The organism is Dechloromonas hankyongensis (assembly GCF_022012295.1).
GTDB lineage: Bacteria > Pseudomonadota > Gammaproteobacteria > Burkholderiales > Rhodocyclaceae > Azonexus > Azonexus hankyongensis.
The window spans coordinates 1-41,376 of record NZ_JAKLTN010000010.1 but is presented as its reverse complement, the minus strand read 5'-3'; the positions used below and the strand labels follow the sequence as shown (position 1 = coordinate 41,376).

Sequence of the window (41,376 nt, the reverse complement as noted above, 5' to 3'; positions counted from 1 at the left end):
AAAAACTTTTCACCGAACACGATGGCCCGGGCCTGGCCATCTCGCTCAACAGGCCCGTCGCTGTCTGCAAAATCATCCAAAGGAGGAATGACATGAAGCAAAGCATCAAGAAGCTGGTTGCCGGCACTGCGCTGGTCATGGGCGCCCTGAGCGCCTTCGCGAGCGAGCCGATCAAGATCGGTTCCGTTCTGTCGGTCACCGGCCCGGCCGCCTTCCTCGGCGATCCGGAACTGAAGACCCTGCAGATGTACATCGACGAAGTGAACAAGGCCGGCGGCGTGGCCGGCCGTCCGCTGCAGCTGGTGCATTACGACGACGGCAGCGATGCCAACAAGGCCAACGGCTTCACCAAGCGCCTGCTCGACGACGACAAGGTCGACGTCATCATCGGCGGCACCACCACCGGCGCCACGATGTCGATGATTCCGCTGGTCGAAAAGGCCGGCGTGCCCTTCATTTCGCTGGGCGGCGCGGTGGTCATCGTCGAGCCGGTCAAGAAATTCACCTTCAAGGTCTCGCACAACGACCGCATGGCGGCCGAGAAGATCTACGAGGACATGAAGAAGCGCGGCATCACCAAGGTGGCGCTGTTCTCGGAAACCTCGGGCTTCGGCCAGTCCGGGCGCAAGGAGTCGGAAGCGATGGCCGCCAAGTACGGCATCACGCTGGTCGCCAATGAAACCTTCGGCCCGAAGGATACCGACATGAGCCCGCAGCTGACCAAGATCAAGAACACCCCGGGAGTCCAGGCGGTTTACGTCTTCGGCCTCGGCCAGGGACCGGCCATCGCCACCAAGAACTACAAGCAGCTCGGCCTGACCCTGCCGCTCTACCACTCGCACGGTGTCGCTTCCGAAGAGTTCATCAAGCTCGCCGGCCCGGCGGCCGAAGGCGTCCGCTTGCCGGCCTCGGCCCTGCTGGTTGCCGACAAGCTGCCGGCCAGCGATGCGCAGAAGCCGGTCGTCATGGCCTACACCAAGGCTTTCAACGATAAGTGGAAGACTGACGTGTCCACCTTCGGCGGCCATGCCTATGATGCGCTGATGCTGGTGGTCAATGCCATGAAGAAGGCCAACGGCACCGACAAGGCCAAGGTGCGCGACGCCATCGAAGCGACCAAGGGCTATGTCGGTACCGGCGGCGTGGTCAATATGGCGGCGGCCGACCACCTCGGCCTCGACCTGACCGCCTTCCGTCTGCTCGAGATCAAGAAGGGCGACTGGAGCATGGTGCAGTAAGCCGCAAGGGAGGGAAGGGCGCCACCGGCTGCCGCTCCCTCCCGTTTTTGCCCCACGGAGAAACGACGATGGCGCCCGCTTTCCTGATTCCCGAACGGCTGGAGACGGCCCGTCTGCTCCTGCGGCCGTTCCGCGAGGAAGACTGGCGGGCGATGCACCGCCATTATTCCGATCCGGCCTGTACCCGCTACACCCTCGGACGCAGCCTGTCGGAAGGCGAAAGCTGGCGGCTGACGGCAACCCTGGCCGGGCACTGGCTGTTGCGCGGCTACGGCCCCTATGCCCTGGAAGAAAAGGCCAGCGGCCAACTGGTCGGAACCTCCGGACTCTGGTTTCCGGTCGATTTCCCCGAGCGCGAAATCAAATGGGCCGTGCTGCCCGAGTACCAGGGCAAGGGATTTGCCAGCGAAGCGGCGCGGGCGGTTCTCGCCATGGCGCTGGAACGCTTTGCCGAGTGTCCGCCGATCAGCTTCATCCATAAGGAAAACGCGGCCTCCATCGGCGTCGCCCGGGCAATCGGCGCGGTGCTGGAGGATGAGGTCGATTTCCGCAATGCGCGCTTCGTCATCTATCGCCATACCGATCGTATTGTCCCGAATGAAAAAAGTCGCCGGGGTGTTGACTCGCTAACATGATAGTGATTTAATCGAATCACTAACATATTAACGATGTGATGCTGCAGCGGCATCAAGGTCAGATCAACTGGAGTGCATATGATTAAACAGCAGGTGAGCGGCACGGTGTACGGCGTCATCCTGAATGACACCGTCTCCGTCCAGAAAATCGGTTCGCTGGACGAGGCGCCGTACAAGGGCGCGCCCAAGGCGCCGGTGCTCTACATCAAGCCGGCCAATACCCGCGTTGGTTGCGGTGCGGCGGTCAGCCTGCCGGCCGGTGCGCAGAGCGTCGAAGTCGCCGCCACCGTCGGCCTGGTCATCGGTCGCGCCGCCGGCCGCCTGAGCGCCGGCAACCCGCTGGAGTCGGTCGCCGGCATCGTGCTCGCCGCCGACCTCAGCCTGCCGCACGCCAGCTATTACCGTCCGGCCATCCGCGAAAAGTGTTTCGACGGCGCGCTGCCCATTTCCTCGGTCAAGCCGCTGGCCGATCTGGCTGGCCTGACGCTGACCACCGAAATCGACGGCGTAGTGGTCGATACCCGCTCGCTGAACGACCTGATCCGTTCGCCGGCCAAGCTGCTGGCCGACGTCAGCGAGTGGATGACCCTGAGCCAGGGCGACGTTCTGCTCGTCGGCGTGCGCTACATGGCGCCGCAGGCCAAGGCCGGCAGCAGCGTCCGCATCGCCGCCGAAGGTCTGGGCAGCCTGAATTTCACCATCGCCGAAGGAGTCGCAGCATGAAGCGCGGTCGCATTGCCTACAACGGCGCCGTTCATCAAGTCACTGAAGCCAATGGCAAGGTCCGCCTGGCCGACGGCCGCCTGCTCAACGACGGCGACTTCCAGTGGCTGCCGCCGGTCGAAGTCGGCACCGTCTTCGCCCTCGGCCTGAACTACGCCGACCACGCCAAGGAACTGGCTTTCAAGGCGCCGGAAGTGCCGCTCGTCTTCCTCAAGGGGCCGAACGCCATCACCGGCCATCAGGCCAACACCCGCCGCCCGGCCGACGCCACCTACATGCACTACGAGTGCGAGCTGGCCGTGGTTATCGGCAAGACCGGCAAGAACGTCAAGAAGGCCGACGCCATGGGCATCGTCGCCGGTTACACGGTGGCCAACGACTACGCCATCCGCGACTACCTCGAGAACTATTACCGTCCCAACCTGCGCGTCAAGAACCGCGATGCCTGCACGCCGCTCGGCCCCTGGCTGGTCGATGCCGCCGACGTGGCGAATCCGATGGCACTCAAGCTGACGACGCGGGTCAACGGCAAGACGACGCAGCAAGGTACGACCGCCGACATGATTTTCGACATCGCTACGCTGATCGAATACCTGTCGTCCTTCATGACCCTGAACCCGGGCGACGTGATCCTGACCGGCACGCCGGAGGGCCTGGCCGACGTCAAGGCCGGCGACGTGATCGAAACCGAAGTCGAAAGCGTCTGTTGTCTGGCCAACACCATCGTCGACGACGCCACCTATTTCGCCACCGTCTAAAAGAAAGCGAGAACAGCGCATGATCAAGCACATCATCAACGGCGAGAAAGTCGCCAGCAACGAAACCTTCGAGACCATCAACCCGGCTACCGGCGAAGTGATCGCCGAAGTCGCCAGCGGCGGTGCGGACGAAGTGAATGCCGCCGTCGCTGCAGCCAAGGCCGCCTTCCCGGGCTGGGCTGCGACCCCGGTCAAGGAGCGTGCCCGCCTGGTGCGCCGCCTGGGCGAACTGATCGCCGCCAATGTCGAGCCGATCGCCGACATGGAAACCGCCGACTGCGGCCAGGTCACCAACCAGACCAAGCGTGTGCTGATTCCGCGCGCCTCAGACAACTTCAACTACTTCGCCGAGCTGATCCAGCACATGCACGGCGAAACCTACGATTCCGACACCGGCCACCTGAACTACACGCTGTGGCAGCCGGTCGGCGTCTGCGCGCTGATCTCGCCGTGGAACGTGCCGTTCATGACCGCCACCTGGAAGACCGCGCCCTGCCTGGCTTTCGGCAATACGGCCGTGATGAAGATGTCCGAGCTGTCGCCGCTGACCGCCAACCGCCTGGGCGAACTGGCCCTCGAAGCTGGCATCCCGCCCGGCGTCTTCAACGTCGTGCAGGGCTTCGGCGACAAGGCAGGCGAGCCGCTGGTAGCACATCCGGACGTCCGCTCCATTTCCTTCACCGGCTCGACCGCCACCGGCAACCGCATCGTCAAGGCCGCCGGCCTGAAGAAGTTCTCGATGGAACTGGGCGGCAAGTCGCCGTTCATCATCTTCGACGACGCCGACTACGAGCGCGCCCTCGACGCCGCCATCTTCATGATCTTCTCGAACAATGGCGAACGCTGCACCGCCGGTTCGCGGATCATCGTCCAGGCCGGCATCTACGACAAGTTCGTCGCCGATTTCGCCGCCCGCGCCTCGCGTCTGGTCGTCGGCGACCCGATGGACCCGAATACCGTGATCGGCCCGATGATTTCCAAGGGCCACATGGACAAGGTCAATTACTACATCGAACTCGGCAAGCAGGAAGGCGCCAAGGTCGTCGCCGGCGGCGGCACGCCGGTCGTTGCCGACAAGTTCAAAAACGGATTTTGGGTCCAGCCCACCGTCTTCGCCGACGTCGATAACAAGATGCGTATCGCCCAGGAAGAAATCTTCGGACCGGTGCCCTGCATCATCCGCTTCAAGACCGAGGAAGAGGCCGTCGCCATCGCTAACGACACCATCTACGGCTTGTCGTCCTATCTCTGGACCAACAACACCGGCCGCGCCATCCGCCTGGCCAAGGCCATCGAATCGGGCATGACCTTCGTCAACAGCCAGAATGTCCGCGACCTGCGCCAGCCCTTCGGCGGCTCCAAGGCCTCGGGCACCGGCCGCGAAGGCAACCACTACAGCTACGAAGTGTTCTGCGAAGCCAAGAACATTGCGGTTTCGTACGGCAGCCACCACATTCCGCGCTGGGGAGTCTAAGTCATGGGCAAACTCGTCCTCGCCGCCAAGATCACCCACGTTCCGTCGATGTACCTGTCGGAACTCGACGGCCCGCACAAGGGCTGCCGCCAGGCGGCCATCGACGGCCACAAGGAAATCGCCCGCCGCATGCGTGAGCTGAAGGTCGACACCATCGTCGTCTTCGACACGCACTGGCTGGTCAATTCCGGCTACCACATCAACTGCGCGCCGTCGTGGGAGGGCATCTACACCTCCAACGAACTGCCGCACTTCATCAAGAACATGCCGTTCTCGTATGAAGGCAACCCGGCGCTTGGGCACGCCATCGCCGAAACGGCGACCGCCGCCGGCGTGCATACCCGTGCCCACGACGCGACCAGCCTGGCGCTGGAGTACGGCACCCTGGTCCCGATGCGCTACATGAACGAGGACAAGAAGTTCAAGGTCGTCTCGGTCTCCGCACTGTGCACCGTGCATAACCTGGACGACTCGATCCAACTGGGGCGTGCCGTGCGTAAGGCCATCGAGGAAAAGTTCGACGGCAACGTCGCCGTGCTCGCCTCAGGTTCGCTGTCGCACCGCTTCGCCCAGAACGGCGTGTCCGACCAGTTTCTGCACAAGGTGTGGGACCCGTTCCTGGAAACGGTCGATCACCACGTCGTCGACCTGTGGCAGAACGGCGACTGGAAGGTTTTCTGCGGCATGCTGCCCGAGTACGCGGTCAAGTGCCACGGCGAAGGGATGATGCACGACACGGCGATGCTGCTCGGCGTGCTCGGCGCCGAGAACTACACCGGCAAGGCCGAGGTGATCACGCCGTACTTCGGTTCGTCCGGCACCGGCCAGATCAACGTCGTCTTTCCCGTCTAAATAGAGCGTAAAGCCAATCTTCACCCCCAACCGTGAACACTTTCCACACCATCAAAGGGAGACAGCAACATGGGTGAAATCGTCATGGCCATCAAGTGCACGCACGTGCCGTCGATGCTTATTTCCGAACAACCGGGCCCGGCCCACGGCTGCCGCCAGGCCGCCATCGACGCCGAGCGCGAACTCGGCCGTCGTGCCGTCGAGCTCGGCGTCGACACCTTCATCGTGTTCGACACGCACTGGCTGGTTAATGCGGGTTATCACATCAACAACAACGCGGTGCACAAGGGCAACTACACCAGCCACGAGTTCCCGCACTTCATCCAGGACCTGCCCTATGAATTCCCGGGCAACCCGGAACTCGGCGACCTGATCGCCGAGGAAGCCACGGCCATGGGCGTCAAGACCCGCGCTCACCAGGTGCCGTCGCTCGACCTCGAATACGGCACCATCCTGCCCATGCGCTACATGAACCCGGAAGGCAAGATCAAGGTCGTCTCGATCGCCGGCTGGAGCACCTTTGGCTCGCTGGAAGAGTCGCGCATCCTCGGTGAGGCGCTGGCCAAGGCCGTCGCCCGCAGCAACTGCCGGGTGGCCATCGTCGCCAGCGGCTCGATGTCGCACCAGATCTGGGAAAACCGCCTGGTCGAGCAGGGCTTCAACACCATCAGTCGCGAATTCAACAAGCAGGTCGACCTGCGGGCCCTGCAACTGTGGGAAGGCGGCGAGTGGGATACCTTCCTGCGCATGCTGCCCGAATACGCCCAGTACTGCACCGGCGAAGGCAAGATGCACGACACCGCCATGCTGTTCGGCGCCATCGGCTGGGACAAGTACCAAGGCAAGGCTGAGATCGTCTGCCCCTACTTTGAAAGCTCGGGCACCGGCCAGGTCGTCGTCAATCTGCCGGTCGCCGGCATCCCGCCAGCGGCGCGCGGCATCGGCGCCGGCATGCCGGTTTCCTGACCGAATCAACGAACCAAGGAGCGGGAAATGCCCCATCTTGTCTATGAAATCACCAACAACCTGGATACGGCGGAATCCGATATTCCGGGCTTGCTCAAGAAATCCAACCAGGTGCTGATCGCCCAGGGTGGGGTATTCCCGACCGGGGGCATCCGCTCCCGCGTCGTCTGGCTCAAGGACTATTGCATCGCCGACGGCAGCCATGCCGACGACGCCTTCGTGCATGCCTCGCTGAAAGTCGGCGCCGGGCGCAGCGAAGCCGAGAAGAAGAAAGCCTGCGACGAACTGTTCGCGATGATGAGCGAACACTTCGCGCCTATCTTCGCCCAGCGCGGCCTGGCGCTGTCGATGGAGTTTTCCGAATTCAGCGAGGCCGGCACCTGGAAGAAAAACAACATCCACCCCCGCTACAAAAAGAACTGACAGAGAGGAGAGACACCATGCTCAGCCAAGACATCATCCAGGCCGCTGCCAAGCGCTTGCACGAAGCCGAAAAGGCCCGCCAGCCGGTGCGCCAGATTTCGCTGGATCACCCGGAAATCACCATCCCCGACGCCTACGCCATCCAGAAGGCCTGGGTGCAGATGAAGCTGGCCGAAGGCCAGAAGGTCGTCGGCCACAAGATCGGACTGACCTCGCGCGCCATGCAGATGTCGTCGCAGATCAACGAGCCGGATTTCGGCACGCTGCTCGACGAAATGGTCTACAAGGACGCCGCCGAGATTCCCTGCGAGCGCTTCATCGATCCGATGGTCGAGGTCGAGCTGGCGTTCATCCTCAAGGATCGCCTCGAAGGCGAGAACGTCACCATCTTCGACGTGCTGTCGGCCACCGACTACGTGACACCGGCCGTCGAGATCATCGATGCCCGCTGCCATCGCATCGATCCGGAAAGCAAGCGGCCGCGCAAGGTGATGGACACCATTTCCGACAACGCCGCCAACGTCGGCATCATCCTCGGCGGCCGCCCGATCAAGCCGCTGGAAATCGACCTGCGCTGGGCTGCCGCGCTGCTCTACAAGAACGGCATCATCGAGGAAACCGGTGTCGCCGCCGGCGTGCTGAACCACCCGGCCAACGGCATTTCGTGGCTGGCCAAGAAGTTCGCCCCGCACGGCGTGGCGCTGGAACCGGGGCAGATCATCCTGGCCGGTTCCTTCACCCGTCCCGTCAAGGTAGTGCCGGGCGATACAATTCATGTCGATTACGGCCCGCTGGGCAACATCAGCGCCCGTTTCATCTGACAGGAAACCTCCTCATGGACATGCCCCTCAACGCCTTCAAGCGCGCCCTGGCCGCCGGCGAAACGCAGATCGGCCTCTTTCTCGGCATGGCCAACGCCTATGCCGCCGAAGTGGTCGCCACCGCCGGTTTCGACTGGCTGCTGATCGACGGCGAACACGGTCCCAACGATCTGCGCTCGATCATCGAACAACTGCAGGTGCTCGGCCAGTACCCGGTGCGGCCGGTGGTGCGCACCGTCGATCACGACGTGGCGCGCATCAAGCAGCTGCTCGACGGCGGCGTGCAGACCCTGATGGTGCCGATGGTCGAAACCGCGGCCGAAGCCGAATCGCTGGTCCGCGCCATGCGCTATCCGCCGCACGGTATCCGCGGCGTCGGCACGGCGCTGGCTCGCGCCGCCCGCTGGAACGGTGTCGACGGCTACTTCGCCCAGGCCGACCGGGAAATGTGCCTGATCGTGCAGATCGAATCGACGGCCGGTTTGGCCGGTCTGGCCGATATCCTCAAGGTCGAGGGCGTCGATGCGGTGTTCATCGGGCCGTCCGATCTGGCGGCGTCGATGGGGCATCTGGGCAATCCGGGGCATCCGGAGGTCAAGGCGGCGGTCGAGTTTGCCATTCGGCAGATTGCGGCGGCCGGCAAGGCGGCGGGGGTGTTCTCGGCCGATCCTGGCATTGCGGCTGCCTATCGGGAGATGGGGGCCAGTTTCCTGTTGGTCGGGGTGGATGCGCTGTTGTTGCGGAATGCGTCTGTGGCTTTGGCTGACAAGTTCAAGTCGGCTGGGGCGGCTAAAAGCGGCGCGGCTTACTGATGGCGGGTGTGCCTTTTCTGGCGTTGTTTTCCGCCTTGAGGGCGGGCGTACTTTCTTTTGCTTCGCCAAAAGAAAGTAGCCAAAGAAAAGGCGACCCCTGGGTCGTCGCCCCTGCGGGGTATCTTGCGCTACTCGGCGGGCCGGGCGGTTCGCATGAACTCGCCTGCGGCTCAAACAATGCGAACCGACTGCCCCCGGCCCACCTGCGTTGCTCAGCGCCTCTCAAGGGGGCCCGAAAAGCGTCGCGGGATCGGGCGCCGTCCGAAAAGAAAAATGCCACGCTCGGCCAAGAATATTGCCCAAACCAAAAGCTATCGCTAGTACCCGGATGTTTTCCCGGGCCCCTTGAGAGGTGCCGAGCAACGCAGGGTCTGGCGGACAAAGGGCCGAGTTCCGCAGCCCCCGCCAGTCCCGAGTAGCGCAGGGAACCGGCGCAGCCGGCACCGACCCAGGGTCGCCTTCTTTTTGCTTACTTTTTCTTGGCGAAGCAAGAAAAAGTGAGACGCCCCGCAAGGGCGGAACCCATGCCCAATACTGGCAAAACGCCTAACCAAGAATACCGTCAAGAAATTCCAAAGGAGAACACCCCATGCTGTCCCTGAAAGATAACAACCTCCTCCGCCAAGCCTGCTACATCGACGGCACCTGGACCCCCGCCGACAGCGGCGAAACAATCCCCGTCACCAACCCGGCCACTGGCGAAACCATCGCCACCGTCCCCCGCTGCGGCGCCGCCGAAACCGAGCGCGCCATCGTCGCCGCCGACAAGGCCCTGAAGACCTGGCGCGAAACGACCGCCGCCGAGCGCTCGCGCATCCTGCGCCGCTGGTTCGACCTGCTGATGACGCACCAGGAGGACCTGGCGCAGCTGATGACGGCCGAGCAGGGTAAGCCGCTGGCCGAGTCGCGCGGCGAAATCGCCTACGCCGCCGCCTACATCGAGTGGTTTGCCGAGGAAGCCAAGCGCGCCTACGGCGAAGTCATCCCGTCGCCGTTCAAGGACCGCCAACTGGTCGTCACCAAGGAGCCGGTCGGTGTCTGCGCCGCCATCACGCCGTGGAATTTCCCGTCGGCGATGATCACCCGCAAGGTTGCCCCGGCGCTGGCCGCCGGCTGTACCATCATCTTGAAGCCGGCCGAGCAGACCCCGCTCTCCGCCCTGGCCCTGGCCGAACTGGCCGAGCGTGCCGGCGTGCCGGCCGGCGTGTTCAGCGTCGTCACCGGCAAGGCTTCGGCCATCGGCGGCGTGATGACGGCCAGCCCCATCGTCCGCAAGCTGACCTTCACCGGTTCCACCCCGATCGGCCAGTTGCTGATGCAGCAGTGCGCCGGCACCGTCAAGAAGATGTCGCTGGAACTGGGCGGCAACGCGCCTTTCATCGTCTTCGACGACGCCGATGTCGATGCCGCGGTCGCCGGGGCGCTCGCTTCCAAGTACCGCAACGCCGGCCAGACCTGCGTCTGCTCCAACCGCTTCCTGGTTCAGGACGGCATCTACGATCTGTTCGCCAGCAAGCTCGCCGCTGCCGTCGCCGGCCTGAAGGTGGGCAACGGCATGGAGGAGGGCGTCACGCAAGGTCCGCTGATCGACGACGCCGCCATCAACAAGGTCGAGGAACTGGTCCAGGACGCCACCGCCAAGGGCGCCCGCGTGGTGACCGGCGGCAAGCGCCATGCGCTGGGCCGCACCTGGTTCGAGCCGACCATCCTGGCCGACGTGACGACCGGCATGGCGGTGGCCAAGGAAGAAATCTTCGGGCCGGTGGCGCCGCTGTTCCGCTTCAAGACCGAGGCCGAGGCCGTGCAGATGGCCAACGACACCGAATTCGGCCTCGCCGCCTACTTCTTCTCCAAGGACCACGGCCGCGTCTGGCGCGTCTCGAAGCAGCTTGAATACGGCATGGTCGGCGTCAATACCGGCCTGATCTCGACCGAAGTCGCCCCGTTCGGCGGCGTCAAGCTGTCGGGTGTCGGCCGCGAAGGCTCCAGCCATGGTTTGGACGAGTACATGGAAACCAAGTACCTGGCCTTGGGCGGCCTGTAACGACCAACCACGTCATTCCTGCGCAGGCGGGAATCCAGCGACGTTCGAGACTTTTCGCACCTCTGGATTCCCGCTGACGGCCAAAGGAAGTCCCTGTGGGACGCAGGAATGACAAGCTATCAAGAGCTATCGTGACAACTCCCACCACCGAACCGGCCCGCGAGGGCCGTTTCATTTTGCTGCTCGGCGCGCTGGTGGCTTTCGGGCCGCTCGCCATCGACCTCTACCTGCCCGCCCTGCCTGCCATCGCCGCCGGGCTGAGTGCATCGGCGGAGGCGGTGCAGTCGTCGATCACCGTTTTCCTGGCTGGTTTCGCCGTCGGCATGCTGTTCTACGGGCCGATTTCCGATCGCTACGGGCGGCGTACCGTGATGCTGACCGGCATCGCGCTGTTCGCGCTGGCCAGCCTGGCCTGTCTGCTGTCCACCGCCATCGAACAGCTGATCCTCGCCCGCTTCGTCCAGGCCCTGGGCGGCGGGGCAGCGTCGGTGCTGGCCCGGGCCGTGGTGCGCGACGTCTATGCGCCGTCCGAGGCGATCCGCAAGCTGTCGCTGATGGCGACGGTGACGGCCATTGCGCCGCTGCTCGCGCCGCTGCTCGGCAGTGCGCTGCTCGCCGGCTTCGGCTGGCGCGGCACCTTCGCCGCCGTGCTGGCCTGGGGGCTGCTCAGCCTGGCGGTGGTCTGGCGCCTGCTGCCGGAAACCCTGCCGGCCGAGCGGCGCGGTGAGTTGTCGCTGGCGGCCGCCTTCGCCGCCTACGGCCGGCTGGCGCTCGATCCGGTGGCCATCGGCCTGCTGCTGGCCGGCGGCATGTCCTTCGCCGCGATGTTCGCCTACATCACGGCCAGCCCGTTCTATTTCATCGCCCTGCAGAAGCTTTCGCCGACCGCCTACGGCGCGTTGTTCGCCGCCAACGCACTGGGCATCTTCGCCGCCAACTACGCCAACAGCCGGCTGGTGAAAAGCCGGGGTGCCGCTGCGATGGCCGGTGTCGGCTGTGCCAGCGGCTTTACCGGCGCCCTGCTGCTGTGGGTGGCGATAGCCGGCGATGCGCTACCGGCAGTCATCGCCGGCCTGTTCGTCGTGGTCAGCATGACCGGCCTGCTCGGCGCCAATTGCGTCGGCCTGCTCATGGCTCGCTATCCGCAGAATGCCGGGGCGGCCGCCGCCCTGTTCGGCTCCAGCCAGTTCGGTTTCGGCATGTGGGCGAGCGCGGCGGTCAGTTACACTCACGACGGCAGCGGCCGGCCGATGGCCTGGGTGATCGTGGCGACCATGACCCTCTCGGTTCTCGGCTACCTGCTCTACCGGCGCGCTGCGCGCTGATTCGAACTCCGGGAAGGTCCGCTCATGCATCCTGTCGTCCTCTTTTGCACCGCTGCGCTGGGTTGTCTGCTGTTTTTGCTCGGCCTGGCGGTCTCCGTCCTGCGCTTTCGCAGCCGCATCGGCTCCGGCCCGGCCCCGGAGCGGAGCGCGCCGCTCAACCGGGTGATCCGGGCGCATGCCAATACGGCGGAGTTCGCCCCTTTCCTCGCCGTGCTGTTCCTCTATTTCGGCTGGCGCGGACCTTCCGACACGGCGCTGTGGCTGATCGTCGCCGCCACCACCTGCCGCTTCCTGCTGGTCATCGGCCTCATCGCCTGGCCCAGCATGGGCAAGCCGAACCCGGCCCGTTTCGTCGGGGCGCTCGGCACCTATATATTCGGGGCGGCGCTGTCCGTGCTCGTGTTGACCGGGGTTTGAGCAGGCCGCCGACCGCATGAGCGAAACCCCGCAACGGCGCCGCCTGCCCACTGGCATGCGTGCCCTGGCCCATCCCAACTTCCGCCTCTATTTCGCCGGCCAGGCGGTGTCCATCCTTGGTTCGTGGATCCAGCAGGTGGCGCTGTCCTGGCTGGTCTATCGGCTGACCGGCTCGGCCGCGCTGCTCGGCGTCACCGCCTTCTGCGGCCTGATTCCGCAGCTGGTGGTCGGGCCGCTGGCCGGGGCGTGGATCGACAAGCACGACAAGCGAAAATGGCTGATTGGCGTGCAGTCGCTGATGGCGCTCCAGGCCTTCGTGCTCGCCGGCCTGTGCTGGCTGGACTGGATCACGCCCGGCTTCATCGTGCTCATGGCGCTGGCCCTGGGCACGCTGAGCAGCTTCGACGCGCCGCTGCGCCAGTCGCTGATCGGCAGCTTCGTCGGCAGCCGCGACGACCTGCCCAATGCGCTGGCCTTGAACGCCATGCTGTTCAACGCCGGCCGCTTCGTCGGCCCGCCGATTGCCGGCCTGCTGCTCGGCCTGACTTCCGAAGCCTTCTGCTTCGCGATCAACGGTTTTTCCTTCCTCGCCCTGATTTCAGCCATTTGCCTGGTTCGCGGCGAACCGCCCAAGCGCGCCCAGGGCTCGGTCGGCCAGGTCTTCAGGGAAGGCGTCCGCTACGCTTGGCATACCTGGGCCATCCGCTGGCTGATCGTCACGCTGATCGCCCTGAACCTGACCGCCTCGGCCTACGCCGTGCTGTTGCCGGTCTTCGCCCGCGATGTCTTCGCTGGCGATGCGACAACCTTGGGCTGGCTGTGGGGCGCAGCCGGCTGCGGTGCCTTCGCGTCGACCATCTTTCTCGCCACCCGCAAGTCGATCTCCGGGGTGGTCGGCGCCGTGGTCGCCGGTGTCGCGATCAGCGCCGCCGCGCTGCTCCTGTTCGGCGCGACGACGCGGCTGCCGCTGGCGCTGGCGGCGATGGTCGCTCTCGGCTTCGGCATCTCGGTATGCAATGTCGGCATCAACATGATCCTGCAAAGCTCGGCCCCCGAAGCTTTGCGCGGCCGCATCGTTTCCTTCTTCACCTCCGCCCGCTTCGGTTTCGATGCGCTCGGCGGCCTGCTCGCCGGCTTCGTCGCCGCCGCGCTGGGCGCCGGGCAGACCCTGGTCCTCGAAGGGGCGGCCCTCACCGTTTTCGTATTATTCCTGCTGACCCTGCGCCAGCGCCTGGCGGCACAGGTTTCGGCAGCGCAAGGAGAAAGTCATGGACATTGAAATGATCGCCTCGCTCGGCCTCGGCAGTGCCGAACAACTGGCCGACCGCGCCCTGGCCGCCGCCGGCGAGGCCGGCGTCAGGATCTGCGTCGCCGTCGTCGACCGCGCCGGCTATCCGCTGGTCTTCAAGCGTCACCCGGGCGCGCCCTTCCACTCCATCGAGATCGCCCTCGACAAGGCCTACACGGTGGTCAGCTTCGGCCCGGCCACCGCCAAGTGGGACGCCCGCCTTGCCAAGGGGTCGGACATGCTGCGCCACGGCCTGATGCAGCGCGAGCGCTTCATCGGCTTCGGCGGCGGCCTGCCGGTCAAGCACGAAGGCGTGCTGGTCGGCGCGATCGGGGTTTCCGGTGGCAGCGAGGCGCAGGATGTGCAGTTCGCCGAGGCGGCGCTGGCCGGGTTGGCTGTCGGCGGGTGATGCGTCGAGGCGCAGGCGAAGTGGGGCGCAAGCGGTAAAACGCTTACCCGTCCGGCGCCGGGCGGGAGGCGATCAGTTCGCCCAGCACGGCACCCAGGCGCAAGTCGTCGAGGTGCCCGAAATGCTGCAGCGCCAGTTCGCCGTCGCGAGCAAAGACCATCAGGGTTGGCGTCCCTTCCAGTCGCCACTGCCGCATGGTCGCAGGCACCGATGAGCCGGGTACGGGACGGTCGATGGCAATCGGGAAGTGCAGCCGGTACTCCTTAACAAACACCTGCAGCGCATCGGGCGTCATCACCTGGTGGTGCTCGAATACGCTGTGCAGGCCGATGACGATCAGGTCCTCCCGGGAAAACATCGAGTGCACATTGCGCGCCTGGGGCAGGCTGGACCCGGCGCAGCCCGGGCACAGCATCTGGAAGACGGCGACGACCACCACCTTGCCGCGCAAGGAGGCGAGACTGGGCGGCGTGTCGGTATTGATCCAGTCGCTGGCTTCGATTTCAGGAAACATGGCGTTCAGGTCCCGGTTAGGTGGCGGACGACGGCGGGCGAAGCAAACGTCATTTGTTGACCTTGCCGGGCAGCGACAGTTCTCCCGACGCCACCTTGAATACATTGGCGACGCACAGCAGCGGATTGTGCAGGCTGGCGTTGACGCGCAGGGCGGCGGTCACGCCGTCGAAAGCTCCCGCCTCGATGGCGCCGAGGTCGTCGAAGGGCACGCGCACTTCGACCGTGCTTTTTCTGAAGGTCGGCGTCCAGCCTGGGCTGTCGATCAGGATGGGCAGTCCGGGCCAGGTCTTGGGCAGGCGCGGCTTGGTGCCTGCGGGGATGTCCGCCACCTTCAGGGCATCCTTGCCGCAGGTAGGGTCGGGCTGCAGGACCACCCAGTGCGAGTGCCAGAGGTCGCCGTCGTTGTCCAGCTTCCCGTCGCCGTTTTCATCGAACAATGGCGTGTCGTCGAAGTCGGGGTGGGAGGTGACTGCGAAGGCAAGAATGCCGGCCTTGGCTTCGAAACCGATCACCGCCGGGTCCAGGGTGGTCGGCCAGACATATGAGAACACCGAACTGCCGGCCAGCTTTCCCGATTTGGCGGGGCGGCTAGCGCCGGCCTTGCCGGAAACGGCCATGTGGAAGACGGCGATGTTGCCTTCGGTCGAAATCCTGGAATGGACGATGTCGAAGGGCGCCTTGACGGCCTTGTTCGGCTGGCTGGCAATGCCGCTGTGGTGGCCCGTGTCGTGGGCGGCTGCCCCGCCGGCAAAGCTTGCCAACAGTACGGCGAGGAGGGAGGATGACTTCAGCGTTTTCATGGTCTGCCCTTTCTATGGCGTGATCAGGTAGGAGCAGTATGGGCGTGCCGGATGTATGATGTGGATCAATCAGTCCACAAAACATGCCAATTCGTCCAAATGCAAGCCGCCACTCCTGTCGATCGACTCTCCGGCATCCTCGAGCGTTTCCGGGTCGAAGCCCAGCTGCATTATTCCGGCCCGCTGTGCGGGATCAGCCGCTTCGACGCCAGCGAAGGCCACGGCTATTTGCACGTCTTGCGCCGAGGCCGGCTCGAGGTGCGCCACCCGGGCGCCCGCGATGTGCCCAGGGCTATGCACTTCGACCAGCCGACGCTGCTGTTCTACCCGCGTCCTGTCACCCACTGTTTCCACAACCCGCCGGCGGAAGGCTCCGATTTCACCTGCGCCCGGCTTCGCTTCGCCGGCGGCGCGGAAAATCCCCTGGCCCGGGCCTTGCCGCCCTTGATCGCGCTGCCGCTGGCACAGGTGCCGGGGCTGGATTTGGCCCTTGAGCTGTTGTTCTCCGAAACCGACCGCGTGCGCTGCGGCCAGCGGCTGCTGGCCAACCGGCTGTTCGAGGTGGTCGTCATCCAGTTGTTGCGCTGGCTGCTCGACCATCCGCAACAGGCGGGCGTGCTGCCCGGCCTTATCACCGGGCTTTCGGAGCCGCGCCTGGCGCGTGCGTTGGTGGCCATGCACGACAGCCCCGGCGAACGGTGGACGCTGGACAGCATGGCCAAGCTCGCCGGCATGTCGCGTACGGGATACGCTAATACTTTTCGCGAATTGGTCGGCCAAACCCCGGCCGATTACCTGACCGGTTGGCGCATTGCGCTGGCCCAGAGCCGGCTGCGCGAAGGGCGGCCGATCAAGATGCTGGCCGAAGAACTCGGCTATGCGACGCCTTCGGCGCTATCGCGTGCCTTCACGGCACGGCTGGGGATGTCGCCGCGTGAATGGTTGTCGCGGGCAGGCTGAAGGGTCGAAGCGCCCTCAGCGGATCAGCAGCCGCGGGAACCAGCGCGTTTCCGGGGCTATCTCCGAACGATCGGCCGGTCCGTAAGGCGGCGTCGTGAGGTCGGCGGGCGGGGCGCCGATCAGGGTCAGATCCACGGCCTCCGGTGTGCCGACCAAACCGCCGTCGGTCAGTTGCAGGCTGTAATAGAGGCCATTCCACAGTTTGGCCCCGAATTCCTTCTGCGCCTTGAACAGGAACAGCAGCTCGTGTTCGAGCCAGCGCAGATCGGTCGCGCTGACCGTGCGCGGATTGGCGTAAGGATAGGGCACATGGCACTGGATCTCGGTCGGCCCGTCGATGCACTTGAATTCCTTCATCGACAGGAAATAGTCCGTGAACACGTGATGGTCGAGTTTGATCTCGAAGCGCGTCAGCCCACCCGCCGGCGTGAAGACTATCGTTCCCAGGCGCAGCGGGCTGCCGGCGCGCGGTTCGATGAGCAGCGTCTTTTCGCCGCGCATGTCCCAGGCCTGCGCGGGCAGGGCGAACAGCGCCTGGAGGGCGAGCAGCCCGCAGACGATCTTTCCGGCCAGTGTCTTCATGAGATTCCCTCCTGTCGTCCCGCTGGCCTGTCGGCCGGGTGCGTTTCCAGCAGCGGCCCGCTTGCTGCCGCCCGTTGGTCACACCCGGGATTCTATCCAAGCTGTCCGCTCAAGTCGGGGCGACATTCAGTTGCGCCAGTTTTTCGGTCAGCACCTTCAGCTCGGTGATCCGTTCCTCCAGCAACTGCATCACGACCACCATCGCCTGTTCGGGCGCCAGGGCCGTTGCCCGGCGGCAGTCGATTTCGCGCTGCAGGGCGGTGAGGCTACCGGCGTTGACCGAGGGGTGTGCGATCAGTTCGGTGATCAGGGCATGGCGCAGACGGACGAAGCCCGGCCCGTCGCCGGGTGCCAGTTGCACTAGGCGCTCGAAATTTTCGGGCATGACCTTACACCCGGTAGGCCATGACGGCGCTTTCCATCTCGCGGGCCAGGCGGGCCAGTTCGCCAGCAGTCTGCGCGCTGTTTTCGGCGGCCCGATTGTTCTGGCGCGACATGTCGGCGATGCCGGCGATCTGTTCGGCGATGCCCTGGTTGCCATCCTTCTGGCGCGACACGGCAGCGGCGATCTCGGCCACCATGCTGGCGATCGACTGCGTGCTGGTGCCAACCTGCTGCATTTCGCGGTCGGCCTGATTGGCGCGGGAGACGCCGGTTTCGACCTTGCCGACCATGGCCTGGATGCCTTCGACCGTTTCCTGGGCGGTGTCGTGCATCTGCAAAATATTGGTCCAGATTTCGTGGGTCGAATGGGCGGTGCGTTCGGCCAGTTTGCGTACCTCGTCGGCGACCACGGCGAAGCCGCGCCCCTGTTCGCCGGCGCGGGCGGCTTCGATGGCAGCGTTGAGGGCGAGCAGGTTGGTCTGTTCGGCAACGTCCTTGATCACCGAGACGACGGCGTCGATGCGCGTGCTGCTTTCATCGAGGCGCTTTACCTGGGTGGATGACACGGCCACCGTCTCGGCGATGCCGTTGATGTCGCCGACTGTTTCGCGGATGACCCGGGCCGACTCGCGGGCCTTGGCCAACGACTCCTCGGACAGCTGGCGGGCGGTTTCGGCGCTGTCGGCGGCGCGCTCGGCGGAGATGGCCAGTTCCTGCACAGTGTCGGCGATGCTGCTCGCCGCTTCGCTCTGCCGGGTCGAGGCGGCGGACATCTGGTTCGAGTTGCCGGCCATGCGTTCGGCCGCCGAGGTCAGCTGCGTGGTCATCGTGCAGATCTGCCGGAAGCTGGCCTGCAGCTTTTCGAGCAGGCCGTTCAGGGCGCGCTGGGTGTGGCCGATCTCGTCGCTGGAGTCGGCCGGCAGGCGGACGGTGAAATCGAGTTCGCGGCCGATCTGCTCGAAGGTGGTCAGCATCGCCTTCAGCGAGCCGGTGACGCTGCGGTACAGCCGGTAGCCGAGCAGGCCGCAGGAGACGACGCCGAGCAGGATGACCCCGGTCATCAGCCGCGTGCCCAGCGTGTAGGCAGTGTGCGCCGCCTCGCCGTGAGCCCGGGCCTGGCTTTCCTTGTACTGGACGTGCTGGCCGATGTTGGCGATGAGCTGGTCGATCATCTCCTTGTTTTCTTCGGCCAGGGTGCGCGCCGGTTCGTCGATGTTGGACTGGGAGAGGGGGATGATGTTGTCGACCATGTAGAAGTACTCTTCCATCAGCCGGGCGCTGGTGTCGCGCAGCTTGCGGTCCTCTTCGTCGGTGATGTAGCTCTCGTAGCCGGCGAAGGTTTCCTTCTGGGAACGGCGCAACTCGGCGATCGTCTTTTCCAGTTCCGCCATGCGCTCTTTTTCAGGGCTCAGGATGTGGTAGAGCAGGGCGACCTGAATGTCCTGGAAGTCGCTCTCGATCTTGTGCACCATGCGGATGCCGGGAATGATCCGGGTATTGGTGAAGGCCTGCCCCTCGTCCATCTGCCACATTTCGGCCATGCCCAGGATGCCGACGGTCAGGGGGCCGATGATCGCCAGGCCGATCAACAACAGGAATTTCTGTCCAATGGACATGCGCTCTCCTCCTTTTGATTGCTAATATGTTAATTATTTGTCTATTTTTTTCCGGAAGGGCCGGTTGCCTCGGGCAGCCGGTCGATCCGGATTTTCCGCTAATATATTAGCGATGTGTGGCCGTGGCAAGCGCTTCTGACGCAGGCTTGCGTAATTCGGTAACATCGCGCCTTTACCCTTGCCGCTTCATTCCACGGAAAATCGACCATGCAATACCACGCTGCCAGTACAGATTCCCTGATGACCATCACCAGCCGGCCGGAGCTCGTCTTCGAGCGCGGCGAAGGTTCCTGGCTCTACGACCACCAGGGCAAGCGCTATCTCGATTTCATCCAGGGCTGGGCGGTGAACTGCCTCGGCCATTGCCCGCCGGAAATCACCGCCGCGCTGACCGCGCAGGCCGGCAAGCTGCTCAATCCCAGCCCGGCCTTCTACAACGGCCCGATGGTCGAGCTGGCCGGCCTGCTCACCGACAACTCCTGTTTCGACCGTGTCTTTTTCGCCAATACCGGGGCCGAGGCCAACGAAGGGGCGATCAAGCTCGCCCGCAAGTGGGGGCAGCTCAACCGCAATGGCGCCTTCGAGATCATCACCTTCGGCCATTCCTTCCATGGCCGTACCCTGGCCACCATGTCGGCCTCCGGCAAGGCCGGCTGGGACACCATCTTCGCGCCGCAGGTAACCGGCTTCCCGAAGGCCGTCTATAACGACCTCGCGTCGGTCGAGGCGCTGATCGGCCCGCAGACCGTCGCCGTCATGCTCGAACCGGTGCAGGGCGAGGGCGGGGTGATCCCGGCCGATGTGGAATTCCTGAAAGCCCTGCGCGAGCTGACCGAACAGCGCGGCATCCTGCTCATCGTCGACGAGGTGCAGACCGGTGTCGGGCGCACCGGCAAGCTGTTCGCCCATGAACACGCCGGCATCGCCCCGGACATCATGACCCTGGGCAAGGGCATCGGCGGCGGCGTGCCGCTCGCGGCGCTGCTCGCCAAGGAAGCCATCTGCTGCTTCGTCCCGGGCGACCAGGGCGGCACCTACAACGGCAACCCGCTGATGACGGCGGTCGGCCTGGCGGTCATCCGGCGCATGCTGGCGCCCGGTTTCCTGGCCGAGGTGGAAGCCCGTGGCCAATACCTCGCCCGGCGCCTGCGCCAATTGTCGGAAGCCCATGGCCTGAACGGCGAGCGCGGCGCCGGCCTGTTGCGCGCCCTGATCCTCGACGATGAGCGCGGCCCGGACATCGTCCGCCGCGGCCTGGAACTGGCGCCGACCGGCCTGCTGCTCAATGCGCCGCGCCCCAACCTGCTGCGCTTCATGCCGGCGCTCAACGTCAGCAACGCGGAAATCGACCAGATGATCGACCTGCTCGACGGGCTGCTGAAGAAATGAGTGCCTCCGGCGAACATCCGGAACGCGCCCTGGTCCGCCAAGCCATCGCCGACGGATTGAGCGATCTGCCGGTAACAACCAATCCACTCGCCATCGCCCTTGGCACACGTCTGCTCTCGGCGCGCGACGGGGGCGTGCAGATGGCCTTCTCCGTCGGTGCCGGCTTTACGCAGGGCAACGGCGTGGTGCAGGGCGGCATCGTGTCGGCCCTGCTTGATTTCGGCATGACCTTCGCCGCCTTCTCGCGGGTGGCGGCCGATTCGACCGTCGCCACCGTGTCCCAGACGACCAATTATTTCCGTCCGGCCCTGGCTGGCGAACTGGTCGTCGATGCGGAACTGGAGAAAGCCGGGCGGACCCTGATCAATGCCCGCGCCACGCTGTGCGATGCGGCCGGTACGCTATTGGCCAGCGCCACGGCGCCCATCGCGGTGATCAAGCTGGCGGCCTGACGGCCGCCAAGCGGCTTAGTTCAAGCCGTCGCCGCCGGCCGGACCAGCGGCAGCCAGATGCGGAAGCACGTTCCCTTGCCCGGCTCGCTGGTCACATCGAAGCGGCCGCCGTGTTTCTTGACGATGATGTCGTAGGAAATGGACAGGCCGAGGCCGGTTCCCTTGCCGACCGGCTTGGTGGTGAAGAAGGGTTCGAAGATGCGTTTGCGCACATGCTCGGGGATGCCGGTCCCGGTATCGGCCACTTCGAACCACACGTGCTCGTGTTCGAGGCCGGAGCGGATGGTGATGCGCCCCATGGTCGGTATGGCCTGCGCGGCATTGACCAGCAGATTCATGAAGACCTGGTTGATCTGCGCCGGCACGCATTGCACTTCGGGAATGTCGCCCAGTTCGCGAACCACTTCCGCCTTGTACTTCAGCTCGTTCCAGACCACGTTGAGGGTGCTCTCGAGGGCCGCATTGAGGTCGGCGGACTGGTGCTCCGCCTGGTCGATGCGCGAGAAATCCTTGAGGTCCTGGACGATCTTGGTCACCCGCCCCAGGCCGTCGCGCGACTCGGCGATCAGGGTGGGCAGATCCTCGCGCAGGAATTCGATGTCGGCATCGCGCCGTGCCGCTTCCAGTTCGTCGCGGCTGCCGCCGGCTTCGACGCTTTCGTAGGCTGCAACCACGGCGAGCAGGCGTTCGATATAGGTCTTCAGGGTACCCAGGTTGGAATTGACGTAGCCGACCGGGTTGTTGATCTCGTGCGCGACACCGGCCGCCAGTTGGCCGATGGCGGCCATTTTTTCCGATTGCAGCAGCTGCTGCTGGGCTTCTTCGACCTTGGAGAGCAGGACTTCCAGCTCGTGGCGGTCGCGCTCGAGTTCGGTGTTGGCCTCGGCCAGCTGGGCCGTGCGGCTGGCGACCAGGCTTTCCAGGTGATTCTGGTGCTCGCGCAGGCTCAGTTCCGCCCGGCGCCGTTCCGTCACGTCCTGCAGGGTCTCGATGGCGCCGATCAGCTTGCCGTCGGCATCGCGCAGGGGGGCGGCGGTGAAGGCCAGCCACAGGCCGCCCGAACTGAGGTGCGAAAAATAGGCCTCGCCCTCGAAGGCGCCCTCGATCAGCGACGAGCGCCGGAAATGATCCTTGTAATACTCCTCGTACTGCGCTTCCAGACTGCCATTGACGATCAGGTCGGCCATCACCGGTCGGCTTTTCGTGTAAAAGGCCCGCCAGTGCTGCGAGGTGCCGACCATTTCGCTGCTCGGTATGCCGCTGACCACGGCGCAGGCCTTGTTCCAGTGGGTGACGCGGTGCTCGGAGTCGATCACGAAGGTGGGCACCGGGTCGCCGTCGATGATCTGGGACAGCAACTGCTCCATATTGCGCTTGGTCAGCTCGGCCCGGTGTTGCTCGGATTCCAGTAGTTTCTTCTGGGTGATTTCGACTTGGCGCATTGCCAGCCTGAGCCGCCCTTGCTCGATCAGCAGCTGGTTGTTGGTTTCGGCCATGGCCTGGGTGCGTGCCACGACCTGCGCCTCGAGGCCTGAATTGGCCGCCTCCAGCGCTTCGTTGCGGCTGGCGACCATCCGGAACAGGGCGTTCATGGCGTCGAGCAGACTGGCCGTGTTGGGGTCGCGCGGGATGGCCTGCTCGGCGGCGAAAGCCTCTTCTGCCGTCTTGCCGGCCCGGATCTGCTGGACCTGGCGGGCCATGGCCTGGTCGATGCCGAGGATGTGATGGGCCAGCCAGCTGCTCAGGAAGCGCAGCAGGTATTCGACATCGGCGTGTGAACCTTTGAATTCCAGCATTTTGCCGACTTGACGGGCGAATTCGCGATGCACTTCGACATGGGCCTGGACAAAGCGCTTGTCGCAGCCTTCGCGGATCATCAATTCCTCTTCGTGCCCGAAATGCATGACGGCGTAATTGGCCAGCTCGGTCAGCACCCGTTCGATATCGGTGCTTTCGGTGGACAGCGATTGATGCTCGATGACCCAGTTGATGATGCGGACCAGTTCCTGGTGCTCATCGTCCACCAGGGCTTCGCCCGTCATGTAGCGCTCGTTCCAGACAAAGGCGTCCATCGTTCACTCCTCCCCGGCCTGCGGCCCCAGTACGCGCAGGATTTCTTCCAGGCTGGTGGCCCCCGCCTCGACACGCTCGACGGCATGGCAACCGATGCCGCGCAAGCCCTTCTGGCGAACCAGGCGGCGGATTTCCAGCACGCTGGCGCCGCTGCCGATGCGGTCGCGCATGTCGTCGTCCAGCGTCAGGACCTCGTACAGGCCGACCCGCCCCTTGTAGCCCGAACCGTGGCACTGCGTGCAGCCGGCGCCGCGCCACGCCTTTTCCAGCGTCGCGAAGGCACCGCCCAGCCGGGCCCGCAGGCGCGGGTCGGTCGCCACCTCGGTCCGGCAATGCGGGCAGATCTGGCGCACCAGGCGCTGGGCGATGATGCCCTCCAGCGCCGTGGCCACGACATAGGGCTTGAGGCCGAGGTCGAACAGGCGGGCGATGGTGGCAATGGCCGAATTGGTGTGCAGGGTCGAATAGACCAGGTGGCCGGTCAGCGCCGCGTGGAAGGCCACTTCGGCGGTTTCGAAATCGCGGATTTCGCCGAGCAGGACGACATCCGGGTCCTGGCGGAGCAGGGCGCGCAGCACGGCGGGGAAGGTCAGGCCGATTTTCTCCTTGACCAGCACCTGCCCGGCCATGTCGAGGTAATACTCGACCGGGTCTTCGATGGTGACGTAGTTCTTGTCCGGCGTCGCATCGTGCTGGAGCAGGGAGTACAGGGTGGTGGTCTTGCCGCTGCCGGTCGGCCCGGTGGCCAGGATGATGCCCTGCGGCCGGGCCACCATGTCGGTGACGCGCGGCAGGTCGACGGCGGAAAAGCCGAGCCGGTCGAGGCCATGCACCGCCGAATTGCGATCGAGGATGCGCATCACCACCTTTTCGCCGTTGATGGTGGGCAGGGTCGAAATGCGCAGGTCGACCATGCGCATCGGCGTCTTGACGGTGATCCGCCCGTCCTGTGGGCGGCGGCGCTCGGAGATGTCGAGTTCCGACATGATCTTCAGGCGCGACACCAGCGACTGGTGCATCTGGTGCGGGATGTGGATCTTGTCGACCAGCACGCCGTCGATGCGGTAGCGCACGATCACGCTCTTGGTGCGCGGCTGGATGTGGATGTCCGAAGCGCCGAGCCGGATGGCTTCGACGATGATGGCGTTGGCGATGCGGATGGCCGGCGGCGACTCGGTGTCGCGCAGCAGGTCTTCGAGCTTGGCCGCATCGTCGTCTTCGATGACGACTTCGATGCCCTCGTAGGGGTCGGGCGAGGCGACCAGGGTTTCCAGGTCCTTGAAATCGACTTCCCCGGCCTTGTAGATTTCCTGGATCTTGGCCCGGATGGCGGCGATATCGGCGGTGACGATATGGATGTCGAGGCCGGCCGTGAAGCGGATTTCCTCGATCAACCCCTCGTCGAGCGGGTCGGCCATGGCCAGCATCAGGCGTTTGCCTTCGAGCTTGAGCGGGACGACCAGCTGACGCTGGCAGAAGCTGTGCGGAATCAGGTCGCTGAGCACCGCATCGACGCGGAATTCGGCGAGCTGAACCTCCTCGATCTGCATCTCCTTGGTCAGCAGCTTGCGGATATGCCGCTCATCGACCCAGTCCTTCTCCAGCAGCAAGGCGATCAGCGGCTCCTTGCGCCGCTCCTGCAGCATGGTCAGTTCCTGCAGCTGCGCCGAGGTGAGTAGGTTCTTCTTGTGCAGCATGATGCCCAGCCGGCTGTGGTGCGTCGCCGCCAGCCGCGACAGGGCCGAGATTTCCTTGGCCTTCTTGTCGTTTTCCGATTTCAGTACCCGGTTGCGGGCGATCAGGTCGAACTGTTCGAGGGCGAGGGCCACCGTCACCCGCAGGTCGTCGTCGTTCCACGGCTTGAGGATGAACTTGTAGACCGCCCCATCGTTGATGGCGCCCATCACGGCGTCGGTATTGGCATGGCCGGTGAGCATGATGCGGATGGTGTCCGGCGAGCGCTGCTTGACCTCGTGCAGGAACTGGGCGCCGGTCATGCCGGGCATCATGAAATCGCTGATCACCAGATGCAACGGGCCTTCGGCCAGCCGCTCCAGGCCTTCCTTGCCGCTGCCGGCGGTGACTACCTCGTAGTTCTCCTGGCGGAAGACGCGGGTCAGCGCCTTGACGATGCCCGCCTCGTCGTCGACCAGCAGCAGGCGGTATTTGGGCGGCGTCAGATAGCTGGCCGGCGCCTGTGGCGCCGCGGTCTTGCCGGTGAACAGGCTGGCGTAGTCGGTCATGTCGGCGTCGGGAAGAAGAGGGTCACGGTGGTGCCGACATTCGGCGTGCTGGCGAGGTCGATGCGGCCGCTATGGGCGAGGACGATATTGCGTGCCGTGGTCAGGCCCAGGCCGGCCCCCATGCCCACCGTCCGCGTCGTGTAGAAGGGCTGGAAGGCGCAGGCGCACTGCTCGGCGGTCATCCCCTTGCCGTCGTCGTGGATGGTGATGGTGATGCCGCTATCGTCGGCGAAACTGCCGATGCGCACCGTGCCCGGACGCTCGGCATCCTGGATGGCCTGCACGGCATTGCGGATCAGGTTGAAGAACAGCTGGTTGAGGTGCCCGGGCAGGCAGATCAGGCTGGGCAGCGGCAGCAGGTCGAGGCTCAGGTTGATCCCCGGCGGTAACTGGGTGTCGACAATGCTGGAAGCATGGCGCAGGCAGTTGTTCAGATCGGCGTACTCGTCGGTCGGCCGGTCGATGTTGGAAAAACTCTTCAGGTCGCTGACGATGCGGGCGATGCGGTCGATGCCTTTGGCGCTTTCGCCAAGCAGGTCGGCGCCATCCTCGAGCACGAAATCGAGGTCGAGCGCCTGCCAGCCCGCTTCGCCCTCGGCCAGCCGGGCCTTGAGCTGGCCGAACTTGTCGAGATAGGACTTGAAGGTGCTCAGGTTGCTGCGCACGAAACCGAGCGGGTTGTTGATCTCATGCGCCATGCCGGCGGCCAGCTGGCCGACCGAGGCGAGTTTCTCGGCTTCGTAGAGCATCTGCTGACGCTCTTCCAGCTCGGCGACCTGGGTCTTGACCCGCGCTTCCAGTTCCTCCGACAGCTTGCGATAGCGGGCTTCCGATTCGAGCAGGTGGGCGTGTTCGCGCTTCAACGATTCGAAATCCGCAGCGACGGCTTCCAGGTGCAGCGTCGACGCCATCTTGAAGCGCAGTTCGGCGCGCAGCAGGGCGGTGACCAGCCGGGCTCCGGCGGCCAGCGTGGCGGGGGCTGCCGTCCGGCTGGCGACGAAGCCGATCGGTTCCAGTTCGAGGATCACCGGCTGGCGCCGGGCATCGGCCGCCAGCACGCCCCAGAGCAGGGTTTCGTCGTAGTCGAGGAGGGCGGCGTCGCCGCCCAGCAGTTCGCCGAGGGCCGGCCCGATGCGCGACAGCGCCGGCGTGTCGAGCAATTCGCCGAGGTGCCATTCGTGATCGAAGCCGACGTCGTTCATGGCTGCCCCAGCACTCCGGCGATGAAAGCGTCCTCGCCCAGGCCGTGCACCGTCGCCAGTTCGAGGCTGTCGGCATGGCGTCGATACACGGCGCGCAGCAAGGCTTCGAAGGTGGCTGCTATCCCGGTGCCGTCGAGGGCGACGGCGAAAACCAGCGGCCAGGGCGCCGCTGACCAGCGCTCGCGGATTTCCGGCTCGGGTACGGCGGTCGGCAGATCGCACTTGTTGAACTGGACGACCAGCGGCAACTGCTCGAAATCGAGGCCGACCCGATGGCAGTTCTCGGCCATGCTCTGGAACGATTCGCCATTGTTGGTTTCCTGTGCACGGTCCGAATCGGCGACGAAGACGATGCCGTCGGCCCGCGACAGGACCGCCTTGCGCGTGCCGTCGTGGGCGACCTGGCCAGGGACGGTGAACAGCCGGAACTTGAGCAGCAGCCCGGATGGGGCGCGGAAACCGAGCGGCAGCAGGTCGAAGAACAGGGTGCGGTCGTCCTTGGTCTCCATGGTCATCAACTCGCCCTTCAGCTCGGGCGACAGCAGATCGTGCAGGCGCAGCAGATTGGTCGTCTTGCCGCTCTGCGCCGGTCCGTAATAGACCAGCTTGAAGGTCAGGCTGTTGGCGTCGCGCTCGGGCATGGTCGCGGGCTTCAGGACGGGTCTTTGGACTGGAACTCGGGGTCGAGGAGGACCGAGCCGTCCGGCCCCCAATTGACCGCAGTGATGCCCGGTTCCATGCCTTCCAGGCGTTCGACCTCCAACTGCTCGGGCGTCGTGTCGCCCATTTCGAGGCGGACCAGATTGGCCAGCTGGCGGTTTTCCAGCAACAGCTCGCGATGGGCCAAGGCCTGGCCGATGGCCGACAACAGGTCGTAGTCGTTCCACGGCTTGCCAATGAAGCGTTCGATGCCCACTTCATTGACCGCGCGGACCAGCGCGTTGAGGTCGGCGTAGCCGGAGAGGATCAGGCGGGCGGCGTCGGGCTGCAGTTCCTTGGTTTGCTTCAGAAACTCGATGCCGTCCATACCGGGCATGCGGAAATCGCTGATGAACAGGTCGAACTCTTCGTGGCGGGCGCGCTCGAGTGCCTCGGCCGGCACATGGAAGGCCTCGACCTCGAGATTGAAGGTCTTGTTGCCGTAGGTGCAGGGCGCCACGCGCAGCAGGCGGCGCAGGGATTTGAGGATTTCCACCTCGTCATCGACGATCATGATGCGGCTCATTTTGCCTCCTGGCGGATATAGAGCGTCAGCAGCTGCTTTTCGCTCTGTTCCAGCTTGACCAGCTGGCCGATGACGTCGGCGGTCAGCGCGCTGCCCTTGGCGAGCAACAGATAGCCGTCGCGGTGCGCCAGATCGCGGCTGAGCACCATGCCGGGCTTCAGGTGCATGGTGCGCAGCGGCAGTTCGACCTGCCCGGCCTTCGGCGTTTCGGCCAGCACCTTGATGAAGGTGTCCACCACCTTCGGGTCGTAGCGCTTGCCGCGGTTGTCGATCAGGTAGGCCTGGGCTTCCTCGGAGCGCAATGGGCGCTGGACCAGCGTGCCCATCTGCAGCGAGTCGTAATCGTTGACCACGCACAGGATGCGGCTGCCCTGCGGGATGGCGATGCCGGCCAGACGGTCGGGGTAGCCGCTGCCGTCGAAGCATTCGTGATGGTGGCGGACGATCACCGCCGCTTCCTTGAACTTCTCGATGGCGATCAGGATGTTCTGGCCGATCACCGGGTGCTTCATGACCATCGCCCGCTGGTCCTGGGTCAGCGTGTTGTACGGCTTGCCGAGCAGCTCGTCGGGCAGGCCGAGCTTGCCGATGTCGTGCAGCAGGCCGGCCAGCGTGATGTTCTGGATCTCGGTGTCGGGCATGCCCAGGCGCTGCGCCACAGTGCGCGCCGTGTCGGCGACCCGCCGGCCATGGCCAGCCAGCCGGCTGCCGCCCGGGCCGCTGCGCAGCTCGACCATGCCGGCAAAGACCTGGACGCTGGTCAGGAAGGATTTCTTCAATTCGGCGTGGGTCTGTTCGACAAAGCTCAGCGCCTGCTGCAGTTCGGAAGTCCGCTCGGCGACCTTCTGTTCCAGGCTGGCGTTCAGGTTCTTCAGTTCGTCGTTCTGCGCCTGGGTCAGCGCCGTCAGGCGGCGGTTTTCCGATTCCAGCTTCTGGCGTTCGAGTGCCTCGCGCACCACATTGACGATCTCGTTGTCGTCCCACGGTTTGGAGATGTAGCGGTAGATTTCGCCTTCGTTGATGGCGGCGATGGTCGACGTCACGTCGGCGTAGCCGGTGAGTAGGATGCGCACGGTCTCCGGCCAGCGCTGGCGAACCTGGCGGAGGAAGGTGGCACCATCCATTTCCGGCATGCGCATGTCGGAAATAATCAGGTCGACCGCCGTCTTTTCCATCTCGGCCAGCCCCTGGGCGCCGCTTTCGGCGATCAGTATCCGGTAGCCGAACTGCCGGAAGAGGCGGCGCAGGGCGGAAAGTATCCCCGGCTCGTCATCGACGAACAACAAGGTGGCGGGAGTGCCTGTTTCACTCATGCAGAAGTCTCCGTGGTGGATCCGGACTGATCGGCTGTCTGATTGACGGGAAGGGTGATCCGGAAGGTGCTGCCCTGGCCGACCACGCTGTCCACTTCAATGCACCCGTGGTGTTTCTCCACGATACCGTAAGACAGCGACAGGCCCAAGCCCGTCCCCTTGCCGACCGGCTTGGTGGTGAAGAAGGGCTCAAAGATGCGTTTCATGTGTTCGGGGGCGATTCCCTTGCCGGTGTCGCGAATCTCGATGCGGACCTGGTCGCCGGCGTCGAGTGCCGTGCGGATTGTAATGGTGCCCTGCGTTTCGATGGCGTGGCCGGCATTGACCAGCAGATTCATGAATACCTGGTTGAGCTGCGAAATCATGCAATAGACCTTGGGCAGGTCGCCGTATTCCTTGACCACCTGGCATTTGTACTTCAGGTCGTTCCACACGATGTTGAGGGTCGAATCGAGCCCCTGGTGCAGGTCGGCCCACTGCCATTCCTGCTCGCTGACGTGTGAGAAGTTCTTCAGGTCCTGGACGATCTTGCGGACCCGTGCCAGGCCATCCTTGGACTCGCTGAGCAACAGGCCGATGTCGCCGGCGATATAGTCGAAATCGCGCTCCTCCTTGAGCACCTTGATCGCGCCGAAAGCCGGCGTTTCGCTGCCCTGGGCCAACTTGTCGTAGCCGGCGATGATGTCCATCAGGTCGCGGATGTAGCCGTCCAGGGTGCCCAGGTTGGAATGCACGAAGCCGATCGGATTGTTCAACTCGTGTGCTACCCCTGCTGCCAACTGGCCGATCGACGCCATCTTTTCCGACTGCAGCAACTGGTTATGGGCTTCTTCCAGCTTTTTGTTCAGCGTCCGCTGCTCGCTCAGATTGGCCGCCACCGCCAGTTGCTGCGACTTGCGGTCGCTGATGTCGGTCAGCACGCCGTCGTAGAACAGAACCCGGCCCTCGGCGTCGCGGCGCACGATGGTGCGATCGACTATCCAGATGCTCCGGCCGTCGCGGGTCAATACCCGGTACTCCTGCTCGTAGCCGGAGGCGCCGGCCGCCGTCTTGCTGAGCGCCTCGTCGACGATGCGTGCTACATCGTCCGGATGCACCAAGGAGGCGAAGTCCGGCTTGCCGGCCTGCAGCTCGTCGGGAGTGTAGCCCCACTGCACGACGTTTTCCGACACGAAAATGACCGGCCAGCCCTCCGCTGCCGCCCAGCGGAAACAGACGACCGGGCTGGCATTGACCACCTGGTTGGCGATTTTCAGCGCCTTGTCGGCGCGCTGCTGGTGAATGATGCGCCAGGCCTCGTTGCCCAGCAGTTGCAGGGTCTCGATGTCGAATTCGGCATAGGGCTGCGCCTTGTCGGCGAGGGCGATGAGCATACGGACCTGGCCGTTTTCGCTGACCGGCACGCTGACCAGGCGGCTCGTCGCCGGCTGGCCGGAGTTGCGGTCGGCCAGGGTGCCGCCGTTGGCGATCACCGGCCGGCGCAGGCGGGCCGCATCGGCCCAGGCGGCGGCCTCGGCCAGCGAGTCGGAGCACTCGGTCGCGCTCGGCAGTCCGGTATCGAGCAAGTGTGGCGCATTGGCGGCCAGGGTGATGCTGTTCGTGTCCTCATTGACAAAATACATGAAGCCGAGGGGGCTGCCGGTCAGGTCGCTGGCCACTTCGAGCACGTAGGTCAGGAAGTCCTGTTCGTCCATTTCCTGGCTGCGTCCGGGCAGGGCGAGCAGCGCGGTGGCCCGGCTGTTCTGCAGGGCGAGCATCTGTTCGCCCTGTTTGCGGCGGGTGATGTCCATCGTGATGCCGCCCAGTTCCGGCGGGCCGTCGCCGTGCGGGATGGGGAACTTGGTGACTTCATAGATCTTGTCACCCACTTTTTCCTCAAATGTTTCCGCCTGGCCGCTGGCAATGATGCGGCGGTCGGACGCCGCATAGCGCCGACCCTGTTCGCCGGGGAAAACCTCCTCGGTCAGGCGGCCTATGATGTCCTTCGGGTCGCGGCCGAGCATTTGCTGGAAGCGACTGTTGGCAACCAGCACCCGGGTGTCGCTGTCCTTGATATAGGCCATGCCGGGCAACTGGTCGATGAAGCGGCCCAGGGTTTCCAGCGTTTTCTGGCGCTGCTGTTCGGCGACCACGCGCTGCGTGATGTCCTCCATCACCACCAGCAGGTAATCGGGGTTGCCGTCCGCCTTGTGGACCACGCGGGTAGCGATGAAGACGTCGACACTGCGGCCGTCGCCGCGCAGGTAGTGCTTTTCCGTCTCGTACTCGTCGTCCTCGCCGCGCATGGCCTGGTCGAACAGGCCGATGGCGACGGCCGGTCCGCCCGGGCCGCCGAAGTCGTCGAGCGACCGGTCGAGCAGGTCGCCGGCCGTGCAGCCGAGAATGCCGCACAGTGCCGGATTGACGGCCAGCCAGCGCCCGTCCGGGGTGACGATGCCCATGCCGACCATGGCGTTGTCGAAAAAGACCCGGAAACGTTGTTCGGTAACCTTTTGCCGGGCATTGGAGCGGACCACGGCGGCGGTGCCGGCGGCGAGCAGCAGCTGGAGCAGGATCAGGTAGGCGTAAGTGGTCCAATCGCCTTCCCGGGTCAGCCTGGCCAGCCGGTCGGTCGACAGCCGCGTGACGACCCGCCAGCGGCGCATCGATTCGGCCGCATTCTGGGGCAGCCGCGGCGTGCTGTAGATGTCGTCGATACTGCGATAGTTGGCGAGCAGCGGATAGGCTGTCTGGTAGGTCCACAGGCCGTCGGCATCGATGAACTGGCCATGGTCGTCCTGCATCCTGGCCCACGCCTGCGGAAAGCGTGCCGTCAGGCTGCGCTGGGCGTCGTCGAACATGAAGCCCCATTCGTCGTTGCGGTTGGGGGCGTGCATGAAGTAGCCGTCGCTGCTCAGCACCATCAGGCGGTCGCGTACCTTGGGCGTCACCGTCTCGGTGAAAGCCAGCATCTCTTCCGCCAGATAGGTCAGCATCAGGATGCCGCGCTTCTTGCCGCGGCCGTCGGCCAGCGGGGTGGCAAAGCGGATGACCGGCTTGTACGGCACTTCGACGGTGCCGTTCTCGGTGCTCAGCTCGGTCCGCGACAGGTACTGCTGCCCCGGCTTCAGTCGCATGGCCTCGATGAAATAGCGCTCGCTGGCCCGGTTCTGCGGTTTGGCGCCCTGTTCGCTGACCGGCTGTCCGTTTTTCAGACTGACCCGCAGGCGCTCCTGGCCGTTGGCGTCGATCCACGACATCCGGTCGTAAACCGGGCGCGAATACAGGAAGTCCCGCAGGCTGCGCTCCATGCGCACCAAGTCCGGCTCGCCGCTCGCCGTCGGCGAGTCGGGGATGGCATTGTTGCGGGCCAGGTATTCCAGTTCGCTGCGGACGATCTGCATGCGCAGGTCGAGGGCGGCGGCGCCCATCCCGACACTGAGCATTTCGTTGGCTTTCAGGTCGCTCAGTCGCGCTTCTCTTTGCTCGCCGATGTACAGCCAGGCGCTGCCCAGAACGGTCAGCGAAATAGGCAGGAACAAACGCAGGAAGGCCTGGAGCGGGCTGACCATGGGGCTCAGGCGGGTGGCGGGGTGTCGCGCCCCTGGATGTTCTTGACCATGCGAAAGGCTTCGCGGATCTGCTCGCGCAGCTGGTCGTCGTCCCACGGCTTGGTCAGGAACTTGTACACCGCCCCACGGTTGATGGCGCCGGTCACCGAGTCGAGATCGGTGTAGCCGGTCAGCACCATGCGTACCGTGTCGGGGTAGAGCTGGCGCACCCGGGACAGGAATTCGGTGCCCGACATGGTCGGCATGCGCTGGTCGGAAATGACCACCTGCGCCGGGGTGACGGCCAGTTTCTCAAACGCTTCGGCCGGCGATTCGGCCGTCATGATGTGGTAGCCCTCGCGGCGTAGCAGACGGCTGAGGGAATTCAGGATGTTCGGCTCGTCGTCGACCAGCATCAGGGTATGGGCGTGTTCCCGTTCTTCGTCGAAGATCGGCAGGTTCTTGGTGCCGAGCAGCAGTGGGGCGAACTGGTCGGCCGGCAGGGGGCGGCTGAACAGGTAGCCTTGCATCGAGTCGCAGTGCCGGCCGCGCAGGAACTTGGCCTGGGCCTCGGTTTCCACCCCTTCGGCGAGGACCGACAGATTCAGGCTGCGCGCCATGACGATGGCGGCGGTGGCAATGGCGGCATTGACCGGGTTTTCGATGATGTCGCGGACAAAGCTCTGGTCGATCTTGATCTTGTCGAAGGGGAAGCGCGAGACGTAGGCGAGCGACGAATAGCCGGTACCGAAGTCGTCGAGCGACAGCTTGACGCCCAGCTGTTTCAGTTCCCGGCAAATGCTCACCGCCTGGTCGACGTCGTCGATGAAGGCGTTTTCGGTGATTTCGAGTTCCAGCGCGGCGGCAGGCAAGCCGGTTTCGGCCAGCACGTTGCGGACCATGGCGATCAGGTTCGGCTGGCGGAACTGGCGGGCCGACAGATTGACCGCCACGCGCAGCGGCACCAGCCCGAGATCGCGCCACGCCTTGGTCTGCTGGCAGGCGGTCCGCAGCACCCATTCGCCGATCGGGATGATCAGCCCGTTTTCTTCGGCGATGGCGATGAACTCAAGCGGCGAGACCTGGCCGAAATCCGGGTTGTTCCAGCGCAGCAGGGCTTCCATGCCGAGCATCTGGCCGCTGTCCAGGCTGATCTGCGGCTGGTAATAGACGCTCATCTCCTCGCGTTCGAGGGCGCCGCGCAGGGCGACTTCGAGGCCCAGGCGGCGGGCGGCGTCGGCGTCCATTTCCGGCGAATAGAAGCGGAAAGTGTTGCGTCCGCCTTCCTTGGCGCGGAGCAGCGCGATGTCGGCACATTTCAGCAAGTCGGCGCTGCCTTCGCCATTTTTGGGGGCGACGCTGATGCCGATGCTGGCGGTGATGGTCACCGCTTGCCCGTTGACCATCACCGGCACCGAAATGGCTTCCAGCATGCGCTGGGCGAGCGAGATGGCGTCGCGCTCGTGGCCCAGGCTGCCCATCACGAAGCCGAACTCGTTGCCGCCCCGGCGCCCGACCGTATCGCCTTCGCGCACCTGCAGCGACAGGCGGCGGGCGACCTCGATCAGCACCTCGTCGCCGGTCGGCGGGCCGAGCGTGTCGTTGATCACCCGGAAGCGGTCGAGGTCGAGCAGGATGACCGCCGTGCCGCGCTCGAAGCGGCGGGCGCTCATCAGCGACTGTTCCAGGCGGTCGGCAAACAGGCTGCGGTTGGGCAGGCCGGTCAGGCTGTCGTAGCTGGACAGGTACTGGATGCGCTCGGCGGCTTCCTGGCGTTCCGACAGGTCGCTGAAGATGGCGACGAAATGGGTCGCCCCGCCGTCGGGGTTGTTCAGCGCCGAGACGTTCAACCACTCGGTGTACAACGAGCCGTCCTTGCGCCGGTTGGTGATTTCCCCCTGCCAGTTGCCGTAGAGATTGAGCTTGTTCCAGATGTCCTGGTAGAAGGCCGCCGAATGTACGCCGGATTTAAGCAGGGCCGGCGTACGGCCGATCACCTCGCCGTTCTGGTAGCCGGTGACCTGGCAAAAGGCCTCGTTGACCAGCAGGATGTTGCTTTGCGCATCGGTGATGCAGATGCCGTCGCGAATGCGCTGGAAGACCATGCCGGTCAACAGGCGGTCCGCCTCGGCCGCCTTGCGCGGCGTGATGTCGGTCAGGGTGCCGACGGAGCGTTCGGCGTCGCCCTGCGTCGTATGGCGGACGACCTTGCCCCGGCATTCGATCCAGATCCACCGGCCGTCCTGATGGCGGATGCGGTATTCGGCCGGGACGACGCCGCGCTCGGTGTGCAGGCGGCTGAAACTCTGTTCGGCCCGCGCCTGGTCTTCGGGGTGTACCCGCGCCAGCATCTCGCTCAGCGCTTGTGGTCCGCTGTCCAGGCCGAACAGGCTGTTCAGCGAGGCATTCCATTCGAGGCGTCCGGAGGCGTGGTCGAGTTCCCAGATGCCGAAACCCGACGATTCCAGCGCCAGTTGCAAGCGGGTCGCCAGTTGGGCATTTTCGCTGACTCGGCGCTGCACCTCGTCTTCCAGCCACTGCTGCTGGGTGGCCTGCAGGTCACGCGCCTGCTTCAGTTCGAGCTGGGCGCGGACACGGGCGATGAGAACCGCATTCTTGACCGGCTTGGTGATGTAATCGGCCGCCCCTTCGTCCAGACCGCGCTGCTCGTCGATCTGGTCGCCCAGGGCGGTGACGAAAATGACCGGGATGTGGCGGGTTTTGTCGTCCTTCTTCAGCGCCTCGAGAACGGCGTGGCCGTCCATGTCCGGCATCATGATGTCGAGCAGGATCAGGTCCGGCCGGGGTTCGAGGCGGGCGTAGCGCAGGGCGACGGCGCCGGAATTGGCGACGCGGACCTCGGCGCCCTCCAGGTGCACCATTTCGGCCAGGGTCGCCAGGTTGTCGGGCAGGTCGTCGACGACCAGGATGAGCGGAGGCTGGCCGTTCGAGAATACGAATTTCCGGCCTGTCGGCTTGTCCGATGACGGCTCCCATGCGGCACTGCTCAAGGGCTGATCTCCCATTTTTGTCTTCTTTGCTAGTTTCTCTCCACGGTCACAGGCTGTCCACCTGATTGTGGACTTATTGGCATCGTTTGTTTCCAGCCTTCGAGAATGCCATATCATTAAGCGCTGGATGTCCTCATCTGGCAATACCGGAAAACATGACTAATCAATATAGTCTGAGTGACAGGCGCTCTTTTGCCAAGGAATGGATCGTGCTGGTTGCCGCACTGATCCTGTTCGCCCTGCAGACGGCCTATCACCTGTACCAGACCCGGAAAATGATCGAACAGGACGCCATCGGCCGCCTGGAGAATCACAGCCTGGTACTGAAGGAGGCTGTTGAGCGCCGCCTCGCGGCGATCAATGCCACCCTCCTGCACCTGCGCCAAACGGCTTCCGCCAAAATGGCCAGCAAGGAAAGCCGGGATGCCGCGGTGCAGGAAATAGGCGACTTGCTCAATATTCTCAATTCGGTACGCACCCTGTCCGTTCTGAATGCCGACGGGACGGTCATCGCCAGCAACCGGAGCGAGCTGATCGGGCAGAATTTCGCCCAGCGCGAATATTTCGGTGCCCTGAAAAAGCAGCCGCGTCCGGATCGTCTGCACGTATCGCCGCCGTTTACCACGGTGATGGGGGTGTACACCATGAACGTGGTGCGGCCGATATACGACCGGCAGGGGGCGTTTGCCGGGATCGTGTCGGCGACGATCGACGTGGTCAATCTCGGCAAGCTGATCGAGGCCATGCATCCGAGCGAAGGCACGCGACTGAGTGTCAATCATGGCGATGGCACGCTGCTCGTGCTGGTGCCGGAGAGCGCCAATGCCAAGCCGGGAACCAATGTGAACAAGCCGGGCACTTTCTTTCGCCGCCATGTCGAGAGCGGCCAGCCGGACAGCCTGATGCATGGGGTATCCGGCATGCTGGGGGTGGACAGCATCTTGTCCATGCGCACCCTGCAGCCGGCCGAGCTGGGCATGGATGCGCCGCTGATGATCACCGCGGCCCACAAGCTGGACGATATCCTGGCGCCCTGGTACGAGCAGTTGTACGGGCGCGCGGCGCTGTTCCTGCTCGTCGCGGCGGCGCTCACCGTCGCGCTGCACCTGTACCAGCGCCAGGCCGGTCGGGCCCGGGATGTGCTGGCCGCGCTGATCGCTGCCTTTCCCGACGGCGTGGTGGTGCGCAACCAGGCCGGGGATATCGTGCTTAGCAACGAGCAGGCGCGTGCCATGCTCGGACCCGAGGCGCTGGCTGAGCGCTTGCGCGCCGTGGCTGATGGCGCCGGTCCGCAGCATGCCGAAATCCAGTTCGTCGATGCCACCGGAGCCAAGCGCTGGGCCGAGCTGCTCAGTGCGCCGCTGGCCTGGGAGGGTGCGCCGGGTGTCGCGGTCAGCATCCGTGACATCACCGAACGCAAGATCGGCGAGGAACAGCTGGGCAAACTGGTCAAGGCCGTCGACCAGAGTCCGGAAAGCATCGTGTTCACCGATCTCGACGGGACCATCGAGTACGTCAACGCGGCCTTCCTGAGCATCTCCGGCTATACCTGGGACGAAGTCATCGGCCAGAATCCGCGCATCCTGCAGTCGGGAGAAACGCCGCCCGAGCGTTTCCGAGAAATGTGGGCCAGCCTGAGCGCCGGCCGGCCGTGGCGCGGCGAATTCATCAACAAGCGCAAGGACGGCTCGCTCTATCTCGAGCAGGCCAGCATCGTACCGATCCGCCAGGCCGACGGCCGGATCACCCATTACGTGGCGGTCAAGCTCGACGTCACCGATCTGCGGCGCAACGAACGCGAACTGGCCGCCTATCGCGACGGCCTCGAGCGCCTGGTCGGCGAACGGACGACCGAGCTGGCTGCGGCCAAGGAGGCGGCGGAAAGCGCCAATCAGGCCAAGTCGTCCTTCCTGGCCAATATGAGCCACGAGATACGGACGCCGATGAACGCCATCCTCGGCCTCACTTACGTGCTGCTGCAAGGCGACCTGGCGGCCGATCAGGCCGACAAGGTGAACAAGGTCGCCGGCGCGGCAAACCACCTGCTGCAGATCATCAACGACATCCTCGACCTGTCGAAAATCGAGGCCGGCAAGTTGCAGCTCGAGGAGATGCCGTTCTCGCCCGGCGAACTCATCCACTCGGTCGCCAACATGATCCGCGACCGGGCGGCCGGCAAGGGGCTGACCCTGACGGTCGATGCCGAGGAGCTGCCGTGGTCCCTGCTCGGCGACGAAATGCGCCTGCGCCAGGTGCTGCTCAATTTTTCCAGCAATGCCCTGAAATTCACCGAGCACGGCTGCATCACCATTGCCGGCCGGGTGCTGGCCGAGCAGGACGGCATGGTCGAATGCCGGTTTTCGGTCAGCGACACCGGCATCGGTATCGCTCCCGGTGAGATCGAGCGTCTGTTCAAGCCTTTCGAGCAGCTCGACAATTCGACGACCCGCCGCTATGGCGGTACCGGCCTCGGCCTGGTTATCGCCCGCCACCTGGCCCGCCTGATGGGCGGCGACGTTGGCGTGGACAGCATCAAGGGCACCGGCAGCACCTTCTGGATCACCACCCGCCTGCGGCGTGCGGCCGGCGAGCCGCGCGTGGTGGCCGAGCCGAGCGATAGGCTGCGCATGATCGGGCGCGTCCTGCTCGCCGAGGACGAGCCGACCAACCGCGAAATCGGCTGCGTCCTGCTCAACAACGTCGGCATCGAAGTCGTCGCCGTCGGCGACGGCGCGGCGGCGGTCGAAGAGGTGAGGAAGGGCAAGATCGATCTGGTCCTGATGGATTTGCAGATGCCGGTCATGGACGGCCTGACGGCGACGACCTGGATCCGCGCCCTGCCCGCGGGGGGGCATGTGCCGATTGTCGCCCTGACCGCCAATGCCTTTCCGTCCGACCGCGAGCGCTGCCTGCAGGTCGGCATGGACGATTTCCTGGCCAAGCCGGTCGAGCCGGACGCGCTGTATGCGACCTTGGCGCGCTATCTTCAGGTCATCGTGCCGCTCCGCAGCGGTGGGGCGCGCAGCGAGCCGCCGCCGGTCATCGACCCGGGCGAGCTGGTTGCCGAATTACAGGGCGTGCGCGCCTTGCTGGCCACCGGCAACAGCCAGGCCGGCCGCCAGTTCGAAAAGATACGGGCGGCCATCCGGCAGCGCTTTCCCGATGACAGCCGGCGCCTGAGTCGCATGATCGAGCTGTACAACTTCGAGCCGGCCCTGGTGCTGGTCGACGAGCTGCTGTCGCGTCTGGCGGACGATCCCGGCAAATAACCGGCAAACCGGCAACAAGCCGGGAAAAGGGCGGGAAGTGTTGGCTATTTATCACTAAAGTAATAGCCGCTTGTGTATCATCATCAGCGACTGCTCCCATTTTCCGCCGATTTGCCATGATGATCGCCCGCTGCGCCATTCTCGCCTTGACCTATGTCGCGACCGGCTGGCTGGGGCTGCAGGTTCCCTATTCCGGCACCCACATCACCCTGGTCTGGCTGCCCACCGGCATTGCGGTCGCCGCGCTGCTGACCTGGGGGCGGGCCGTCTGGCCGGGCGTCGCCGCCGGCGCCTTTTTGGTCAACCTGGCCATCGGCTCGACGTGGTCGCTGGCGCTGTCCATCGCTGTCGGCAATACGCTGGCCCCCCTGTTGACGGTCGCCGTGCTGCGCCGTTTCGATTTTCGTCCGGCCCTCACGCGCCAGCGCGACGTGGCGGTTTTCATCGCGGCGGCCGGAGTGGGCATGCTGGCCTCGGCGACCGGGGGAGTGACCAGCCTGTGCGGCATGGGGCTGATCCCGGTCGAACAGATGGCTTACAACGGTTTGATCTGGTGGCTGGGGGATTTTGTCGGGGTCCTGCTCGCCGCGCCGCTGTTGCTGACCCTGAACCGGAAGAACCTCCGGCTGCTCGCCCGCTCGCCGGGCGAACTGATGCTGTGGTCGTTGGCCGCCGGCCTCGTCGCCTGGTTCGCCTTCGTCCGCGAGTACGAACACCTCGGCCGCACGCTGCCGCTGGCCTATCTGACCCTGCCCTTGATCGCCTGGGCCGCGCTGCGTTTCGGCATGACCGGCGCCGCCTTGTCCGGGCTGGGCTTTTCCGTCATCGCAGCGGTCAGCACGGCCACCGGCCACGGCACTTTCTTCCTGCCGGACGAGCATCTCAGCCTGTTCCTGCTCTGGGCCTACATGACCACCAGCGTGATGACCGGATTGCTCATCGCCGCCCTGCAGGCCGAGCGCTTTCGCAGCGAGCAGATCCTGCGCGAGAGCGAGCGCAAATTGCGCGGCCTGTTCGACCTGTCACCGCTGGGCATCGCGCTGACCGACATGCAGGGGCGCTACATCGATTTCAACGAATCCTTCCGCAACATCACCGGCTATCCGGCCGACGAACTGGCCAAGCTCGATTACTGGAAGCTGACGCCGCGCCAATACGAGGCCGACGAGGCGCGGCAGGTTGAGGCGCTCGCCCACAGCGGCCGCTATGGTCCGTACGAGAAGGAATACCGGCGCAAGGATGGCAGCCTGGTTCCGCTGCGGCTGAATGGCATGCTGGTCGACGACCTGGAGGGCAATCCCTGCGTCTGGTCCATCGTCGAGGACATCACCGCCCGCAAGCAGAGCGAAAGCGAACTGGAGCGCCATCGCCACCATCTTGAGACCCTGGTCGACGGGCGGACGCGGGAGTTGACCGAAGCGAAACTGGCTGCCGAATCGGCCAGCCGGGCGAAGAGCATTTTCCTGGCCAACATGAGCCATGAGTTGCGCACGCCGATGAACGGCATTCTCGGCATGGTCACGCTGGCCCGCCGCCAGATGAGCGACGAAACCGGGCTGGCCCAGCTCGACAAGGCGCGGGGGGCGGCCGACCACCTGCTCAAGGTGATCAACGATATCCTCGATATTTCCAAGATCGAGGCCGAACGGCTGGTGCTGGAAGAAAGCCCGGTCCGCATCAGCCAGGTGCTGGAAGAACTGCTGTCGCTGCTCGGCCAGCGGGCAGCCGAAAAAGGGCTGCGCCTGCATGTGGCGGTGCCCGACGGGCTGGCCCGCCTGCCGCTGGTCGGCGATCCGCTGCGTCTGGAGCAGGTCTTGATCAATCTGGTCGGTAATGCGCTGAAATTCACCGAGCACGGGGGCGTCACGCTGCATGCCGGCCTGGTCCGCGACATGCCGGACGAGGTCGTCGTCCGCTTCGACATCATCGATACCGGCATCGGCATCGAGCCGGAAACGCAGGAACGCCTGTTCACCGCTTTCGAGCAGGCCGACAACACGATGACCCGCCGCTACGGCGGCACCGGCTTGGGGTTGGCTATCAGCAAGCGCCTGGTCGGCTTGATGGGCGGCCATCTGGGCGTATTGAGCACGCCGGGGAAGGGTAGCAATTTCTGGTTCACGGCCCGCCTGCAGAAAGCGGGTGCGAACCTGCCCGATATGCCGCCGGCCGATCCGCCCTCGGTGCTGGCCTGCGAGCGGCTGATCCGGCAAAACCATCCCGGTGCCAGCGTGCTGGTCGTCGAGGACGAGCCGGTCGGCCGAGAGGTGGCGACCTGCCTGCTCGAAGAAGCCGGCCTGACCGTCGATATCGCGGAAAACGGTTGCCAGGCGGTGGAACTGGCCTGCGCCAAGACCTATGACCTGATCCTGATGGACATGCAGATGCCCCGGATGAACGGCGTCGAGGCGACGCAGGCCATCCGGGCCGATTCGTTGAATCGCGACACGCCCATCCTGGCCATGACGGCCAATGCCTTCGCGGAAGATCGCCTGATCTGCCTCGAAGCCGGGATGAACGACCACATCGCGAAGCCGGTCGATCCGGACGGGCTATTCGAAAGGCTGCTCCACTGGCTGGACCAGCCGCGTCCGCCGGAGCATGGCGCGGCTGCCGCGGCGCCGGC

The 41,376-nt window shown here is 64.9% G+C and carries 33 protein-coding genes; 20 read left to right on the top strand and 13 right to left on the bottom strand.

What is annotated here, in order from left to right:
* The first annotated feature begins 92 nt into the window (after window positions 1-92).
* The 15 genes from LZ012_RS19595 (at window position 93) to LZ012_RS19525 (ending at window position 14,185) form a co-directional block, all read left to right on the top strand.
* Window positions 93-1,238, top strand: coding sequence for an ABC transporter substrate-binding protein (locus LZ012_RS19595; protein ID WP_275712674.1), 1,146 nt, complete (start codon window positions 93-95; stop codon window positions 1,236-1,238).
* Between the two features lie 68 nt (window positions 1,239-1,306).
* Window positions 1,307-1,873: a GNAT family N-acetyltransferase gene (locus tag LZ012_RS19590; protein ID WP_275712673.1), complete on the top strand. Its 567-nt coding sequence runs from the start codon at window positions 1,307-1,309 to the stop codon at window positions 1,871-1,873.
* Window positions 1,874-1,951: 78 nt separating this feature from the next.
* On the top strand, window positions 1,952-2,596 hold the full coding sequence (locus LZ012_RS19585) for a fumarylacetoacetate hydrolase family protein (protein WP_275712672.1): 645 nt from the start codon (window positions 1,952-1,954) through the stop codon (window positions 2,594-2,596).
* Window positions 2,593-3,354, top strand: coding sequence for a fumarylacetoacetate hydrolase family protein (locus tag LZ012_RS19580; protein ID WP_275712671.1), 762 nt, complete (start codon window positions 2,593-2,595; stop codon window positions 3,352-3,354). Before LZ012_RS19585 ends, LZ012_RS19580 begins: the two co-directional genes overlap by 4 nt.
* 19 nt (window positions 3,355-3,373) lie before the next feature.
* Window positions 3,374-4,828 carry a 5-carboxymethyl-2-hydroxymuconate semialdehyde dehydrogenase gene (gene hpaE / locus LZ012_RS19575; RefSeq protein WP_275712670.1) on the top strand — a complete coding sequence of 485 codons (1,455 nt, stop codon included), beginning with the start codon at window positions 3,374-3,376 and terminating at the stop codon, window positions 4,826-4,828.
* A gap of 3 nt (window positions 4,829-4,831) precedes the next feature.
* A complete protein-coding gene (gene hpaD, locus LZ012_RS19570; protein ID WP_275712669.1) occupies window positions 4,832-5,680 on the top strand; it encodes a 3,4-dihydroxyphenylacetate 2,3-dioxygenase in 849 nt (282 codons plus the stop codon).
* A 69-nt stretch (window positions 5,681-5,749) separates the two neighbouring features.
* Window positions 5,750-6,646 carry a 3,4-dihydroxyphenylacetate 2,3-dioxygenase gene (hpaD, locus tag LZ012_RS19565; RefSeq protein WP_275712668.1) on the top strand — a complete coding sequence of 299 codons (897 nt, stop codon included), beginning with the start codon at window positions 5,750-5,752 and terminating at the stop codon, window positions 6,644-6,646.
* Between the two features lie 27 nt (window positions 6,647-6,673).
* Window positions 6,674-7,069 carry a 5-carboxymethyl-2-hydroxymuconate Delta-isomerase gene (locus LZ012_RS19560; protein WP_275712667.1) on the top strand — a complete coding sequence of 132 codons (396 nt, stop codon included), beginning with the start codon at window positions 6,674-6,676 and terminating at the stop codon, window positions 7,067-7,069.
* 17 nt (window positions 7,070-7,086) lie between these two features.
* Complete coding sequence (gene hpaH / locus LZ012_RS19555; RefSeq protein ID WP_275712666.1) at window positions 7,087-7,890, top strand: 2-oxo-hept-4-ene-1,7-dioate hydratase; 804 nt, start codon at window positions 7,087-7,089, stop codon at window positions 7,888-7,890.
* 14 nt (window positions 7,891-7,904) lie between these two features.
* On the top strand, window positions 7,905-8,702 hold the full coding sequence (locus tag LZ012_RS19550) for an aldolase/citrate lyase family protein (RefSeq protein WP_275712665.1): 798 nt from the start codon (window positions 7,905-7,907) through the stop codon (window positions 8,700-8,702).
* A 589-nt stretch (window positions 8,703-9,291) separates the two neighbouring features.
* Window positions 9,292-10,746: an NAD-dependent succinate-semialdehyde dehydrogenase gene (locus LZ012_RS19545; protein ID WP_275712664.1), complete on the top strand. Its 1,455-nt coding sequence runs from the start codon at window positions 9,292-9,294 to the stop codon at window positions 10,744-10,746.
* A 131-nt stretch (window positions 10,747-10,877) separates the two neighbouring features.
* On the top strand, window positions 10,878-12,071 hold the full coding sequence (locus tag LZ012_RS19540; RefSeq protein ID WP_275712663.1) for a Bcr/CflA family multidrug efflux MFS transporter: 1,194 nt from the start codon (window positions 10,878-10,880) through the stop codon (window positions 12,069-12,071).
* Window positions 12,072-12,095: 24 nt separating this feature from the next.
* The gene (locus LZ012_RS19535; protein WP_275712662.1) at window positions 12,096-12,488 is read left to right on the top strand and encodes an MAPEG family protein; all 393 of its coding nucleotides are present in this window, start codon (window positions 12,096-12,098) and stop codon (window positions 12,486-12,488) included.
* A 16-nt stretch (window positions 12,489-12,504) separates the two neighbouring features.
* Window positions 12,505-13,767 carry an MFS transporter gene (locus tag LZ012_RS19530; protein ID WP_275712661.1) on the top strand — a complete coding sequence of 421 codons (1,263 nt, stop codon included), beginning with the start codon at window positions 12,505-12,507 and terminating at the stop codon, window positions 13,765-13,767.
* Window positions 13,757-14,185, top strand: coding sequence for a GlcG/HbpS family heme-binding protein (locus tag LZ012_RS19525; protein ID WP_275712660.1), 429 nt, complete (start codon window positions 13,757-13,759; stop codon window positions 14,183-14,185). Before LZ012_RS19530 ends, LZ012_RS19525 begins: the two co-directional genes overlap by 11 nt.
* A gap of 43 nt (window positions 14,186-14,228) precedes the next feature.
* On the opposite strand, the gene LZ012_RS19520 is transcribed toward LZ012_RS19525, so the two are convergent.
* Window positions 14,229-14,699 carry a peroxiredoxin family protein gene (locus LZ012_RS19520; protein ID WP_275712659.1) on the bottom strand — a complete coding sequence of 157 codons (471 nt, stop codon included), beginning with the start codon at window positions 14,697-14,699 and terminating at the stop codon, window positions 14,229-14,231.
* Between the two features lie 49 nt (window positions 14,700-14,748).
* Window positions 14,749-15,501, bottom strand: coding sequence for a hypothetical protein (locus LZ012_RS19515; RefSeq protein WP_275712658.1), 753 nt, complete (start codon window positions 15,499-15,501; stop codon window positions 14,749-14,751).
* A 99-nt stretch (window positions 15,502-15,600) separates the two neighbouring features.
* On the opposite strand from LZ012_RS19515, the gene LZ012_RS19510 reads away from it, so the two are divergent.
* A complete protein-coding gene (locus LZ012_RS19510) occupies window positions 15,601-16,461 on the top strand; it encodes an AraC family transcriptional regulator (protein WP_275712657.1) in 861 nt (286 codons plus the stop codon).
* Window positions 16,462-16,476: 15 nt separating this feature from the next.
* Here the strand turns inward: LZ012_RS19510 and LZ012_RS19505 are convergent, their stop codons facing one another.
* The 3 genes from LZ012_RS19505 to LZ012_RS19495 form a co-directional block, all read right to left on the bottom strand.
* The gene (locus LZ012_RS19505; RefSeq protein ID WP_275712656.1) at window positions 16,477-17,043 is read right to left on the bottom strand and encodes a hypothetical protein; all 567 of its coding nucleotides are present in this window, start codon (window positions 17,041-17,043) and stop codon (window positions 16,477-16,479) included.
* 109 nt (window positions 17,044-17,152) lie between these two features.
* Window positions 17,153-17,428, bottom strand: a complete 276-nt coding sequence (locus tag LZ012_RS19500) for a DUF3135 domain-containing protein (protein WP_275712655.1) — start codon at window positions 17,426-17,428, stop codon at window positions 17,153-17,155.
* Window positions 17,429-17,432: 4 nt separating this feature from the next.
* On the bottom strand, window positions 17,433-19,043 hold the full coding sequence (locus LZ012_RS19495; RefSeq protein WP_275712654.1) for a methyl-accepting chemotaxis protein: 1,611 nt from the start codon (window positions 19,041-19,043) through the stop codon (window positions 17,433-17,435).
* A gap of 207 nt (window positions 19,044-19,250) precedes the next feature.
* On the opposite strand from LZ012_RS19495, the gene LZ012_RS19490 reads away from it, so the two are divergent.
* Window positions 19,251-20,432, top strand: a complete 1,182-nt coding sequence (locus LZ012_RS19490) for an acetylornithine transaminase (RefSeq protein ID WP_275712653.1) — start codon at window positions 19,251-19,253, stop codon at window positions 20,430-20,432.
* Window positions 20,429-20,884 (top strand): PaaI family thioesterase, encoded by a 456-nt coding sequence (locus tag LZ012_RS19485; RefSeq protein WP_275712652.1) that lies wholly within the window; start codon window positions 20,429-20,431, stop codon window positions 20,882-20,884. Before LZ012_RS19490 ends, LZ012_RS19485 begins: the two co-directional genes overlap by 4 nt.
* A 20-nt stretch (window positions 20,885-20,904) precedes the next feature.
* Here the strand turns inward: LZ012_RS19485 and LZ012_RS19480 are convergent, their stop codons facing one another.
* The 8 genes from LZ012_RS19480 to LZ012_RS19445 are packed head-to-tail and all read right to left on the bottom strand — an operon-like array spanning window position 20,905 to window position 35,481.
* Window positions 20,905-22,956, bottom strand: a complete 2,052-nt coding sequence (locus tag LZ012_RS19480) for an ATP-binding protein (RefSeq protein ID WP_275712651.1) — start codon at window positions 22,954-22,956, stop codon at window positions 20,905-20,907.
* A 3-nt stretch (window positions 22,957-22,959) separates the two neighbouring features.
* Window positions 22,960-25,200 (bottom strand): ATPase, T2SS/T4P/T4SS family, encoded by a 2,241-nt coding sequence (locus LZ012_RS19475; RefSeq protein ID WP_275712650.1) that lies wholly within the window; start codon window positions 25,198-25,200, stop codon window positions 22,960-22,962.
* Window positions 25,197-26,402 carry a sensor histidine kinase gene (locus LZ012_RS19470; RefSeq protein ID WP_275712649.1) on the bottom strand — a complete coding sequence of 402 codons (1,206 nt, stop codon included), beginning with the start codon at window positions 26,400-26,402 and terminating at the stop codon, window positions 25,197-25,199. The genes LZ012_RS19475 and LZ012_RS19470 overlap by 4 nt, the downstream gene beginning before the upstream one ends.
* Window positions 26,399-27,043: a GTP-binding protein gene (locus LZ012_RS19465; protein ID WP_275712648.1), complete on the bottom strand. Its 645-nt coding sequence runs from the start codon at window positions 27,041-27,043 to the stop codon at window positions 26,399-26,401. Before LZ012_RS19465 ends, LZ012_RS19470 begins: the two co-directional genes overlap by 4 nt.
* Before the next feature lie 11 nt (window positions 27,044-27,054).
* Window positions 27,055-27,627 carry a response regulator gene (locus tag LZ012_RS19460; protein WP_275712647.1) on the bottom strand — a complete coding sequence of 191 codons (573 nt, stop codon included), beginning with the start codon at window positions 27,625-27,627 and terminating at the stop codon, window positions 27,055-27,057.
* Complete coding sequence (gene nosR / locus LZ012_RS19455; RefSeq protein ID WP_275712646.1) at window positions 27,624-28,940, bottom strand: response regulator c-di-GMP phosphodiesterase, NosR family; 1,317 nt, start codon at window positions 28,938-28,940, stop codon at window positions 27,624-27,626. Before nosR ends, LZ012_RS19460 begins: the two co-directional genes overlap by 4 nt.
* Window positions 28,937-32,491, bottom strand: a complete 3,555-nt coding sequence (locus LZ012_RS19450) for a PAS domain-containing protein (RefSeq protein ID WP_275712645.1) — start codon at window positions 32,489-32,491, stop codon at window positions 28,937-28,939. Before LZ012_RS19450 ends, nosR begins: the two co-directional genes overlap by 4 nt.
* A 5-nt stretch (window positions 32,492-32,496) precedes the next feature.
* Window positions 32,497-35,481 (bottom strand): EAL domain-containing protein, encoded by a 2,985-nt coding sequence (locus LZ012_RS19445; protein ID WP_275712644.1) that lies wholly within the window; start codon window positions 35,479-35,481, stop codon window positions 32,497-32,499.
* 209 nt (window positions 35,482-35,690) lie between these two features.
* On the opposite strand from LZ012_RS19445, the gene LZ012_RS19440 reads away from it, so the two are divergent.
* Together LZ012_RS19440 and LZ012_RS19435 are read left to right on the top strand one after the other, a co-directional pair.
* Window positions 35,691-38,750 carry a PAS domain S-box protein gene (locus tag LZ012_RS19440; protein WP_275712643.1) on the top strand — a complete coding sequence of 1,020 codons (3,060 nt, stop codon included), beginning with the start codon at window positions 35,691-35,693 and terminating at the stop codon, window positions 38,748-38,750.
* A 116-nt stretch (window positions 38,751-38,866) separates the two neighbouring features.
* Window positions 38,867-41,376 (top strand): MASE1 domain-containing protein (locus LZ012_RS19435; protein WP_275712642.1); only part of this gene is annotated, 2,510 nt, incomplete at its 3' end.

What these genes read in the sequence shown, in the direction of transcription:
- LZ012_RS19595 (WP_275712674.1), top strand. Translation starts at nt 93, where the DNA reads ATGAAGCAAAGCATCAAGAAGCTGGTTGCCGGCACTGCGCTGGTCATG.
- LZ012_RS19590 (WP_275712673.1), top strand. Translation starts at nt 1,307, where the DNA reads ATGGCGCCCGCTTTCCTGATTCCCGAACGGCTGGAGACGGCCCGTCTG.
- LZ012_RS19585 (WP_275712672.1), top strand. Translation starts at nt 1,952, where the DNA reads ATGATTAAACAGCAGGTGAGCGGCACGGTGTACGGCGTCATCCTGAAT.
- LZ012_RS19580 (WP_275712671.1), top strand. Translation starts at nt 2,593, where the DNA reads ATGAAGCGCGGTCGCATTGCCTACAACGGCGCCGTTCATCAAGTCACT.
- hpaE (WP_275712670.1), top strand. Translation starts at nt 3,374, where the DNA reads ATGATCAAGCACATCATCAACGGCGAGAAAGTCGCCAGCAACGAAACC.
- hpaD (WP_275712669.1), top strand. Translation starts at nt 4,832, where the DNA reads ATGGGCAAACTCGTCCTCGCCGCCAAGATCACCCACGTTCCGTCGATG.
- hpaD (WP_275712668.1), top strand. Translation starts at nt 5,750, where the DNA reads ATGGGTGAAATCGTCATGGCCATCAAGTGCACGCACGTGCCGTCGATG.
- LZ012_RS19560 (WP_275712667.1), top strand. Translation starts at nt 6,674, where the DNA reads ATGCCCCATCTTGTCTATGAAATCACCAACAACCTGGATACGGCGGAA.
- hpaH (WP_275712666.1), top strand. Translation starts at nt 7,087, where the DNA reads ATGCTCAGCCAAGACATCATCCAGGCCGCTGCCAAGCGCTTGCACGAA.
- LZ012_RS19550 (WP_275712665.1), top strand. Translation starts at nt 7,905, where the DNA reads ATGGACATGCCCCTCAACGCCTTCAAGCGCGCCCTGGCCGCCGGCGAA.
- LZ012_RS19545 (WP_275712664.1), top strand. Translation starts at nt 9,292, where the DNA reads ATGCTGTCCCTGAAAGATAACAACCTCCTCCGCCAAGCCTGCTACATC.
- LZ012_RS19535 (WP_275712662.1), top strand. Translation starts at nt 12,096, where the DNA reads ATGCATCCTGTCGTCCTCTTTTGCACCGCTGCGCTGGGTTGTCTGCTG.
- LZ012_RS19530 (WP_275712661.1), top strand. Translation starts at nt 12,505, where the DNA reads ATGAGCGAAACCCCGCAACGGCGCCGCCTGCCCACTGGCATGCGTGCC.
- LZ012_RS19525 (WP_275712660.1), top strand. Translation starts at nt 13,757, where the DNA reads ATGGACATTGAAATGATCGCCTCGCTCGGCCTCGGCAGTGCCGAACAA.
- LZ012_RS19520 (WP_275712659.1), bottom strand. Translation starts at nt 14,699, where the DNA reads ATGTTTCCTGAAATCGAAGCCAGCGACTGGATCAATACCGACACGCCG.
- LZ012_RS19515 (WP_275712658.1), bottom strand. Translation starts at nt 15,501, where the DNA reads ATGAAAACGCTGAAGTCATCCTCCCTCCTCGCCGTACTGTTGGCAAGC.
- LZ012_RS19510 (WP_275712657.1), top strand. Translation starts at nt 15,601, where the DNA reads ATGCAAGCCGCCACTCCTGTCGATCGACTCTCCGGCATCCTCGAGCGT.
- LZ012_RS19505 (WP_275712656.1), bottom strand. Translation starts at nt 17,043, where the DNA reads ATGAAGACACTGGCCGGAAAGATCGTCTGCGGGCTGCTCGCCCTCCAG.
- LZ012_RS19500 (WP_275712655.1), bottom strand. Translation starts at nt 17,428, where the DNA reads ATGCCCGAAAATTTCGAGCGCCTAGTGCAACTGGCACCCGGCGACGGG.
- LZ012_RS19495 (WP_275712654.1), bottom strand. Translation starts at nt 19,043, where the DNA reads ATGTCCATTGGACAGAAATTCCTGTTGTTGATCGGCCTGGCGATCATC.
- LZ012_RS19490 (WP_275712653.1), top strand. Translation starts at nt 19,251, where the DNA reads ATGCAATACCACGCTGCCAGTACAGATTCCCTGATGACCATCACCAGC.
- LZ012_RS19485 (WP_275712652.1), top strand. Translation starts at nt 20,429, where the DNA reads ATGAGTGCCTCCGGCGAACATCCGGAACGCGCCCTGGTCCGCCAAGCC.
- LZ012_RS19480 (WP_275712651.1), bottom strand. Translation starts at nt 22,956, where the DNA reads ATGGACGCCTTTGTCTGGAACGAGCGCTACATGACGGGCGAAGCCCTG.
- LZ012_RS19475 (WP_275712650.1), bottom strand. Translation starts at nt 25,200, where the DNA reads ATGACCGACTACGCCAGCCTGTTCACCGGCAAGACCGCGGCGCCACAG.
- LZ012_RS19470 (WP_275712649.1), bottom strand. Translation starts at nt 26,402, where the DNA reads ATGAACGACGTCGGCTTCGATCACGAATGGCACCTCGGCGAATTGCTC.
- LZ012_RS19465 (WP_275712648.1), bottom strand. Translation starts at nt 27,043, where the DNA reads ATGCCCGAGCGCGACGCCAACAGCCTGACCTTCAAGCTGGTCTATTAC.
- LZ012_RS19460 (WP_275712647.1), bottom strand. Translation starts at nt 27,627, where the DNA reads ATGAGCCGCATCATGATCGTCGATGACGAGGTGGAAATCCTCAAATCC.
- nosR (WP_275712646.1), bottom strand. Translation starts at nt 28,940, where the DNA reads ATGAGTGAAACAGGCACTCCCGCCACCTTGTTGTTCGTCGATGACGAG.
- LZ012_RS19450 (WP_275712645.1), bottom strand. Translation starts at nt 32,491, where the DNA reads ATGGTCAGCCCGCTCCAGGCCTTCCTGCGTTTGTTCCTGCCTATTTCG.